48 protein-coding genes (1 of these 48 running past the window's edge) are annotated in these 56,863 nt (G+C 73.2%); 22 read left to right on the top strand and 26 right to left on the bottom strand.

Going from position 1 to position 56,863, the window contains the following annotated elements; all coding sequences use genetic code 11:
- Nucleotides 1–62: 62 nt before the first annotated feature.
- Both AB852_RS20125 and AB852_RS20120 read right to left on the bottom strand, forming a co-directional pair.
- Complete coding sequence (locus AB852_RS20125) at nucleotides 63–2,321, bottom strand: phage holin family protein (protein ID WP_079184779.1); 2,259 nt, start codon at nucleotides 2,319–2,321, stop codon at nucleotides 63–65.
- 1,064 nt (nucleotides 2,322–3,385) lie between these two features.
- Nucleotides 3,386–3,820, bottom strand: coding sequence for a hypothetical protein (locus tag AB852_RS20120; RefSeq protein ID WP_073790294.1), 435 nt, complete (start codon nucleotides 3,818–3,820; stop codon nucleotides 3,386–3,388).
- An 82-nt stretch (nucleotides 3,821–3,902) separates the two neighbouring features.
- Here AB852_RS20120 and AB852_RS20115 point away from each other — a divergent pair, with 82 nt between their 5' ends.
- Nucleotides 3,903–4,676 (top strand): MBL fold metallo-hydrolase, encoded by a 774-nt coding sequence (locus AB852_RS20115; protein ID WP_073790292.1) that lies wholly within the window; start codon nucleotides 3,903–3,905, stop codon nucleotides 4,674–4,676.
- On the top strand, nucleotides 4,673–5,296 hold the full coding sequence (locus AB852_RS20110; protein ID WP_073790289.1) for a DedA family protein: 624 nt from the start codon (nucleotides 4,673–4,675) through the stop codon (nucleotides 5,294–5,296). The genes AB852_RS20115 and AB852_RS20110 overlap by 4 nt, the downstream gene beginning before the upstream one ends.
- Nucleotides 5,297–5,339: 43 nt before the next feature.
- Here AB852_RS20110 and AB852_RS20105 read toward each other — a convergent pair whose 3' ends face one another.
- Together AB852_RS20105 and AB852_RS20100 are read right to left on the bottom strand one after the other, a co-directional pair.
- Complete coding sequence (locus tag AB852_RS20105; protein WP_425444177.1) at nucleotides 5,340–6,569, bottom strand: MBL fold metallo-hydrolase; 1,230 nt, start codon at nucleotides 6,567–6,569, stop codon at nucleotides 5,340–5,342.
- A gap of 470 nt (nucleotides 6,570–7,039) precedes the next feature.
- The gene (locus tag AB852_RS20100) at nucleotides 7,040–8,581 is read right to left on the bottom strand and encodes an aminotransferase class I/II-fold pyridoxal phosphate-dependent enzyme (protein ID WP_107499287.1); all 1,542 of its coding nucleotides are present in this window, start codon (nucleotides 8,579–8,581) and stop codon (nucleotides 7,040–7,042) included.
- A 614-nt stretch (nucleotides 8,582–9,195) separates the two neighbouring features.
- Here AB852_RS20100 and AB852_RS20095 point away from each other — a divergent pair.
- Complete coding sequence (locus AB852_RS20095) at nucleotides 9,196–10,416, top strand: serine hydrolase domain-containing protein (RefSeq protein ID WP_079184778.1); 1,221 nt, start codon at nucleotides 9,196–9,198, stop codon at nucleotides 10,414–10,416.
- Nucleotides 10,417–10,443: 27 nt separating this feature from the next.
- Here the strand turns inward: AB852_RS20095 and AB852_RS20090 are convergent, their stop codons facing one another.
- The 3 genes from AB852_RS20090 to AB852_RS20080 all read right to left on the bottom strand — a co-directional run bounded on the left by AB852_RS20090 (nucleotide 10,444) and on the right by AB852_RS20080 (nucleotide 13,955).
- Nucleotides 10,444–11,322: a protein-L-isoaspartate O-methyltransferase family protein gene (locus tag AB852_RS20090; protein WP_245876842.1), complete on the bottom strand. Its 879-nt coding sequence runs from the start codon at nucleotides 11,320–11,322 to the stop codon at nucleotides 10,444–10,446.
- A gap of 575 nt (nucleotides 11,323–11,897) precedes the next feature.
- Nucleotides 11,898–12,131 (bottom strand): DUF6158 family protein, encoded by a 234-nt coding sequence (locus AB852_RS20085; protein WP_073790286.1) that lies wholly within the window; start codon nucleotides 12,129–12,131, stop codon nucleotides 11,898–11,900.
- Nucleotides 12,132–12,335: 204 nt separating this feature from the next.
- Nucleotides 12,336–13,955, bottom strand: a complete 1,620-nt coding sequence (locus tag AB852_RS20080; RefSeq protein WP_073790546.1) for an ABC-F family ATP-binding cassette domain-containing protein — start codon at nucleotides 13,953–13,955, stop codon at nucleotides 12,336–12,338.
- Between the two features lie 399 nt (nucleotides 13,956–14,354).
- Here AB852_RS20080 and AB852_RS20075 point away from each other — a divergent pair, with 399 nt between their 5' ends.
- From AB852_RS20075 to AB852_RS20065, 3 genes are all read left to right on the top strand, one after another.
- A complete protein-coding gene (locus tag AB852_RS20075; RefSeq protein ID WP_073790544.1) occupies nucleotides 14,355–15,842 on the top strand; it encodes a bifunctional phosphatase PAP2/diacylglycerol kinase family protein in 1,488 nt (495 codons plus the stop codon).
- 200 nt (nucleotides 15,843–16,042) lie between these two features.
- The gene (locus AB852_RS20070) at nucleotides 16,043–16,852 is read left to right on the top strand and encodes a methyltransferase domain-containing protein (RefSeq protein ID WP_073790284.1); all 810 of its coding nucleotides are present in this window, start codon (nucleotides 16,043–16,045) and stop codon (nucleotides 16,850–16,852) included.
- 76 nt (nucleotides 16,853–16,928) lie between these two features.
- Nucleotides 16,929–17,099 (top strand): hydrophobic protein, encoded by a 171-nt coding sequence (locus tag AB852_RS20065; protein WP_073790282.1) that lies wholly within the window; start codon nucleotides 16,929–16,931, stop codon nucleotides 17,097–17,099.
- A 94-nt stretch (nucleotides 17,100–17,193) separates the two neighbouring features.
- Here the strand turns inward: AB852_RS20065 and AB852_RS20060 are convergent, their stop codons facing one another.
- The gene (locus AB852_RS20060; protein WP_073790279.1) at nucleotides 17,194–17,949 is read right to left on the bottom strand and encodes a GvpL/GvpF family gas vesicle protein; all 756 of its coding nucleotides are present in this window, start codon (nucleotides 17,947–17,949) and stop codon (nucleotides 17,194–17,196) included.
- Between the two features lie 350 nt (nucleotides 17,950–18,299).
- Between AB852_RS20060 and AB852_RS20055 the strand changes: the two genes are divergently transcribed.
- Complete coding sequence (locus tag AB852_RS20055; protein ID WP_073790276.1) at nucleotides 18,300–18,653, top strand: VOC family protein; 354 nt, start codon at nucleotides 18,300–18,302, stop codon at nucleotides 18,651–18,653.
- Between the two features lie 62 nt (nucleotides 18,654–18,715).
- On the opposite strand, the gene AB852_RS20050 is transcribed toward AB852_RS20055, so the two are convergent.
- From AB852_RS20050 to AB852_RS20025, 5 genes are all read right to left on the bottom strand, one after another.
- On the bottom strand, nucleotides 18,716–20,692 hold the full coding sequence (locus AB852_RS20050) for a DUF5107 domain-containing protein (protein WP_073790273.1): 1,977 nt from the start codon (nucleotides 20,690–20,692) through the stop codon (nucleotides 18,716–18,718).
- Between the two features lie 398 nt (nucleotides 20,693–21,090).
- Entirely contained in the window at nucleotides 21,091–21,339 is a 249-nt protein-coding gene (locus tag AB852_RS20045; protein ID WP_073790271.1) for a LapA family protein, read from the bottom strand.
- 146 nt (nucleotides 21,340–21,485) lie between these two features.
- Nucleotides 21,486–22,640, bottom strand: a complete 1,155-nt coding sequence (locus AB852_RS40890) for a S66 peptidase family protein (protein WP_245876841.1) — start codon at nucleotides 22,638–22,640, stop codon at nucleotides 21,486–21,488.
- A gap of 4 nt (nucleotides 22,641–22,644) precedes the next feature.
- Entirely contained in the window at nucleotides 22,645–24,075 is a 1,431-nt protein-coding gene (locus tag AB852_RS20030; RefSeq protein WP_079184777.1) for a M20/M25/M40 family metallo-hydrolase, read from the bottom strand.
- Nucleotides 24,068–24,901 (bottom strand): M55 family metallopeptidase, encoded by an 834-nt coding sequence (locus AB852_RS20025; protein WP_073790268.1) that lies wholly within the window; start codon nucleotides 24,899–24,901, stop codon nucleotides 24,068–24,070. Before AB852_RS20025 ends, AB852_RS20030 begins: the two co-directional genes overlap by 8 nt.
- Before the next feature lie 327 nt (nucleotides 24,902–25,228).
- On the opposite strand from AB852_RS20025, the gene AB852_RS20020 reads away from it, so the two are divergent.
- A complete protein-coding gene (locus tag AB852_RS20020; protein WP_073790540.1) occupies nucleotides 25,229–26,389 on the top strand; it encodes an esterase-like activity of phytase family protein in 1,161 nt (386 codons plus the stop codon).
- A gap of 192 nt (nucleotides 26,390–26,581) precedes the next feature.
- On the opposite strand, the gene AB852_RS20015 is transcribed toward AB852_RS20020, so the two are convergent.
- The gene (locus AB852_RS20015; RefSeq protein WP_073790265.1) at nucleotides 26,582–27,226 is read right to left on the bottom strand and encodes an NAD(P)-dependent oxidoreductase; all 645 of its coding nucleotides are present in this window, start codon (nucleotides 27,224–27,226) and stop codon (nucleotides 26,582–26,584) included.
- A gap of 135 nt (nucleotides 27,227–27,361) precedes the next feature.
- Here AB852_RS20015 and AB852_RS20010 point away from each other — a divergent pair, with 135 nt between their 5' ends.
- On the top strand, nucleotides 27,362–27,859 hold the full coding sequence (locus AB852_RS20010; RefSeq protein ID WP_073790262.1) for a MarR family winged helix-turn-helix transcriptional regulator: 498 nt from the start codon (nucleotides 27,362–27,364) through the stop codon (nucleotides 27,857–27,859).
- A gap of 192 nt (nucleotides 27,860–28,051) precedes the next feature.
- On the opposite strand, the gene AB852_RS20005 is transcribed toward AB852_RS20010, so the two are convergent.
- A complete protein-coding gene (locus tag AB852_RS20005; protein ID WP_073790260.1) occupies nucleotides 28,052–28,516 on the bottom strand; it encodes an SRPBCC family protein in 465 nt (154 codons plus the stop codon).
- 210 nt (nucleotides 28,517–28,726) lie between these two features.
- On the opposite strand from AB852_RS20005, the gene AB852_RS20000 reads away from it, so the two are divergent.
- The 3 genes from AB852_RS20000 (at nucleotide 28,727) to AB852_RS19990 (ending at nucleotide 32,068) form a co-directional block, all read left to right on the top strand.
- Nucleotides 28,727–29,770 (top strand): Rv2578c family radical SAM protein, encoded by a 1,044-nt coding sequence (locus AB852_RS20000; protein ID WP_073790257.1) that lies wholly within the window; start codon nucleotides 28,727–28,729, stop codon nucleotides 29,768–29,770.
- Nucleotides 29,771–29,942: 172 nt separating this feature from the next.
- The gene (locus tag AB852_RS19995; RefSeq protein ID WP_073790254.1) at nucleotides 29,943–31,520 is read left to right on the top strand and encodes an alpha/beta hydrolase; all 1,578 of its coding nucleotides are present in this window, start codon (nucleotides 29,943–29,945) and stop codon (nucleotides 31,518–31,520) included.
- Between the two features lie 137 nt (nucleotides 31,521–31,657).
- Nucleotides 31,658–32,068, top strand: coding sequence for a RidA family protein (locus tag AB852_RS19990; protein WP_073790252.1), 411 nt, complete (start codon nucleotides 31,658–31,660; stop codon nucleotides 32,066–32,068).
- A gap of 42 nt (nucleotides 32,069–32,110) precedes the next feature.
- On the opposite strand, the gene AB852_RS19985 is transcribed toward AB852_RS19990, so the two are convergent.
- Nucleotides 32,111–32,677, bottom strand: a complete 567-nt coding sequence (locus AB852_RS19985; protein WP_073790250.1) for a HEAT repeat domain-containing protein — start codon at nucleotides 32,675–32,677, stop codon at nucleotides 32,111–32,113.
- 1,070 nt (nucleotides 32,678–33,747) lie between these two features.
- Here AB852_RS19985 and AB852_RS19980 point away from each other — a divergent pair.
- From AB852_RS19980 to AB852_RS19935, 10 genes are all read left to right on the top strand, one after another.
- Nucleotides 33,748–35,577, top strand: a complete 1,830-nt coding sequence (locus AB852_RS19980) for a 3-hydroxyacyl-CoA dehydrogenase family protein (protein ID WP_073790248.1) — start codon at nucleotides 33,748–33,750, stop codon at nucleotides 35,575–35,577.
- Nucleotides 35,578–35,731: 154 nt separating this feature from the next.
- A complete protein-coding gene (locus tag AB852_RS19975; RefSeq protein ID WP_073790246.1) occupies nucleotides 35,732–36,538 on the top strand; it encodes a TetR family transcriptional regulator in 807 nt (268 codons plus the stop codon).
- A 527-nt stretch (nucleotides 36,539–37,065) separates the two neighbouring features.
- Nucleotides 37,066–38,403, top strand: coding sequence for a crotonyl-CoA carboxylase/reductase (ccrA, locus tag AB852_RS19970; protein WP_073790244.1), 1,338 nt, complete (start codon nucleotides 37,066–37,068; stop codon nucleotides 38,401–38,403).
- A gap of 26 nt (nucleotides 38,404–38,429) precedes the next feature.
- Nucleotides 38,430–40,457, top strand: a complete 2,028-nt coding sequence (locus AB852_RS19965; RefSeq protein ID WP_073790241.1) for a protein meaA — start codon at nucleotides 38,430–38,432, stop codon at nucleotides 40,455–40,457.
- Nucleotides 40,454–41,419 carry an HpcH/HpaI aldolase/citrate lyase family protein gene (locus AB852_RS19960; RefSeq protein ID WP_073790239.1) on the top strand — a complete coding sequence of 322 codons (966 nt, stop codon included), beginning with the start codon at nucleotides 40,454–40,456 and terminating at the stop codon, nucleotides 41,417–41,419. The genes AB852_RS19965 and AB852_RS19960 overlap by 4 nt, the downstream gene beginning before the upstream one ends.
- Nucleotides 41,420–41,424: 5 nt before the next feature.
- A complete protein-coding gene (locus tag AB852_RS19955) occupies nucleotides 41,425–41,952 on the top strand; it encodes a MaoC family dehydratase (RefSeq protein WP_073790236.1) in 528 nt (175 codons plus the stop codon).
- Between the two features lie 4 nt (nucleotides 41,953–41,956).
- A complete protein-coding gene (locus tag AB852_RS19950; RefSeq protein ID WP_073790234.1) occupies nucleotides 41,957–43,162 on the top strand; it encodes an acyl-CoA dehydrogenase family protein in 1,206 nt (401 codons plus the stop codon).
- A gap of 180 nt (nucleotides 43,163–43,342) precedes the next feature.
- Nucleotides 43,343–43,990, top strand: a complete 648-nt coding sequence (locus AB852_RS19945; protein ID WP_073790231.1) for a phosphatidylserine decarboxylase — start codon at nucleotides 43,343–43,345, stop codon at nucleotides 43,988–43,990.
- 76 nt (nucleotides 43,991–44,066) lie between these two features.
- Complete coding sequence (gene pssA, locus AB852_RS19940; RefSeq protein ID WP_073790229.1) at nucleotides 44,067–44,849, top strand: CDP-diacylglycerol--serine O-phosphatidyltransferase; 783 nt, start codon at nucleotides 44,067–44,069, stop codon at nucleotides 44,847–44,849.
- Nucleotides 44,850–45,502: 653 nt separating this feature from the next.
- Nucleotides 45,503–47,215, top strand: coding sequence for a BCCT family transporter (locus AB852_RS19935; RefSeq protein ID WP_073790227.1), 1,713 nt, complete (start codon nucleotides 45,503–45,505; stop codon nucleotides 47,213–47,215).
- Between the two features lie 36 nt (nucleotides 47,216–47,251).
- Here the strand turns inward: AB852_RS19935 and AB852_RS19930 are convergent, their stop codons facing one another.
- The 10 genes from AB852_RS19930 to AB852_RS19890 all read right to left on the bottom strand — a co-directional run.
- On the bottom strand, nucleotides 47,252–47,734 hold the full coding sequence (locus AB852_RS19930) for a methylated-DNA--[protein]-cysteine S-methyltransferase (RefSeq protein ID WP_073790225.1): 483 nt from the start codon (nucleotides 47,732–47,734) through the stop codon (nucleotides 47,252–47,254).
- 48 nt (nucleotides 47,735–47,782) lie between these two features.
- Nucleotides 47,783–49,270, bottom strand: coding sequence for a DNA-3-methyladenine glycosylase 2 family protein (locus tag AB852_RS19925; protein ID WP_073790223.1), 1,488 nt, complete (start codon nucleotides 49,268–49,270; stop codon nucleotides 47,783–47,785).
- Between the two features lie 207 nt (nucleotides 49,271–49,477).
- Nucleotides 49,478–50,794 carry an MFS transporter gene (locus AB852_RS19920; RefSeq protein ID WP_073790221.1) on the bottom strand — a complete coding sequence of 439 codons (1,317 nt, stop codon included), beginning with the start codon at nucleotides 50,792–50,794 and terminating at the stop codon, nucleotides 49,478–49,480.
- Nucleotides 50,795–50,849: 55 nt separating this feature from the next.
- Nucleotides 50,850–51,362 (bottom strand): glycine-rich domain-containing protein, encoded by a 513-nt coding sequence (locus AB852_RS19915; RefSeq protein WP_073790219.1) that lies wholly within the window; start codon nucleotides 51,360–51,362, stop codon nucleotides 50,850–50,852.
- Nucleotides 51,359–52,621 carry a phenylacetate--CoA ligase family protein gene (locus AB852_RS19910; RefSeq protein ID WP_073790216.1) on the bottom strand — a complete coding sequence of 421 codons (1,263 nt, stop codon included), beginning with the start codon at nucleotides 52,619–52,621 and terminating at the stop codon, nucleotides 51,359–51,361. Before AB852_RS19910 ends, AB852_RS19915 begins: the two co-directional genes overlap by 4 nt.
- A gap of 139 nt (nucleotides 52,622–52,760) precedes the next feature.
- Nucleotides 52,761–52,916 (bottom strand): hypothetical protein, encoded by a 156-nt coding sequence (locus AB852_RS39855; protein ID WP_178391063.1) that lies wholly within the window; start codon nucleotides 52,914–52,916, stop codon nucleotides 52,761–52,763.
- Between the two features lie 547 nt (nucleotides 52,917–53,463).
- Complete coding sequence (locus AB852_RS19905; RefSeq protein WP_073790538.1) at nucleotides 53,464–54,876, bottom strand: phytoene desaturase family protein; 1,413 nt, start codon at nucleotides 54,874–54,876, stop codon at nucleotides 53,464–53,466.
- Nucleotides 54,877–54,974: 98 nt separating this feature from the next.
- Nucleotides 54,975–55,802 (bottom strand): inositol monophosphatase family protein, encoded by an 828-nt coding sequence (locus AB852_RS19900; protein WP_073790213.1) that lies wholly within the window; start codon nucleotides 55,800–55,802, stop codon nucleotides 54,975–54,977.
- A gap of 88 nt (nucleotides 55,803–55,890) precedes the next feature.
- Entirely contained in the window at nucleotides 55,891–56,547 is a 657-nt protein-coding gene (locus tag AB852_RS19895) for a DUF4232 domain-containing protein (RefSeq protein WP_073790211.1), read from the bottom strand.
- Nucleotides 56,548–56,715: 168 nt separating this feature from the next.
- Nucleotides 56,716–56,863, bottom strand: the 3' portion of a protein-coding gene (locus AB852_RS19890) for a TIGR03842 family LLM class F420-dependent oxidoreductase (protein WP_073790209.1). It continues 851 nt past the right edge of the window; the window shows 148 of its 999 coding nt (coding positions 852–999); its start codon lies off the right edge, out of view; the stop codon is at nucleotides 56,716–56,718.

Genomic DNA, 56,863 nt, shown 5'->3' with positions numbered 1-56,863 from the left:
CGGTGCGGCGCCGGTGACGACGGGAACAGTCTGGACGGGACGGTGGCGCGGCGCAGCCGAATTTACCGGCGGCCGGGCGGGGCCGCGGGTGGCCGGTCGGCCCGGGACACGGGTGAGGCCGCTCCCGTTCCGCCGCCGCGCAGCGATGTGGCCCGGGTCGTACCGGGCCGGGCCGCGGGACGCTTCTTACGGGTGCCGTCGCGCAGCACCCGTACGCCGTCCAAGGCGGCGGCTCCCGGGTGCGGCCGGTCCGGGTGCGCGAGGGAGACCGGTACCTGGGGTCCCTCCTCGACGCCGAGCCAGTGCCGGAACAGTCCGTGGAGCTGTTCCGCGCCGACGAGTTCGGCGCGGTCGGCCAGCGGGTCCGGCAGGTCCAGCGGGGAGAGCAGGAACGGCTTGCCCTGACAGCCGCCGAGGCCGCCGTGCGAGCCGATCTGCTCCTCGAAGGCGTGGACCTCGCCCTCCCCGGGGTCGTACATGGAGTTGATCATGATGTCCGCGGTGTGCGGGAAGCCGTGGGTGCGGCGGACCGCGTCGGCCGCGCCCGGACCGAAGTCGGTGAGCGGACCCGGGTGGTCGTCCAGGTCGGCGAGCGGTATCTCGGCGCCGCGTGCCCCGAGCACGACCCCGCCGTGCTCCTCGCTGGCGACCAGCAGGAACCCGATCCCGGGATGGTTGGCGAGGGTCTGGAGCAGCGCCGGGTGGCGCAGGTCGATCTCCTCCTTGGTCATCCGGTGCGGTACGTCGGGGAAGGACACCAGTCCGAGGTTGCCGGAGGCGAGTACGACGGGTTCCGTGCGGCGGGCGTGCCGCTCGGGGCCCTCCTTCTCGGCGGGCCGGTGCAGGGCGGCGCGGACGGCGGCGCGGGCCTCGGCGCCGCTGCGGGTACGGCTCGCGCGCCGGGGCACGGGCAGTCCGCAGCCCGCGCGGACCAGATTGCCGAGGGTCAGTCCGTAGCGGCCCAGGAACGTCTCCCCGGGGCTCTGGCCGTGGTCGGACAGCACCACGATCCGGTACGGGCGGGGCGCGTGCTCGGCGACCTTCGCGAGCAGGGCGAGGGAGCGGTCGAGGCGGACGAGGACCCGGTCCGTGTCGTGGCCGCGGGGGCCCGAGTGGTGGGCGACCTCGTCGTAGGCGACGAGGTCGGCGTAGACGGCGCCCCGGCCCGCGAGCATGTCGCCGAGCACGGCCGCGACGACGACATCGCGCTCCACGACCGTCGCGAAGGCCCGCACCAGCGGGTAGAGCCCGCCGCGGGACACCCGGGGGCGGCGGCGCTGGATACGGGCGTACGTGGACTGGCCCATCTCGCGGACGACCTCCGCGACGAAGGACAGGGCGGTGCGGACGGCGTTCGCCGGGTCGCTGAAGTACGCGAAGTAGCCCGCGCGGGAGCGGTTCTCCCGGCCCCGGCGGGCGGACACCGACAGCACCAGGGCGAGCTGGTCGGCGCCACCGCTGAAGAGGTTGCCGCGGCTGGCGCCGTCCACGGTGAGCAGTCCGCCGTCGCCGGTGTACTCGATGGCACGGCGTTGCAGCTCGGCGGCGCTGGTGGGCCGGTTGCAGACCATCAGCTCGTCGGTGTCCTTCTCGTACCAGCGGAAGGCGGGGATGTCGTGGTTGCTGCCGTGCATGATGCCGAGCTGGCTGGCGCCGGTCTGGCTCGACCAGTCGGTGCGCCAAGGGGTGAGCCGGTGGCTGGCGTGCCGCCCGTCGGCGTCGACGGGCCGGCCGAGCCAGCCCCCCACGGTGGGCATCAGGCCCTTGCCCACCGCGTCGAGCAGGATGTCGTGGCCGACGCCGTCGAGCTGGATGAACACGGTGCCCGGGGTCGGCGGGCAGTCCCCGTCGGGGGCGCGGCGGCGGCGCCGGTCGGCCAGCCGGTACAGACGGCGGCGGTAGGCGTCGTCGTCCCGTACGGCGAGGGCGGCGCCCGTCGCGGAGGCGACGGCGGACATCACCGCGGCGACGACGACCGCGGTCTCGGGGGCGACCTCGCCGCGGCCGGCCGGGTTGAGCCGCATCGCGAGGAGCAGCAGGAAGCCGTTGAGGAAGAACACGAGCAGGCCCAGGACCAGGGCGGGCACCAGGAGCAGCGCGCGGACCAGCAGGGGCCAGACCAGTGCGCTGAGCAGGCCGAACGCACCGGCGCCGAGGGCGGCGGTGATCGCGATACGGGTGGCGCTGTCGCCGTCCGGCGATTGGAGGCGGAAGTCCGGGAGGGCGCCGGCGAGGGCGAGCATCGTCAGGGTGCTGACCGCCCAGACGGTGACCGAGCGCCATGCGGCGCTGCCGAGTCTTCGCCATCGCCTGACCGGCACGTGGCCTCCCGCCTCGCCTGTTGGTACGGGTCCCCAGCGTAGCCCCGTCCGGGGAGGCCCGAGTTTCCCCCCGCACCCCGCACGCCGGTCCGCGCGCTCCCCCGCGCCCCCGGGGTCCCCCACCTGCTCCGACCTCGTCCGGTGCGGGCCGTCCGGGGGTGCGCGGTTCCCCGCGCCCCTGAGGTTCCCCACCTGCTCCGACCTCGTCCGGTGCGGGTTCAACGGGGGCGCAGTTCCTCGCGCCCCTGGGGTTCCCCACCCGGACGTACTTGTTCCCGTGCGGGCTCTCCGGGGGTGCGCAGTTCCTCGCGCCCCTGGGTTTGCGCTTCCTGGCGTAGCTGGCCGGGTGCGGGTCGCGCGTTGTATGCGTGGTAGCCCGCGCCCCTGGGGTACTCGTTCCTGGGCGTACTTGTTCCCTGTGCGGGTTCGACGGGGGGCGCAGTTCCCCGCGCCCCTGGGGTTCCCCACCTGAGCGAATCTTGTCCGGTGCGGGGCGTTCGGGGGTGCGCAGTTCCCCGCGCCCCTTTGGGGCGTTCCGCACGGTTCGCTGTTCGGTGCAGGGAGAAAGTGACGGGGGGTACGAGCGCCCCGCAAGGGGCGCGGGGAACTGCGCAACACCACGTGCGACCCGCACCCGACCAGGTACGCCCACGAACGAGTACCCAGGGGCGCGAGGAACCGCGCACCCCCGTCGAACCCGCACAGGAACAGAGTCGGCCCAGGTGGGGAACCCCAAGGGCGCGGGCCACCGCGCATGCAACGCGCGTCCCCGCACCCGAGCAGCTACGCCAGGAAGCGCAAACCCAGGGGCGCGGGGAACTGCGCACCCCCGGACGACCCGCACCGGACAAAGCCGGCCCAGGTGGGGAACCCTAGGGGCGCGGGGAACTGCGCACCCCGTCGAACCCGCACAGGAGCGGAGTACGTCCAGATGGGGAACCCCAAGGGCGCGGGGGCTGCGCGCCCGCGAACGGCCCGCAGCGGGGTGGGTGGGGGCGGGGGTGGAACCCCGGGGCGCGAGGTCCGAGGGGACCGGAGGGCTGGGGCCGCCCCGGTGTCAGGGGTCAGCGGCCGTCGTACCCCGCCGTAGGCATCGACAACCGACGATGCACGCGCGCCTTCATCTCCGCGTCGTAACGGGGCTCCTCCGTACCGACCGTCTCGACCCGCACCCCGCGCCGCCCGCACTCCGCGGTGAAGTCGTCCACCGACCGCAGCGCCCGCTCCAGCACCCGGCGGCTCGGCGCGACGAACAGATCGACCTGGCCGTCGTCCACGTCCGACCACAGCGCGCAGTGGTCGTACCGCAGCGCGTGCACGAGGAGTTCCCTGGTGATGACATAGCCCTGCGCCGCGGCCCAGCGGGCACACATCGCGTACTGGCTGCGCGAGTCGACCAGGAAGGGGTCCGCGTCCAGCTCCTCCAGCGGGGTCAGGCTCGCGATCGCGGCGACCCGCACCGTGCCCGGAATCCCGTCGGCCCCATCGCCGCTGTCCATGGTCGCCCCTCACCTCATTGTCGGGGCGTCGACCCTATCGCTGCCCGTAGGCTCGGGGGGAGCCGACGGAGGAGGAAAAGCGGTGCCGGTGGAGATCACCTGGTGGGGTCACGCCACCTGCACGGTCGAGGACTCGGGGGCCCGGGTGCTGACCGACCCGCTGTTCGCCCGGCGGCTGGCGCATCTGCGCAGGCGACGGGGCGCGCTGCCGCCGGAGCGCGCGCGGGCGGCCGATCTGGTGCTGGTCTCGCATCTGCACGCCGACCATCTGCACGTACCGTCGCTGGCCGCCCTCCCGGCGGGGACCCGGGTGGTGGTGCCGCGCGGCGCGCTGCGGGCCGTCCCGGCGCTGCGCAGGCTCGGCGGGCTGCGGCTCACGGAGATCGGTCCGGGCGAGGAGGCGGCGCACGGGGACCTGACGGTCCGGGCGGTGTCCGCCGCGCACGACGGGCGGCGGCTGCCGATGGGCCCGAGACGTTCGCCCGCGCTGGGCTATGTGGTGAGCGGGGAGGCGCGGACGTACTTCGCGGGGGACACCGGGCTGTTCGACGGGATGGCCGAGGAGGTGGGCACCGTGGACGTGGCGCTGCTGCCGGTCGGGGGCTGGGGCCCGTTCCTCGGACACGGTCATCTGGACGCGGGACGCGCCGCCGAGGCGCTGGCGCGGCTGGCCCCGCGCAGCGCGGTCCCCGTGCACTTCGGCACGTACTGGCCGATCGGGATGGACGGGGTGCGCCCGCACGAGTTCCACTCCCCCGGTGACGAGTTCGTGCGGCTGGCCGCCGTACGCGCCCCGCGGGTCGCGGTGCATCTGCTGACGCACGGCGAGAGTGTCCGGCCGGAGGTCGCGCGGTGAACCCGCTCGCCGTTTCGGTGCTGCCGCCCGAGGCGACCCAGCTGGCCCTCGGCTATCCGTCGTTGTTCCTGCTGGTGATGATCGGCGCGCTGGTCCCGGTGGTGCCGACCGGCGCGCTGGTGAGTTCGGCGGCGGTGGTCGCGTTCCACTCGTCGGCGCCGCTCGCCCTGCTGCTGGTGTTCGCGGTGGCGGCGCTGGCCGCGTTCCTCGGTGATGTCGCCCTGTACTGGCTGGGCAGCCGGGGCACCCGCTCACGCAACGGGTCCCGCTGGCTGGAGTCGATACGCTCGCACGCGCCGGAGGACCGGCTCGCGCAGGCCCAGGACAAGCTCCAGCGGCACGGGGTGACCGTCCTGGTGCTGTCCCGGCTCGTTCCGGCGGGCCGGGTCCCGGTCATGCTGGCGTGTCTGATGGCCGACTGGCCGCTGCGGCGTTTCGCACGGGGCGACGTACCGGCGTGTCTGGCGTGGGCGGTGACGTACCAGCTCATCGGGATCCTGGGCGGCTCGCTGTTCACGGAGCCGTGGGAGGGCGTCGCCACGGCGGTCGGGCTGACGCTGTTCCTGAGCGTGGTGCCCGCGATGTGGCGCCGGGTACGGCGTCCGAGCACCTCGGGCTGAGCCGTCCCCGGCCGACCGACCGGGGGTCCGCGGGCGGGGGCGGCTATCCGGCGAGCACACGGGACGCGCCGATGGGCAGGTCCCAGAGGTTCTCGCGGGGCAGTCCCGCCCGGCGCCAGGCGGCCCGGACCCGGGTGAGGGGTTCGAGTACGGGTTCCGCCGAGAGCACGAAGGTGGCCCAGTGCATGGGTGCCATCCGGCGGGCCCCGAGGTCCTGGGCGGCCCGGACCGCCTCCTCCGGATCGCAGTGGACGTCCCGCAGCCACCAGCGCGGGTCGTACGCCCCGATCGGCAGCAGCGCCAGATCGATCCCGGGGTAGCGGCGGCCGATCCGCGAGAACCAGTGGCCGTACCCGGTGTCCCCGGCGAAGTACAGCCGTCGGCCGTCGGCGTCGGTGAGCACCCAGCCGCCCCAGAGACTGCGGCAGGTGTCGAACAGCGTCCGCTTGGACCAGTGGTGGGCGGGGACGAAGTCGAAGCGGACACCGCCGATCGCGGTGGCCTCCCACCAGTCGAGTTCGCTGACCCGGGTGAAGCGCCGGGCCCGGAACCAGCGTCCCAGTCCGGCCGGTACGAGGACGGGGGTGTGCCGGGGCAGTCTGCGCAGGGTGGCGGCGTCCAGGTGGTCGTAGTGGTTGTGGCTGATGACGACGGCGTCGACGGGCGGCAGCGCGTCCCACGCCACCCCGACGGGGGTCACCCGCGCGGGCGTGCCGAGGATGCGCCGGGACCACACCGGGTCGGTGAGGACGGTGAGGCCGCCGATCCGCACGACCCAGCTCGCGTGCCCCGCCCAGGTGACGGCGACGGTCCCGGCGTCGGCGCGGGGCAGCGGTCCGGGGGCGAACGGCAGCAGCGGGATGTCCCGCAGCCCTTCGGGCCGGGGCCGCAGAGCCCCTTCCCGGGCGAACCGGGCCAGTCCCCGCAGCCCGGGGAGCGGGGCGGTGAGCCGGTCGGCGAAGGACCGGGGCCAGATCCGACGCGGGGCGGGCCCGGTGGGAGTGCCGGGCCCGACGGGAGTTCCGGGCCCGCTGGGCAGCGGCGGGGCGGGGGCCGGGGCCGGCGGCGTGACGGTGGGCAGGAGCGGCGCTGCGGGTACGGGCGGAGCTGTGGGTACGGGTGGGGCTGTGGGTACGGGTGGGGCCGTGGGTACGGGTGGGGCCGTGGGTGCGTCGGCGAAGGCCGGGGCTCCGGACGCGGTGGGCGTGGCCAGGGCGGTGGGCACGGTGAGGGCGACGAACGGGTTGACGGGCGTGGTGGGCGTGGTGGGCATGGCCGGGGCGATGGGCGCAGCGGTGGCGGAGGCAGGGGTGCGGGACGGCGGGCCGTCGGGAGCCGCGACCTTGAACCGGGCGGGAGCCGTGGGCGGGTCACCGGGGACGGTCGGCGGAGCCGGGTCACCGGGGGCGGGAGCCGTGGCCGCGTCATCGGGGCCGGGAGCCGTGGCCGGGGCGATGGGCGCAGCGATGGCGGTGACCGGGGTGCGGGACAGCGGGCTGTCGGGAGCCGTGGCCGTGAACCGGGCGGCGGGAGCTGTGGGCGGGTCGCCCGGGACGGTCGGCGGGGCCACGGTGTCGGGGACGGTCGGCAGGGTCACGGCGTCGGGGACGGGGACGGTCGGCGGGGCCAGGGCGTCGGGGACCGAAGCGGGGGCCGGTGCTTCGGGGGCGGTCGGCGGGGCCGGGGGCGTACGGGGGTCGTGGCCCGGGGGCGGTGCGGGGTGCGACCGGCCCGGCTGGGTCCTCATGACGTGGGCTCCCTTCGCCGGGCGTCGGCACGCAGACCGTCGAGTGCCGTTGCGCACCTCGTCAAGGCGCGTTTCACCTGTGGCATTTCGAGCGGGTCCGGGACGGTGAGGGCCTGCGCCCGCAGCCGTGGGTCGGTCCCGAGGAACGCGGCGGTGTCCAGCCGTACCCGCAGCGAGGTCAGCGCGTCGCCGAAGCGGTGGCCGCCCGGTGCGGGCATCCCGAGCAGCGTGCCGAGGTGGTCCTCCAGTTCCTGGGCGTCGGTGACGCCACGGGCGGCGAGCGCGGCGCGCAGCGGTCCCAGGTCCGCGTACAGGTGCCGTCCGGCGGTGGGCGGCAGCGCGAGGACGCCCGCCCGCCGGAGCGTGTCGTGGACGGCTGCGGCGATCCGGCCATGGACCCGGGCCGAGGCGGCCGTCCGGGCGGTTGCCTCGGCAGGTTCGGTGAGGACATACCGGGCAGCCGCGGCGACCGGCGCGGCGATCCGGGCACCGGTGCCCGCGAGGACGTCCAGGACGGCGTCGTGGAGCGCGCCGCCCCCGGCGGTCGCGGGGAACCGGGCCACGGCGGCCGGCCAGTCCCCGGGCAGCAGCGCCCCCGCGAGGTCGACGAGGACGGTCACCCGGTCGGGCGCCATCCCGGCGGGCCGGGCGGGCTCCGGTTCCCGGCAGTGGGACGCCGGGTGCGTGGTGTCCCGCCAGGTCTCGTCGCTCACGATGTGCAGCCCGGCCCCCGCCGCCGCCTCGACGGCCTCGTGGACGAGCTCCGGCGGGGCGACGGTCCCGGTGGGGTCGTCGGCGACGGCGATCACCAGCAGCCGCGGGTCGCCGCCTTCGGCACGGACCCGGCGGACCGTCTCCAGCAGCGCGTACGGGTCGGGGACGCCGCCGCACTCGGCGGGGGTGGGCACGGTGTACGTGGTGCGGCCCAGCAGCCGGGCCTGCGGCAGCCACCAGGCGGGACACGGGCGGGGCGTGAGCACGTCCCCGCCCAGCGCGGCGGCCACGGCGAGCAGCAGGGGCGCGCCGCCGGGCGCGGCGGCGATCCGGTCCGGCCGGGCACCCGCTCCCCGCCGCTCCCAGTACCCGGCGGCGGCGCGGAGGAAGTCCGGGCCGCCCCCGACGGGCGCCGCCTCCTCGGTCCCGGCGGCGGCGAGGGCCGCCCGGACGATCCCGGGCGGTACGGACAGTCCGCTGCCGGGCAGCGCGGGACCGTACCGCAGGGGGCCGTGCCCGAGCCGCTGCGTCCAGGGGTCCGCGGCGGGGGTCCCGGGAACGGGGGCGGGGGTCCCGGGAGCCGGGGCTGCGGCGGGGGTCCCGGAGGCGGCACGGGCGGGGCCCACCGCGGGGGTGCCGGAAACGGGGGCGCCGGTGGGGGTGCCGGAGGGCGCACGGGCAGGGTCCCCGGCGGGGGTGCCGGAGGCGGGCGCACGGGCGGGGTCGGCGGCAGGAGAACCCGAGGCGGCATGTCCCGGGTCCGGCGCCGGAGTGCCGGAGGGCGCGCGGGCGGGGTCACCGTCCTCCTCGTGCGTGCGCCGCATCCCTGCCTCCGTGGCCCGTGCACCGGTCGGTGCGTCCGCCGTGCTCCCAGGGTTCCGCCGGGGCCCGGCACGCGCTACCCGGCGGGAGCGGCGGATCGGGCACGGGGCCGGGGACGGCCGTGGCCCCGGGCGCCCCGGCCCCGGGTCGGGGCGTACGGGTACGGGGGTGGAGCGGTCCAGGGGGCGGCGCGTCCGGGCGGGTGACCCGGGAGGGCCGGCCGACCCGGATCACCGGCGAACGCGCCGGGTCCGGCGAACGGGGGCAGGGCCGGTGCGCAAGCGGCCGAACGAGGGCGGTGAACGTGGCGGGACGACCGGGACAGGGTGACCGGGACAGAGTGGCGGAAGGACGGGGGACGGTGAACGTGACGGCTCCGGCGGACGTACTCCTGTGTGCCGGCGGAGGCCGGCCGCCGACGCGGACCGGACGTACTCACCCCGCCGCGCCGGCGCCCCCCACCCGGCGGGCCGCACCCACGAGTCGCCGTGGCGCGTGCGGCCCGCCGAACGGGCGGCGCCGTCCGGCGGGAACGGGAGTCAACCCGTGGGCGCCGTGCGCGGTCATCTCCTGCGACACCGGCTCGACCAGGCCGGTCGAAGCGAGGAGCGGGCTTATGGCAACGAGGAGTTGGGCGCGTACGGGCGCGGTGGGGATCGCCGCGGCGGCGGTCGCGGCGAGCGCGTTCACCGCCCCGGCGGCGGCGCACGGCGACGGCCGGGGGCACGAGGGGACCCAGCGGGCCTTGGACGGGATCGTGCGTGCGGGCATCCCCGGGGTGACCGGTCAGGTCAGCGACAAGCACGGGGTGTGGAAGGGCGCGTCGGGCGTCGGGAACCTGCGGACGGGCGCGCCGCGTGGCAAGGACGACCGGTTCCGGATCGCGAGCATCACCAAGACGTTCGTCGCCACCGTGCTGCTCCAGCAGGAGAACGAGGGCCTGCTGCGACTCGACGACAAGGTGGAGCGGTGGCTGCCGGGTCTGGTGCGGGGCAACGGCCACGACGGGCGGGACATCACCGTGCGCCAGCTGCTGAACCACACGAGCGGGGTGTTCGACTACCTGGGCGACCCGGACTACCAGCGGGACTACATGTTCGCGCCGAACTACATGAAGAACCGGCTGAAGGACCGGACCCCGCGGGCGGCCGTGGCGGTCGCGATGAAGCACGCGCCGACGTTCCGGCCGGGCACCGGCTACAGCTACTCCAACACCAACTACGTGCTGGCCGCGCTGGTGATGGAGAAGGCGGGCGGCCGTTCCTACGAGCGGGAGGTGCGGACGCGGATCATCAAGCCGCTGGGGCTGCGCGGGACGGTCATGCCGGGCACCACCTCCCGTCTGCCGGACCCGAGCAGCCGCTCGTACTCGAAGCTGTCACCGGAGCCGACCGCGACCAAGGTCTACGACGTCACCCTCCAGAACGGCTCGCAGTCCTGGGCCGACGGGGACATGATCTCCAGCGCGGCGGATCTGAACCGCTTCCTCAAGGCGCTGCTGGGCGGCGAGGTGCTGCCCGCGAAGCAGCTCAAGGCGATGAAGACGCTGGTCCCCGATCCGGACGACCCGGCCACGGGGTACGGTCTCGGGCTCGCGAAGTTCAACACGACCTGCGGGGTGGAGCTGTGGGGCCACAGCGGCGGCTGGCTCGGCTCGCTGTCACTGGCGGTGACCACGGAGGACGGCGGGCACGCGCTGTCGTACAACCTCAACGGCGACTGGACGGGCGAGGGCATGGCCGAGGTCGTGGAGGCGGAGTTCTGCGGACAGCGGCCCCCCGCCCGGGGCACCGGGAAGCAGTCGTACGCCGATCCCCGGGGCACGGCGCTCCGCTGAGCGGCCGAACGGGGCTGACGGCGAGGGTCAGTCCGGGTCGGCGGGGGTGAACCGGATGTGCTGCCCGCCGTCGCCGACGGTGATCCGGTAGCTGCCGAACCCCGTGGCGGGGCCGCAGGGTTCGGGACGGCAGGCGATACCGGGGACGGGTCCGCCCTCCGCGCGACCGCGTCCGTCGCCGACGAGCCGCAGGCAGGCGGACCGGCCGAACGGGGTGACGAGCGGGGCGACGATCACCCCGCCCGGTGCCAGCTGGTCGACCCAGCTCTGCGGCACCCGTCCGACGGCCACGGTCGAGAGGATGCGGTCGTACGGGGCGCGGGGCGCGTACCCGTGGGCGCCGTCACCGGTGACGACCTTGGGGCGGATGCCCAGTTCATGGAGACGGCCGCCCGCGCGGACGGCGAGCTGCGCGTCGATCTCCATGGTGACGAGCCGGTCGGCGCCGACCCGTCCGGCGAGGAGCGCGGCGTCGTAGCCGGAGCCGGTGCCGATCTCCAGGACCCGGTCGTCGACCTGCGGGTCGAGGTGGTGGATCATCCCGGCGACGGTGAGCGGCGCGGACATCCCGGAGTCGAAGTCCTCCTCGCGCACCCCGTCGCCGGGCCGGTCGGTGCCCGGGGCGACCCGGGTCACCAGCCCCGCGGCGGCGGTGTACACGGCGTTCAGCCACACCCCGGGGGCCTTGGCCCGGTCCAGCGCGGGGCACCGTCCGTCCTCCGGACGCGGATAGGGCCACCAGACCCGCTCCGGGACGAAGTGCTCACGGGGCACGGCGAGGAACACCCGGCGCAGCCAGGCCCGCTCGTGGAACGCGCCCCGCGGGTCGAGCCGGTCGATCTCGGCGGCACAGCGCTGCCGCAGCGTCCCGGCGCTCACCGGTGCGGTGGGCTCCGCGGCGGTCACCGGCCGGCCCCGGTCGCCGCCCGGTGCGGTGGAGGTGCCGCCGGGGCGCGGGCGTCCCGGCGGACGGTCGGCGGCTGCGCTCCGGCGTCCATGGGCCCAGTCTGGCCATCCGGCTGCCGGGCCGCCAGCGGGAGGGGACACGGGTCTGTTCGTGCCGCCCGGGCCCGGTGACGTACCCGATGTCGACACCGGTAGGGGTTGCGACGTAGATTCCGCACCCCTCCTGTACACACCGCCCCCGCTCCGCACCCCGGGGTCCGGACCTCTGCCCGCACTTGTCCCTGCGCGGGCCTTTCGGGGCACCCCTGACGCGGCGTGCGCCCTCCCGCAGCCGAGCACCCGGAGAAGCGGGAGCCCCAAAGGGGCGCGGGGAACCGCGCGAAGACGAGGGCCGACCCGCACCCGAAGAACAACGGGCGGGGCAGCGTCCAGGGGCGCGGGGAACCGCGCACCCACGAACGACCCGCACGGGAACAAGTACGGGCACAGGTCCGAACCCAGGGCCGCGACGAGCAAGTACGGCACCAGGAACAAGTACCGGCACCGGAGGACCTGCGAAGCGCGAGCGAAGGCGACTAGCTCAGGGCCACGTCCCGCTCCCGCGCCCCCTCCCGCGTACGCCCCCGCGCGACCGGCCGCCGGGGATGCCTGCGCAGATACTCCCCCTCCAGCTGAGCCATCCGCAGATTGTGCGCCCGCAGCGCGTCGTTGGAACCATGCAGGAGGGTGTCATGACGGGTCCGGTGAATGGTGTCCAGCTCCCGCATCAGCTGCTGGTCATCCAGACGCGCGGGATCGACTCCGGCCATGGCGGCACCCCACTCCTGTCGTGTCGCGTTCTCCTCCCACTGTCCCCGCTGGACCGCCCCGCCGCCTGTCGGAGCCCGGCAGGCACGGACGCGCACGGGCCGCGCACAGCAGACACCCCGGAGCACACGGGTGCACGGGTGTGCACGGGTGTGCACGGGAGGCACCCGGGGAGCCCGCAGGAAGATCCCCGGACGGGCCCGGGGTCAGCGGGCCCGGGTCACCCTGCGCTCGTCCCACACGGGCTCCTGGCTCTCCCGGACCCGGCCGTCGCTGCCGAACACCAGGAACCGGTCGAACGCACGCGCGAACCACCGGTCGTGCGTGACCGCCAGCACCGTGCCGTCGAATGCCTCCAGCCCTTCCTGAAGGGCCTCGGCCGACTCCAGGTCGAGGTTGTCCGTGGGCTCGTCGAGGAGCAGCGCGGTGGCGCCCGCCAGTTCCAGCAGCAGGATCTGGAAGCGGGCCTGCTGGCCGCCGGACAGCCGGTCGAAGGACTGCTCGGCCTGCGCGGTCAGCTCGTAGCGCCGCAGCAGCGACATCGCCGCGCCCCGGTCCCTGGCGTGCTCGCGCCACAGGATGTCGAGCAGGGGGCGGCCCTCCAGCTCGGGATGGGCGTGGGTCTGGGCGAAGTGGCCGGGCACCACCCGGGCACCGAGCTTCCAGTCGCCGGTGTGGGCGACATCGCCCCCGGCGAGCAGTCGCAGGAAGTGGGACTTGCCGGAGCCGTTGGAGCCGAGGACGGCGACCCGTTCCCCGTAGAAGACCTCCAGGTCGAAGGGCTGCATCAGCCCGGTCAGCTCCAGGCCCTCGACGGTGACCGCGCGCAGCCCGGTGCGCCCGCCGCGCAGCCGCATCCGGATGTCCTGCTCACGGGGCGGCTCCGGCGGGGGTCCGGCCTCCTCGAACTTGCGGAGCCGGGTCTGGGCGGCCTTGTAGCGGGAGGCCAGCTCATGGCTGATCTCGGCGGCCTGCCGGAGGCTGAGGACGAGCTTCTTGAGCTGGGCGTGCTTCTCGTCCCAGCGGCGGCGCAGCTCCTCGAACCGGGCGAACCGGTCGCGGCGGGCCTCGTGGAAGGTGGCGAAGCCGCCGCCGTGGACCCAGGCGTCGGCCCCGGCCGGGCCGGGTTCCACGCTGACGATGCGCTCGGCGGAGCGGGCGAGCAGTTCACGGTCGTGGGAGACGAACAGGACCGTCTTGCGGGTCTCCCGCAGGCGCTCCTCCAGCCAGCGCTTGCCGGGGACGTCGAGGTAGTTGTCCGGCTCGTCGAGGAGCAGTACCTCGTCGGTGCCGCGCAGCAGCGCTTCGAGGACGAGACGCTTCTGTTCGCCGCCGCTGAGGGTCCGTACCTCGCGCCACTGGGCGCGTTCGTAAGGGACGCCGAGCGCGGCCATGGTGCACATGTCCCACAGGGTCTCGGCCTCGTAGCCGCGGGCCTCGGCCCAGTCGGACAGGGCCTGCGCGTACTTGAGCTGGGCGGCCTCGTCGTCCACGGTCAGGATGCCGTGCTCGGCGCGGTCGACGGCCTGGGCGGCGGCGCGGATGCGGGGGGTGGCGACGGAGACCAGGAGGTCCCGGACGGTCGTCTCGTCGCGTACCGAGCCGACGAACTGGCGCATCACCCCGAGGCCGCCGCTGACGCTCACGGTCCCGCCGTGCGGTTTCAGCTCGCCGGAGATCAGCTTGAGCAGGGTGGTCTTGCCCGCGCCGTTGGGGCCGACCAGTGCGACGGTGGCACCCTCGCCCACCCGGAACGAGACATCGCCGAGCAGGGTCCTCCCGTCGGGGAGGTGGTATTCGAGATGCGCGGCTTCCAGATGACCCATGTCCCGCATTCTGGCGGGCACCCGGGGGACGTGTCCAAGCGGTTTTCCCTGGTGCGGGATCTTCGGAGCGGGAGTGGGTAGGCGACAGCAATGCGTTCTGATCAGAGGTTGAGCGGGCCCGGAGCGGGCCCCGGGGGTCCGGCGCGCCGCGCCGGCCGTGCGGTGTACGAGCGGCTGCGCGGTGGGCCCGGGGTGCTCGGGGCCGGTGGGGGGCGCGCGGCGGTGCCGGTGGCGGTGGCCGGGCTGCCCCTGGCCCCTGAGGTGGTCCAGGGGCTGCGGGAGCTGCCGCGCACGCTGCGTGGCCTGCCGGACGGGCTGCGTGGGCTGCCGGAGGGGTTGCGTGGGCTCCCGGACGGGTTGCGTGAGGTACCCGGCGGGCTACGGGGCCTGGCGGCGCGGATGTCGGGCGCCTCGGGAGGGCCGGTCACGGACGCGGGCGGCACGGGCCGGTTGTCGGCCGTGGACACCAAGCTGTTCCAGGCGGTGGCCACGCATCACTGGCCGTACGGCGACCGGGTGCTGCCGGTGCTGAGCCGCTGCGCCAACCACGGGGTGCTGTGGGGCGCGGTCGCGGCGGGGCTGGCGCTGACCAGCTCGCCCCGGGCGCGCCGGGGCGCGGTGCGGGGCATGGCGTCGCTCGCCGTGGCGTCGGCGACGATCAACACCCTCGGCAAGCGGTCGGTGCGGCGGGCCCGGCCGATACTGGACGCGGTCCCGGTGGTGCGGCAGCTGAAGCGCCAGCCGATCACCACGTCGTTCCCGTCGGGGCACGCGGCGTCGGCCGCGGCCTTCGCGACGGGGGTCGCGCTGGAGTCCCGGGGCTGGGGCGCGGTGGTCGCTCCGATCGCGTTCTCGGTGGCGTTCTCGCGGGTGTACACCGGGGTGCACTACCCCGGTGACGTACTGGCGGGCGCGGCGCTCGGGGTGGGTGCCGCGTTCGCGGTGCGGGGTCTGGTGCCGACCCGGGACCAGATGCCGTCGCCGGGCCGTCCGATGGTGGACGCGCCGTCGCTGCCCGGCGGGCGGGGGCTGGTGATGGTGGTGAACACCGGGGCCGGGACCCCGGACCGGGTGCGGGTGCTCCGGGACGCGCTGCCGCTGGTGGAGATCGTGGAGACGACCGGTCCCGAGCTGGAGCAGGAGCTGGAGAAGGCTGCGGCGCGCGCGGTGGCGCTCGGGGTGTGCGGCGGCGACGGCACGGTGAACGCGGCGGCGACGACCGCGCTGAAGCACGGGCTGCCGCTGGCCGTGCTGCCCGGTGGCACCCTGAACCACTTCTCGTACGACCTGGGGGTCGAGGACCCGCGGGACCTGGTGCGGGCGGTGGAGCGCGGTGACGCGGTCGCCGTGGACGTGGGCCGGTTCCGGTCCTCCGGGGCGGACGGCACCTCGGGGATCTTCCTGAACACCTTCAGTCTCGGTGTGTACCCGGAGCTGGTGCACGAGCGGGAGCGCTGGTCGGGCCGGATCGGCGGCCGTCTCGCGGACGTGGTCGCCGCCTTCCATGTACGGCGTCGCGGGCGGCCGCTGCGCGCGGTCGTGGACGGCAAGCAGCGGGCGCTGTGGCTGCTGTTCGCGGGCAACTGCACCTATCGCCGGATGGGGCTGACCGCGGGCCGGCGGGCCGATCTGGCGGACGGGGTGCTGGACGTACGGGCGGTGCACGGCGGCCGGTGGCCCGGGGTGCGGCTGCTGGGCGCGGCGCTGTCGGGGCCGCTGTCCCGGTCGCCGTTCCACGCGGCGGTGCGGCGGGTGCGGCTGCGGGTCGACGGCGTCGCGCCGGGGACCCAGCTGGCGTACGACGGGGAGATCGGTCCGTGCGGTCCGGTGCTGCGACTCGACAAGCTGCACGAGGCGCTGACCGTGTACCGGCCGCTGAGCCTGTGAGACGACCCCTTCCCCTCGTCCCGAATATCAAGACGGTTCGTCTCAGCATCTGACCTGAGGCGTACGGTGACGGAACGGTCCGCGGTGTCGCGCCGCGGGCCTTTTCCGTGTGGTGCGCGGATCACCGGCGCGGGTGGGCGGAGCGGTCCGCGTACCGGCCGGCCGCGGCCGTGGGACAGCCGAGGGACAGGGGATCCACCATGCCGAAGGACACCGCCGTCTACACGCACGGCCATCACGAGTCCGTGCTCCGCTCGCACACCTGGCGGACCGCGGCGAACTCGGCGGCCTATCTGATCGGGTCGCTCACCCCCGGGGCGGCCGTCCTGGACATCGGCTGCGGCCCCGGCACCATCACCGCCGATCTGGCCGCCCTGGTGCCCGGGGGCCGGGTCACCGGGATCGACCGGGCCCCGGAGATCCTGGACCAGGCCCGCGCCACCGCCGCCGGGCGCGGCCTGGACAACACGGACTTCGCCGTCGGTGACGTCCAGGAGCTCGCCTACCCGGACGGCTCGTTCGACGTCGTGCACGCCCACCAGGTGCTCCAGCATGTGGGCGACCCGGTGCGCGCGCTGCGCGAGATGCGGCGCGTCACCCGGCCCGGCGGGCTGGTGGCGGTCCGGGACGCCGACTACGCGGCCATGACCTGGTACCCGGCGTCCCCGGGGCTGGACATCTGGCTGGACCTGTACGAGAGGGTGGCGCGCGCGGGCGGCGGCGAACCGGACGCGGGACGGCGGCTCAAGTCCTGGGCGCTGGCCGCCGGATTCACCCGGATCACCGCGACGACCAGCACCTGGTGCTTCGCCACCGACGAGGAACGCGCCTGGTGGGGCGGGCTGTGGGCGGACCGCACGGTCGCCTCGGGGTACGCGGCACTGGCCGTCGAGGGCGGCCACACCGACCGCGCGGGCCTGGACGCGGCGGCCGGGGCGTGGCGGGAGTGGACGGCCGCGCCCGACGGCTGGTTCTCCGTACTGCACGGCGAGATCCTGTGCCGGGTGTGAGGGGCGGCACCTTCGCGCACCGAAGGGGTGTAGGTCCGGGGTTCGGGGACAAACGGAGCTCAGGAGGTACACACTGATGGTTCCCATCCTGGTGGTTCTGCTGCTGGCCCTGTTGCTCTTCGGACTCGGCTTCGCGGTGAAGGTGCTCTGGTACATCGCCGTGGCGGTCCTGGTGATCTGGCTGCTCGGCTTCCTGCTCCGCAGCACGGGCGCGGGCGGCGCCCGTTCGCGCTGGTACCGCTGGTAGCGCCCCCGGCAAGATTCAAGGCAGCACCCCGGCCCGGGGACCGTACACGGTCCCCGGGCCGTGCCGTGCGCGCCCCGCGACGCGCGGGGCCCGGTCAGCCGGAACCGTAGGGGGCGGGGGTGAACGAGTACGGCGCCCAGGGTCCGCTCAGCGACACCACCGCCCCCGGACACCGCTCCCTGAACCGCTCCACGTGCTCCACGAACTCCTCGGACAGCGAACGGTGCACCAGATACGCCGCGTTCAGCAGCACCGGTTCCCCACCGCCGAACGGTTCCCCGCCACCGGAAGGCAGCCCGGTTCCGGAGGGTTCCCCGCCGCGAGTGGCCGGGGCGGCGCGCGGCACCTCGCTGTCACCGGGCGCGAGCGACCGGGACCGGGCGGCCATGGCCGAGAGATCCGTGTGCAGCCGCCGCCCGAGGCCCTCCCCGCTGTCCCCCGCGCTCCCGGAAGGCGTCGCGCCGGTGACCGTGACCCCCCATTCCACATGCCCGTCAAGGGCGGTGAGCGCCTCCTGGAGCCGTTCGCCCCCCTCCTCCAGCATCACGCGGACCGCGCTGTCGTCCGGGAACACCGTCGCCGGGCGCAGCGGGAGCGGGGTGGTGACCGTGGTGAGGGCGGCCACCACCGCCTCATGGGCCCGGGTCAGGGCGTCCCGCCACGCCGGGTCGGCGAGCCGGTCGCGCAGCGGCCCCGGGGCGAAGTCCCGGGCGGGGACGACGCTGACGACCGCGACGAGGGGGCCGTGCCGCAGCCGCTTGGGCGGGGCGCCCGCGACACCCCCCAGTTCGGCCTGGAGCGGGGTGTCCCAGGGACGGCACACGGCGTACACGTAGCGCGGATCGGTCATGGTTCCCAGCCTTCCCCGGACTTCGGTGCGGGCCGGTGCTTCCCGGCCCGGCGGCGCGTTCCCCGGTCCGAGGACCAGCCGATCGGGTTACTCCGCCCCGCCGACCGGTCCCGCCGGGCGCCGCCTCCCCCGGCTACCCCGTCGGCGGCGGCTCTACCTGCGGGTGCCGGCCGGGTCGCTGCGAAAGCCCGCCAGGTCGGTGCGGGGCCGGGACGGGGGTGCTCCGGGAGGCGGGTTCCGCGTGCCCGGGGGAATCGCCTCCCGACGTCCCTCGGCGGCCCGTCGTAGGCGGCGGGGGCTTCGTGGTGAAACGATCACCTGCGGGGAACGGCCCGACTACGCTCGTCGGTATGGAGATCCTCGGAACCACTCTTCGCGTCTGTGTCACCGACCTGGAGTCCTCCGTGCCGTTCTACGAGCGGCTGACGGGAAGTCAGGCCCTCCGTTTCGAACGGGGTGGGGTGTCCGTCGCCGCCGTCGGCTGTTTCCTGCTGATGAGCGGGCCGGAGGAGGAACTGGAGGTGCTGCGGCGGATCGCGGCGACCATCGCCGTCAAGGACGTCGGCGCGACGGCCGGGGTGCTGGACGCGTCCGGCGCGAAGATCCTCGTCGGTCCGGTGGGGACCCCGGCCGGACGCAACCTCATCGCGATGCACCCGGACGGGGCCGTGTTCGAGTACGTGGACCAGGGCGCCCCGGCCTGACCGGCGCGCGGGGCCGCGCGCCGGTCGGTGGTCGAAGGTCGGGGGTCGGTGGTCGGTGGTCGCTACGGAGTCGGCGGGCGCATCCGGAAGTCGTACGCGGCGGGCAGCGGTTCGTCGCTGACCTCGGCCCACAGCTCCCCGATGGTCTCGGCGCCCTCCCGCAGATCGGCCACCTCGAACCCGTCCGCGAACAGTGCCCGGACGGCGTCGCGGTCGCCCTCGGCGAGCAGCAGCCCCGCCTCCACCAGCCGGAAGCGGCCCCGCGCGCGGGTGCCGGGGTCGAGCCGGTCCCAGACCGCGCGTGCGGGCGCTGTGCGGTCCACGGCGAGCAGCGCGGCGATGGCCTCCCGGCCGAGCGCGGCGATCGCCGCCGTCCGGTCGGGGCCGTCGTCCCAGGGTTCCGCGCAGAGTTCGTCGAACGCCTTGGCGTATCCGTCGGCGGCCCGTTCCCGGAAGCCGTCCACCTGGTCCGCGACCGCGAGGGCCCGCAGCAGCGCCCAGCGGGACGGGGCGTGCGGAAGGGCGCGCTCCCAGCTCCGTACCGCCTGGGCACGGTCGTCGGCGTGCCATTGGGCGATGCCGAGGTGGTACTCGGTGAGGGGTTCGGCGGGTGCGGTCTCCAGCATGTCGCGCCAGTGCCGTGCGACGAGGGTCGGGCCGGGCGCGCCGGGTCCGCCGGTCTCCGGGAACACCCCGGTGTGCAGGAGTTCGGCCCAGGGCCGCTGTTCGGGGCCGATGAGCGACTCGTCGAAGGGGGTGCCGGGCAGCTTGTACCGGGCACGCAGCACTTCGAGGGCGCCCCAGCCGGAACCGGTGGCGAGGACCGTACCGGGTTCGGCGTCGGCGTAGGGCAGCCAGGCGTCGTACGCGGCGTCCACGTCGGCGCGGGGCAGCGCGGCGGCCAGCCGTTCCTCGGTGGCGGCGCGGGCGGCGGCCCAGTCGCCGCCGTGCACGGCGGCGGGGTCGGCGTGCAGCGGACCGTACGCCTCCAGCCAGCTGAACTCCGACTCGGCGTCGAGGCGGACGTGTTCGAGCTGAGTGCGGGCGAGTCCGGCCTGGATCTCGGCGTAGCCGCCGGTGCCCGGTTCGGTCAGCCACTCCTGCCAGCGGCGCCCGCCGGTGCCGGAGCCCCACCGGAAGAGCTTGCGGCCGCGCAGGGTGTCGGTGGAGGTCTGGACGAGGCCGTGGCCCTGTTCGTCGAGCGCGGCTATCCAGCGGCGCTGTCCGTCGGGGACCTCGTAGAAGTAGTCGGCGGGGTACTCGCCGCGCAGCGGGTAGGTCCGGTCGGTGCCGTCGGCGCCGGGGACGGAAACCCTGCGCAGGGCGCTGGTGTACCCGAAGTGCCAGGCCTCGTCGGCGGGTGCGAGGACCCGGCGTTCCTCGGGGACGGCGATGTTGGACCACCAGTAGACGGGGACCGCCGTCTCATGGGGGTTGCGTACCCGCACGCCCACGTACAGGAACTCGGAGTCGGCGGGGAGCCACAGGTCGACCTGGAACGGGATGTCGCGCAGCGGCTCCCATTCCCACAGCCGCAGCATCGACCCGCCGTCGGGGGCGGGGACGACGGCGGCGTGGACGGGCGCGCAGGACAGCACACCGTGGCCGGTCGCGCCGGTGTTCCACTCGATGCCGCCGGAGAACCAGGCGCCGTTGAGGGCGAAGTCGGCGGGCTGGAGCACCGGGTTGGTGTACAGCAGTTCACGGCCGGTGGGCTTGTGCTGCAGGGAGTGGACCCGGCCCCCGAGGCCGGGCAGCACGGTGACCCGCAGCGACGCGTTCTCGATGACGAGGGTGTCGACGGTGGTGTCGGTGCGGTCGCGGCCGTAGTCGTCGCGGACCCGGGCGGGCAGGATGCCGCGCAGCCGCCCGTAGCCGAGCTGGCGGGCCATGTCCCGCGGCAGGCCCTCGCGGGACCGTTCGTCCAGTTCATGGAGCTCGTCGCGCGGCCGTAGCGGCGGCAGCGGGTTGTACGGGCCCGGTGCCGCGGCCGGCAGTGTCAAGGTGTCCCGGCGGATCGTCGTGGCCGTCGGCGTCAAGGCAGCCTCCCCATCCCTGTGGCGCCCGGGGCCGTGCGGGCCCCTGGTGTCGCCGTTCGCTTGCCCTTCGTCACGATGACCATGGAACCGTGTGACGGCCCCGCTGACCAGGGGTTCCCGGTGTCACTTTCGCCTCATACCGCCGGGGGTACGGTCGGCCGCGGGACGGGAAGGCGTCGGCGACCGGGACGGTGGGGGCGGTAACGGGGGCGGGCGGGCGCGGGCCCGGGGTGAAGGCACGCACGACCGCGATCCGTCGCATCACATCGTCCTCGCCGGTGCCGGACCGGCTCCAACGGCGTTGCGGGGGCGGGCCGTAGGCACGGGGGCCGGGGTCAGCGGCGAGCGCGGCAGGGGCCCGGAGCCAGGGGTCGGCTGCGGGTGTGCGGCTGCCGGGGTCAGCGGCGGGCGCGGCGGCGCATCACGTACGCCCCGCACACCGCGCCGATCACCCACATCGCGAGCAGCGCCAGCCACAGCGGCATGACGACCTCGGGGATGATCAGCCGGATCTTGGTGTCGTGGGTGTTCTCGACGATGAAGATCAGGGTGAGGACGGCCAGGACGATGACGACGATCCGGCCGGGGGTCGTGTAGTCGCTGACGGAGCGTTTCCCGCTGCTGCTCGTGGTGGTCCTCGGGCTCATGCCGTCACCCTTCCCGCGCGGTAGGTCCGGTCCTCCCCCCACCAGCATGGGCACCGTCCCGGCCGATCGCACGGCGAGCCCGGCCCCGCTCACCCATGGCCCCGGCGGGTGCACCCTGGGTCACGGGCGCGCGAAGGGCGAGGGTGTCAGGACAGGGCGGGACGGGTGAGGGTCAGGGTCCCCGCGTCGGCGTCCAGTACGGCGTGGGCGCCCAGCGGCACGGTGAGCGCCCCGGTGTTGTGCCCGAAGCCCGCCTCTTCGAGGACCGGGACCCGCAGTCCGGCCAGCCGCTCGGCCAGTACCTCGCGGACCTGCGGATAGGGCCCGCAGTCCCGCCAGGAGCCGAGAAGGACGCCCGTGACCCCGTCGAACCGGCCGGAGCGCAGCAGCTGGGTGAGATACCGGTCGAGCCGGTACGGCTCCTCCCCCACGTCCTCCAGGCACAGCAGCGCGCCCCGCGCGGCGGGGCGGGCGCCGGGGGTGCCGACCTCGGCGGCGAGGACGGAGAGACAGCCGCCGAAGGTGATTCCCTCGGCCCGGCCGGGGAAGAGGGGACGTCCGACGGTGAGCGTGCGGACGCTGCCGGGGTCGAAGAGCGTGGCACGCAGATGGTCCCGGGCGCGGGTGCGGGTGCGGGTGCGCTGCCCGGCGGCGGCGCCCACGGCCGAGGCGGCGGCGGTGGACGCGGAGGCGGCGGGGGCGGGGGCGGAGTCGGTCGCGGCGCCCGGGACCACCCGGCCGGGGCCGTACGCGCCGTCGGGGGAATCCGTACCGGTGGGGGCATCCGGGCCGTCGGGGGATTCCGGGCCGTCGGGGGTGTCCGGGCCGAGGAAGTCGGCGGTCGCGATCATCGGGCCGTGCAGGGTGGCGAACCCCGCGCGGACGGCGAACGCCTCGTGCAGAGCGGTGATGTCGCTGAACCCGACGAACACCTTGGGCCCGGCGGCCCGTACCGCGTCCCAGTCCACGAGGTCGGCCATCCGCTGGGCGCCGTATCCGCCCCGGGCGCAGAACACCGCGGCGACGGACGGGTCGCACCACGCGTCCTGGAGGTCGGCGGCCCGCTGGGCGTCGGTGGCCGCGAGATGGCCGAACCGGGGGTGCCCGGCGAGGACATGGTCCGCGACGACGGGTTCGAGTCCCCAGCCGCGCAGGATCCCGAGCCCCGCCCGGAGCCGGTCGGCGGGTACCGGCCCGCTGGGCGCGACGACCGCGACGCGGACCCCGGGCCGCAGCCGGGGCGGCCGGGCCAGTGGCACCAGGGCGCGGTCCCGGGCAGGTGGGGATGCGGCGTCGGGCACGGGATCAGACCGTACGCAGGAAGCGGTCGAGGACGCGCACCCCGAAGTGGAGGGCGTCCACGGGGACCCGTTCGTCCACTCCGTGGAACATCTCCCCGTAGTCGATGCCCTCGGGCAGCCGCAGCGGGGTGAAGCCGTAGCCGGTGACGCCGAGCCGGGAGAAGTGCTTCGCGTCGGTGCCGCCGGACATGGAGAACGGCACGATCCGGCCCTCGGGGGCGAACTCCGCGAGGGACGCGCACATCCGGTCCCAGGTCGGGGTGGCGAGCGGGGACTCCAGCGGGATCTCCCGGTGCTCGAACTCCCAGTCGACATCGGGGCCGGTGAGCCGGTCGAGGGTTTCGCGGAACTCGTCCTCGCCGCCGGGCAGACAGCGCCCGTCGACCAGGGCGGTGGCCTCGCCGGGGATGACGTTGACCTTGTAACCGGCCTTCAGGACGGTGGGGTTGGCGCTGTTGCGGACGGTCGGCGCGACGAGGGCGGCGGCGGGTCCCAGTCCGTCCAGGTAGGCGTCCACGTCGAACCCGGGGGCGTACGGGTCGGCGGTGAGACCGTAGAGCCGGCCGAGGGCGGCGAGGGACGCCTGGACGGTGGGGGTGAGCCGGACCGGCCAGCGGTGGTCACCGATCCGGGCAATCGCGGCGGCGAGCCGGGTCACGGCGTTGGTGTGGTTGATCTTGGAGCCGTGCCCCGCCCGGCCGCGCGCGGTGAGCCTGATCCAGGCGGTGCCGCGCTCCCCGGCGGCGATCGGGTAGATCCGGGTGCCGCGTCCGTCGTGGAAGGTGTATCCGCCGCATTCGCCGATGCCCTCGGTGCAGCCCTCGAAGAGCGCCGCGTGCCGGTCGGCGAGGAACGCGGCACCGTCGGCGGCGCTGGCCTCCTCGTCGGCGGTGAACGCGACGACGATGTCCCGGCGGGGCCGCAGACCGGTACGCGCCCAGTACCGCACGGTCGCGAGGATCATCGCGTCCATGTCCTTCATGTCGACCGCGCCCCGGCCCCACACCAGTCCGTCGCGGATCTCCCCGGAGAAGGGGTGCACGCTCCATTCGCCGGGCTGCGCGGGGACGACGTCGAGATGGCCGTGGAGCAGCAGGGCGGGGGCGGCGGGGTCGGAGCCGGGGCAGCGGGCGACGACGTTGGTGCGGCCGGGGGTGCGTTCCAGCAGGGCGGGTTCGAGTCCGGCTTCGGCGAGGAGCGCGGCGGCGTACTCGGCGGCGGGCCGTTCCCGGCACTCGCCGTCGCCCCTGTTGCTGGTGTCGATACGGATCAGGTCGGACGTGAACCGCACCACCTCGTCCAGGGCCTGACCGTCGACACCGGACCGGTCGCCGGTGCCGGACGGGTCCCCGGTGCCGGTGCGGTCGTCGCCCGGTGCGGCGTCGTACCGGGGGCGGGGGTCGTGGCCGTCGCGGGTCCGTGTGCTGTCACCCATACTGTTCCTCCACCGCGGACGAGACGATCGTGGTGACCGCCTTGAAGGTGCGGATGCCGTCGTACATGGTGCCGCTGGTGTAGGCGGCACGGCGTTCACCGGTGCGGGCCACCCCGGGCACGACGGTGCACGCGAGGACGAGATGTTCCGCGTCGAACTCCATCTCGACCGTGAACGGGCCGTCGGACACCGGGGCGTGGCGCTCCGCGAGGGCCGTCGCCTCCTTCGCCGCGGACCGGATGGCGGAGGCGGTGCGGGCGGGGGTGCGGCAGGTGGCTGCGTACCGCGAGACATGGTCCTTGACGGCGACCTTGACCGCGCCGGGAGCGTAGCCGAGGGCGTCCTCGCAGGTGAGGTCGTCCCCGGTGACGAGGACGACGGGCACGCCGTACTCGGCGACGACCGTCGCGTTGAGCAGCCCCTCGCTGGCGCGGGCGCCGTTGAGCCAGACGCCGGTGAGGGAGTTGGCGAGATAGGTGTGCGCGAGGACGCCTTCCATCCCGGCTCCGGTGTGGTAGCCGACGAAGGCGATGCCGTCGATGTCACCGTGCTGGACGCCCTCGACCATCGACAGCGTCTTGTGCCGCCCCGTGATCATCTCGACGCGTTCGTCGAGCTGTTCGAGGAGCAGGTTGCGCATGGTCCAGTGGGCCTCGTTGACGAGGACGGAGTCGGCTCCGCCGTCGAGGAAGCCGAGCGCGGCGGCGTTCACGTCGGAGGTGAACATCGAGCGGCAGCGCTGCCACTCGGGGGTGCCGGGCAGCACGTCGGCGGGCCAGGTCACTCCGGTGGCGCCCTCCATGTCGGCGCTGATGAGGATCTTCAAGCCCGGCTCCTCCCTGCTCGCCACTGGCTGTCACGGTACGCGCCGGGGCGCGGGTGGGCCAGGAGCCGACTGCCGGGTTCACCGGTCCGGTCCTGCGGCCGGTGCTCCATGTGGGCCGACCCGGCCCGGTGCGGGTACCGGCGGGTTCCGGGCGGCTCCCGGCGCCCTCCGGGGGCGCTCCTCCCCGCGAACGCCCGGCCGTAGGTGCCGCGTCCGGAACAAACACGGCATCAGCTGCCGATCGCACAGGGAACCGCACGAAACCCACGCCGCGTCACACGTATGGGTGACTGCGCCTCCTACATCCGCCAGGCCAAGATCGACTGCATGAAATCTCCCTTGATCCGCCGAGCGTGCGCCGCCGCCCTCGCGCTGGCCACGACGATGACCCCCGCGGTGGCGGCCCAGTCGGGCGACACGGCCGCCCGCGCCCCCATCGGTGCGAAGGCCCGGCTGCTGGGCGAGGCGACCGTCCCCCACAAACTCGCCTTCCGTGACACGACGGTCGGCGGACTGTCCGGCATCGACCGCGACCCGTGCACGGGCGAGTACGTCATGGTCAGCGACGACCGCTCGAACCTCCAGCCCGCGCGCTTCTACACCGCCCGGATCAAGGTGGACGGCACCGGGGTGCGCTCCGTCGACTTCACGGGCACCCGTCCGTTCCGTCAGCCGGACGGGACGGTCTACCCGCCGCCGAGCGCGGGCGACGGCAAGGCCGTGGACCCGGAGGAGGTGCGTGTCGACCCGCTGAGCTGCCGGTACTGGTGGGCGCAGGAGGGCGATCGGCCGAGTGCGGCGGGTGCCCCGCTGGTCCAGCCGTCGGTGCAGTTCGCCAACCGCTCCGGTGCCCACCGCGGCCGGTTGGCCCTGCCGTCCAACTACGCGTTCACCACCGGCGAGCGGGGCCCGCGGCGGAACAAGGCGGTGGAGGCGATCACGTTCGGCGCGGGAAGCACCGTACTGACCAGCGCCGTCGAGGGTCCGCTGCTCCAGGACGGCCCGGAGCCCACCCTGGACACCGGCGCCCTGATCCGCGTCACCCAGCAGAGCCGACGGGGCGCGGTGCTGGGCCAGTTCGCCTATCCGCTGGAGAAGATCTTCGCCGAGTCCGACCCGTCGAGCCCGTGGGCCCCGGACACCGGCGTGCCCGCGATCCTCGCGTTCCCCGGGGACCCCGGCCGCTATCTCGTCCTCGAACGCACCTGGGTGGCGGGGTCGGGCTACAAGATCCGTGTCTTCGACGCCACCACGCGGGGCGCGACCGATGTGCGGAGCGTGGACTCCCTCGCCGGGCGGCCCGTCGTACCGATGCGCAAGAAGCTGGTCGCGGACTTCCATGACCTGGGCGTGTCCACCATCGAGAACACCGAGGGCATGACCTGGGGTCCGACCCTGCCGAACGGCGAACGCACCCTGCTGCTGGTCAGCGACGACAACTTCTCCCCGGAGGAGGTCACCCGGTTCGTCGCACTCGCCGTCCGATGAGCGGCCGGTAGCGGCCACCCCACTGAGAACGGGGTGAACGGGCCCCGGCCACGCGCCGCGGCCCGTTCACCCCGAGCCACGCACACCCCAACACGGACGAGTGCGGCAGCACATGACGACCCCGGGGCGCGGGGGGAACCCCGTACACCCACGCGAGGACCGGCACAGGGGCGGGCCCGGAGCCCGGCGCGGTCACGCCGTGACCACCGTGAACCTCTCCCGCCGGAATCTCCCCGCCTCGGCCTCGTCGACCAGTGCCACCGCGAGATCCTCCATGGAGATCATCGACGTCCCGTCGGCCCCGACGAGCAACTCGTCCCGGCCGAGCCGGTACCGCCCGGTCCGTGTCCCGGGCTCCAGGACCGCGGGCGGACTCACATACGCCCAGTCGACCTCCTCCTCCGCCCGGAAGACGTCCAGCTGCCCGACGCCGCCGAGCGCGATGTCACGCCACCCGGCGGGGACATAGGCCGGGTCGTCCACCAGCAGCCGGCCGCCGGAGCCCGGCACGGTCAGACTGCCCGCCCCGCCGACGACGAGCAGCCGCACCCCGCTGCCCGCGAGTCCCGCGAGCAACCCGCGTGCCGCCGAGGCGAGTTCATGTTCCCGTCCCCGGGGCGGACGTGTCGCGGTGATCACGACGTCCTGCCCGGCCGCGAGGCGCCGCACGTCCTCCGGGTCGGCCGCGTCCCCGACCCGGTGACCGGCCAGGGCGGGCAGTCCCGCGAACCTCGCCGCGTCCCGCACCACGGCGGTGACCTCGTGCCCCCGGCCCAGCGCCTCGTTGACGATCCGGCTCCCCGCGTTGCCCGCGGCCCCGAAGACGGTGATGCGCATGGCGTTCCCCTCCCCTGTCCGGGCTCCCCGCCCGGAATTGCTTGACGTTGAACTGTTCGACGCAAAGGAGACTACGACCCTGCTACCTTCACGTCAAACAGTTCAACGTAAAGCAATCAAGGGAAGGGGTGGCGTATGGGCGACAACGTGGACCGGGTACTGGAGCAGTGGCGGACCGAGAAGCCCGGCCTCGACGCCTCACCGATGGGCGTCGTGGGGCGCGTCCAACGCGCGGCCCGGCTGCTCGAACGCGAGCTGGCCGACTACTTCGCCACGCACGGGCTGCAACTGTGGGAGTTCGACATCCTGGCGACCCTGCTGCGCTCGGGGTCCCCGTACCGCCTCACCGCGGGTGCGCTCAGCGCGGCGTCGATGATCACGTCGGGGGCGATGACCAACCGTCTCAACCGGCTGGTCGCCAGGGAGCTGGTCACCCGGGAGACCGACCCGGACAACCGCCGGAGTCTGCTGATCACCCTCACCGAGGAGGGCCACCGGACCGTCGAGGCCGCCCTGGAAGGGCATGTCGCCAACGAGGCCCGGCTTCTCACCGGCCTCTCCGGACCTGACCAGGGGCGGCTGGCGGATCTGCTGCGGGAGCTGCTGACCGGCCTCGGGGACGTACCCCGCTGAGACGACCGCCGGGACCACCCCTCCCACTCCGGGCGACGGACACGGGCGGGCACGGCGAACGGCCGCCGCCCGCCCGGAACGGGCGAGGCCGGCGGCCGGAGGATCGTCACGGGCAGCGGGGCGGACGGGCGCGGCCACCCGGAGCGGTCAGCGCGGCGCTCACCGCCGTCGGACGGTGGCGGCGCCTCCTTGCTACGCCTTGTTCTCCATCTCCGTGGCGAGCCGGTCGAGCACCAGGTCGTAGATCCGGGCGAGGCCCTTGGGAGCGAAGGTCCGCTCGAAGAAGCCGCCGATACCCGTCGCGCCCTGCCAGGTGGAGGTGACGGTGACCCTGGCCTTGCCCTCCTCGTCGGGCCTGACCCGCCAGGTGGTGACCATGGAGGAGTTGCGGTCCTTCTCGACGAGTTCGCCGTTGCTCAGCTCCCCGCTGTTGGGCTCGGTGACCTCCAGCAGACAGTCTCGGACCCGCTTGCTGGTGGCCTGGAGCCGCCAGTGGACGAGCGTGCCCTCGCCGTCGCCGCCCTCGCGCACCTCGTACTCGCTGAAGTGCTCGGGCAGCAGCTTCGCGCGGGTGCCGGAGTAATCCGCCAGCGCGTCGAAGACGTCGTCGGGGTTCGCCGCGATGATCCGCTCCGTGGTGGCCTCGACCTGCGCCATTGCACTTCCTCCAAGGCTTGTTCTTACAACGGTCCGCGGAAAGCCAACCACCCCGGTGCTCGGCCCCCCAAATCGGGGTCATGGTTCACGTCACACCGTTACCCGGCCCCCGGTCCGCCCGGCCCGGCCGCCGGGGACTCGCCGGGTCCGGTTCGCACGATCAAGGGAACATGTGTTCTATTCTGTACCCAGTGCTACCGAGGAGACGTCATGCGCTGGGAGAACCTCACCACCGGGCCCGGTGACCGACCGGATCCCGCCCCCGCCCTGTTCGACGCGGACTCGGTCACCACCAGGACGTTCGACTCCCCGGAGTTCCGCGGGGTCACCTTCCACGAGATACACGCCCGGTCGATCCTGAACCGGGTGCCGGGTGCCTCCCGGCTGCCGTTCGAGTGGACGGTGAACCCATACCGCGGGTGCACCCACGCCTGCGTCTACTGTTTCGCCCGCAAGTCGCACAGCTATCTGGACCTCGACACCGGTCTCGGCTTCGACAGCCAGATCGTCGTGAAGGTGAACGCGCCGGAGCTGCTGCGGCGCCAGCTCGGCTCGCGCCGCTGGCAGGGCGAGCATGTGGCGATGGGCACCAATGTGGATTGCTATCAGCGCGCCGAGGGCCGGTACAGGTTGATGCCGGGCATCCTCGCGGCGCTGCGCGACCACGCGAACCCCTTCTCGATCCTCACCAAGGGCACCCTGATCCTGCGCGACCTCGATCTGCTGCGCCAGGCCGCCGAGGTGACCCGGGTCGGCGTCTCGGTGTCCGTCGGCTTCACCGACCCCGCCCTGTGGCGGACCCTGGAACCGGGCACACCCGCCCCGCACCGGCGGCTGGACGTGGTCCGCGCCCTCGGCTCGCACGGCATCGGCTGCGGGGTGCTGATGGCCCCGGTGGTGCCCTTCCTCGGAGACCGCCCCGAGCAACTGCGGGAGACGGTCCGGGCAGTCGCCGAGGCCGGGGCGACCTCCGTGACCCCGCTGGTACTGCATCTGCGGCCGGGCGCGCGCGAGTGGTTCATGGCCTGGCTCGCCCATCACCACCCGGGGCTGGTGGGACGCTACGAACGGCTCTACGCGGAGGGCTCGTACGCCCCGAAGTGGTACCAGCGGCGGATCACCCGCCAGGTCCATGAACTGGCCGAGGAGTTCGGCATCGGCCCGAGCGGCGCGGGCACCGGTCACCGTGCCGGGCCGCCGCCCGGGCCCGCCGCCCGACCGGAACCCGGCCCGACCCAGCTCACCCTGCTCTGAGCACCGGCCGCGCGGCGGCCTCCTGACTCCGTCCCCGGTGGACGGCCCCACCCGATCGGGTCGGATACGTCAACACGGGTGCCGAACCGGCCCTCGTGGACGGCCCTTCGGCGACGATGCCGCGCGGGGGTCGTGGGCCCACGGCCCCGTACCCGTTCCTGACGGAGGCCCCATGAAGAAACGCGCAGCGGCGCTGTGCGGTGCCGCCGCGGCGGTGGCCGGGATGATCACGGCCGTGCCGCGGCCCGCGACCGCCGACGCCGTACCCGTGGACACCGCGCGCCCGGCGGCGGCGCCGGTGTGGAAGCCGTGCGCCACGGAGGCCCGGCCGACCCTCCAGTGCGCCTCGCTCAAGGTGCCGCTGGACCACGACCGCCCCGACGGCAGACGGATCACCCTCGCCCTGAACCGCGTCCCGCACACCGCCCGGATCTCCCAGGGGCCGCTCCTGGTGAATCCGGGCGGCCCCGGCGGCAGCGGTCTCGGGCTCGCCCGGTTCGTCGCGGGGGCGCTGCCGAAGGAGGTGGCCGCGCAGTACGACGTGATCGGCTTCGATCCGCGCGGGGTCGGCCGGAGCACCCCCGCGCTGGACTGTCTGCCGGGCCACGCCGACCCGGTACGCCCGCCCAGCGTGCCCACCACCGACGCGATCGAGCGGGACAACATCGAGCGGGCGCGCGACTTCGCACGGGCCTGCGGTGAGAAGTACGCTGACGTGCTCCCGTACATCGACACCGTGAGCACGGTCCGGGACATGGACGCGATCCGCGCCGCGCTCGGCGCCCGGCAGATCAATTTCCTCGGCTACTCGTACGGCACCTACCTCGGCGCGGTGTACGGCAAGCTGTATCCGCACCGGGTGCGCCGGATGGTCCTCGACTCGGTCGTCGACCCGAACGGCGTCTGGTACGAGTCCAATCTGCGCCAGGACCACGCCTTCCACTCCCGGCACCAGGCGTTCCTGGCCTGGGTCGCACGTCATGACGAGGCGTACGGCCTCGGCACCGACCCCGCCCGGGTCGAGGAGCGGTGGTACGCGATGCGCGCGGCCGTGACCCGGGACCCGGCGGGCGGCACGGTCGGCGGGGCGGAGCTGGAGGACACATTCCTGCCCGGCGCCTACGCCGACGGCTACTGGCCGCACCTCGCCGAGGCGTTCGCCGCGTACGCCACCGAGCGGGACGAGCAGGCGCTGGTCAGCGCGTACGAGACGTTCGGCGCCTCCGACGACGGCAACGGCTACAGCGTCTACACGGCGGTGCAGTGCCGGGACTCCTGGTGGCCGCGCGACCTGGACGACTGGCGGGCCGACAACCGGCGCGTCCACGCGAAGGCACCGTTCTCCACCTGGAACAACGCCTGGTTCAACGCCCCCTGCGCGTTCTGGCCCACCGCGCCGCTGACCCCGCCCAATGTCTCGAACGGCAAGCTGCCGCCGGTGCTGCTGTTCCAGGCGACGGAGGACGCCGCGACCCCCTACGAGGGCGCGGTGGCCACCCGGGACAAGCTGCGCGGCTCCCGGCTGGTGGTGGAGCGGGGCGGCGGGAACCACGGGGTGACGCTGAGCGGGAACGACTGTCTCGACCGGTATCTGACCGACTATCTCGCGACGGGCCAGGTGCCGAGCGGTACGGGTCCGGGTCCCGACGCGGTGTGCGACCGGCTCCCCGAGCCCCGGCCGTTCCCCCGCGGCCGGGTCGCCACCGGCCGGAGCATGTCCCCGCACGGCACGCTCGCCTTCGGCGGCTGACCGGAGCGGGCGGACGGCCACGGGGGCAGGGGCCGGGTTCCGCGAGGAGCCCGGCCCCCGCGGCCACCGGTGAGGCCGTGGGGGGGTGGGGAAGGTGGCCCTGGGCGAAGACGGGGCCGTGGGCGAGGATGGGTGCCATGAGCAGCCATCTCACCCATGTTCCCGCGCCCGACGGGGTCTTCCCCGCCACCGCCTACACCCATGTGGTCCTCGGCACCGGCCGCTTCGTCGCGATCTCCGGGCAGCTCGCCCTGGACGAGGACGGGAAGCTCGTCGGCGCCGGTGACCCGGCGGCCCAGGCCCGGCAGGTCTTCACCAACCTCGGCCGCTGTCTCGCGGCTGCGGGCGCGGGCTTCGACGACGTGGTCAAGCTGACGTACTTCGTCACGGACATCAGGAATCTGGCCGCCGTACGGGAGGTACGCGGCGACTTCCTCGACCCGGCCCGGCTGCCCGCGAGTTCGGCCGTCCAGGTCGGTGCGCTGGTGGGTCCGGAGTTCCTGATGGAGATCGAGGCGTACGCGATCGTTCCGGAGGACGGCCGCTGACGGGTGCCGGCGGCCCGTCCCCCGTCCCGCGCGACCCGGCCGCTACGCCAGCCGGGAGAGCGCGCGCCCTGCCGCTTCCGCCAGCCCCGGGTGGGCACCGGCCGCCCGCAGCACCGGGCGGGCCCGGGGGTCGCCCAGCTCGCCCAGTCCCTCCACGCAGGCCAGGGCGAGCCGGTGATACGGATCGTGGGTGGTCAGACGGCGTTCCAGCGCGGTGATCAGCGCGGGCGCGGACTCGGGGGCGCGCAACTCGACCAGCAGGCGTACGGGGTGGAGCGCGTACGCGGCGCGCAGCTCGTTGGTGGCGAGCGCGGCGGCGGCGCGGGCCGTGCGGGGGTCGGCGAGCCGGGCCAGCGCGGTCGCGGCGGCGGCGCCGCGGGCCGGGTCACGGTGGTTGAGGAGCAGCACCAGGGCCTCGAAGGCGCGGCGGTCCCCCGCGGTGCCGAGCCGGAAGGCGGCCAGTTCACGGGCCCAGAGCGGGTGGCCCGCGGCGGTCAGTACGGCGGCGAGCGCCTCCGGGTCCCGGGTGTCCGCGATCCGCTGGAACTCGTCGGACGCGCCGGACTCCTTCCGTAAGCGATCCGTCACGGTGCGCAACTGTTCGTCCATGCGCCAGAGCGTAGACGCCGGCGCTGGGCCTTTGGCTGTTCGGGTCCCCCGCCTCTGCGCGATGCGGCGGGCCGCCTGTGGGTGCGCGGTTCCTCGCGCTCCTGGGGTTCCACCTCTGGGCGTACTTGTTCCTGTGCGGGTTGCCCGTGGGTGCGCAGTTCCCCGCGCCCCTTTGGGGCACACCTCTGGGCGTACCTGTTCCTGTGCGGGTATTCACGGGGTGCGCGGTTCCTCGCGCCCCTGGGGTTCCATTCCTGGGCGTACCTGTTCCCCTGCGGGTACGGACGTGGGTGCGCAGTTCCCCGCGCCCCTTTGGGGCACACTCCTGGACGTACCTGCTCCTGCGCGGGCACTCACGGGGTGCGCAGTTCCTCGCGCCCCTGGGGTTCCATTCCTGGACGTACCTGTTCCCGTGCGGGTACGGACGTGGGTGCGCAGTTCCTCGCGCCCCTGGGGTTCCACTCCTGGGCGCACCTGTTCCTGTGCGGGTACTCACGGGGTGCGCGGTTTCTCGCGCTCCTTTGGGCTCTCGCCTCCCGCAGCCGCTCTGCTGCGGGAGGCAACAGGGGGTGCCCTGAAGGGGCGCGGGGAACTGCGCACCCACGGGCAACGCGCACCGGAACAGGTACGGGCAGGACCGCAGACCCCGGGGCGCGGGGAACTGCGCGAGGGCGAGAACCGGGCCGCAGTCGAGGAGCGGCAGCGGGGGGCGGCACCCGGAGGCGCAAGCGAAGGCGACCCGTGGGGCGGGGGGCTGGCGCGGTTGTTACTGGCCGGTTAAGCTCGGGCGAGCGGGACAACCTCCCGCGGCACTCCTCCCGACGGCCTGGTGACGCAGCCGCAGGGAGCGCAGTTCGGTCCGGTGGCGACACCGGTTACCGGGGCATCTTCGCACGACGCGGCTCGGGACAGGGCGCGTCGCTTCCCCACCGGGTCCGCTGCACGCGACCCGCGCGGGCCGCCGAGCGCGGCGGCCCGGCCACCCCAGCAACTCCCGCGCGCACGGCGCCCGTACCAGGTACGGCGACCCCGCGCCCGTCAGCCGTCACTCGTACCCTTGGAGTCCCGCGATGGCCGCTCCCCTGTCCCCGCCGTCCCTCTCCCCCTCCGCACCGTCACCCGGTCCCCTGCGTACCGTCGCCGTGATCGGCCTCGGCACGATGGGCACCGGTATCGCCGAGGTGCTGACCCGCGCCGGCCGTGAGGTCATCGGTGTGGACCTCACCGAACCGGCCGCCGCGCGCGCCGTCAGCGCCCTGGAGGCGGCCACCGCCCACGCGGTGCGCCGCGGGCGGCTCACCGAGGCCGAACGCGCCGGGGCGCTGGCCCGGTTCCGCGCCACCACCGATCTGCGGGCGGTGGCCGACGCGGATCTCGTGATCGAGGTGGTCCCCGAGTCCTATGCGGCCAAGCAGCGGGTGATACGGGAGCTCGACGCGATCGTGCGCCCCGACACCATCCTCGCGACCGGCACCAACGCGTTGTCCGTGACCCGGCTGGCCGCCGAGTCCGCCCGCCCCGAACGCGTCCTCGGGCTGCACTTCTTCAACCCGGCGCCCGCGATGCGACTGGTCGAGGTGGTGTCCTCGGTGCTCACGTCACCGGAGGCGGTCGCCGCCGTCACGGACCTCGCCGTCGAACTCGGCAAGGAGCCCGTCGCCGTGGGCGACCGGCCCGGGTTCGTCGCGGACGGGCTGCTGTTCGGCTATCTCAACCAGGCCGCGGCGATGTACGAGGCGAAGTACGCGAGCCGTGAGGACATCGACGCGGCGATGCGGCTGGGGTGCGGACTGCCGATGGGGCCGCTCGCCCTGCTCGACATGATCGGGATCGACACCGCCCGCACCGTGCTCGACGCGATGTACGCGGCCTCCCACGACCGGCTGCACGCCCCCGCGCCGATCCTGGGGCATCTCGCCGCGGCGGGGCTGACCGGCCGCAAGGCGGGCCGCGGTTTCTACACGTACGAGGAGCCGGACAGCGCCGCGGTGGTGCCCGACGCGCTCACGCCCGGCCGGGGCGGGGCGTCCGCCGTCCCCGGGCGCGAGGTGCGTTCGGTGGGGGTCGCCGGGTCCGGGACGATGGCCTCGGGGATCGCGGAGGTCTTCGCGAAGGCCGGGTACCAGGTGGTGCTCGCGGCCCGGGGCCAGGAGAAGGCCGACATCGCGAAGGCGCGGATCGGCAAGTCGCTGGCCCGGTCGGTGGACCGGGGCCGGATGAGCGCCGGGGCCGCCGCCGGGGCGCTGGACCGGATCACGCCCGCCGGGACGTACGACGCGTTCGCCGGGGTCGATCTGGCGATCGAGGCCGTCGCCGAGGACCTGGAGGTCAAGCGGCGGTTGTTCGCCGCGCTGGACGAGGTGTGCAAGCCGGGCGCGGTCCTCGCCACCACCACCTCGTCGCTGCCCGTCGTCGCCTGCGCCCGTGCCACCTCCCGCCCGGAGGACGTGGTGGGGATGCACTTCTTCAACCCGGCGCCCGCGATGAAACTGGTCGAGGTCGTGCGGACCGTGCTCACCTCCGACGAGGTCCACGCGACGGTCCGCGAGGTCTGCGCGACGATCCGCAAGCACCCCGTCGACTGCGGCGACCGCGCCGGGTTCATCGTGAACGCGCTGCTGTTCCCGTACCTCAACAACGCCGTCAAGATGGTCCAGGAGCACTACGCGACGCTCGACGACATCGACGCCGCGATGCGGCTCGGCGGCGGCTACCCGATGGGCCCCTTCGAACTCCTCGACGTGGTCGGGCTGGATGTGTCACTGGCCATCGAGAAGGTGCTGCACCGCGAGTTCCGTGACCCCGGGCTCGCGCCCGCGCCGCTGCTGGAGCATCTGGTCGCCGCCGGATGCCTCGGCCGCAAGACGGGCCGCGGCTTCCGCGAACATGCCCGCCGCTGACCCGCCGGGCGCGGCCACGGGCCGGGGCGGGCCGCCCGGCCCGTGGCAGTCCGTCCCGGTACCCGTCGCCGCAGCCCCGGGGAGGAGCCCGGCGGATCGTCCCGCGGGGCGGGGACGTGCGCGTTCCCCCGGTCCGATGGAGTACGTTCGTGGCATGTCCCAGTCCGCGGATCCAGGCCGCCGTCCGCCCCGTACCGCAGTGTCCGAAGTGCCCGAGAGCGCGGCCGGGACCCGGGCCGCCGCCCAGCGGCTGAAGATGCGCCGGGAGCTGGCGACGGCCGCGATGGAGCTCTTCGCGACCAAGGGGTACGAGGCGACCACGGTCGACGAGATCGCCGCGACGGCCGGGGTCGCGCGGCGGACGTTCTTCCGGCACTTCCGGTCCAAGGAAGAGGCGATCTTCCCGGACCACGACGACACCCTGATCCGCGCCGAGGCCGTCCTCAACGCCGCCCCGCCGCACGAGCATCCGCTCGACACGGTGTGCCGGGGCATCAAAGAGGTCATGAAGATGTACGCGGCGTCCCCCGCCGTGTCCGTGGAGCGCTACCGGCTCACCCGTGAGGTACCGACCCTGCGGGAGCGGGAGATCGCCTCCGTCGCCCGGTACGAGCGGCTCTTCACCCGCTATCTGCTCGCCCACTTCGACGAGCAGGCCCACCACGACGGCAACGACGACCCGCTGCTCGCGGAGGTGGCGGCGTCCGCCGTGGTCACGGCGCACAACCATGTGCTGCGGCGCTGGCTGCGGGCCGGCGGCGAGGGGGACGTGGAGACCCAGCTCGACCGCGCCTTCGCGATCGTCCGCAGGACGTTCGGGACGGGGATCGGGGCGGGACGGCCCGTGGAGGTCTCGTCGGCGCAGTCCGCGCGGGGCGAGGTCCTGGTGGCCGTCGCCCGGACGGACGCGCCCCTGGACGAGGTCATGCGGACGATCGAGTCCGCGCTGCGCGGCCGCTGACCGGTCCCGGTCCCACGCGGCGGGCCACCGTCCGCCGCCACCCGTGAAGCGGTTCCGGGAACGGCCCCGGAGTACTCAAAAGACAGTGAAGGCAGTGACGAGGCGTCCCCGAGGGGGCGCCTCTCGCCTTGTGCGCCCCCTCGCGGAGCCCTTCACGCACCCCCTGAACCGCCCGAACGGCCACGTCAGAGGCCCGAACGATCGATCATCGCTCATTTGTGGGACGCGTAACCCAAATGAGAGAAAGTCTTGGCACGCAGTGTCTTGCGACTTGGCACGGCGTGCCATTACGTTGAAATGGTCCGGGCGGCCGGCGTGCGGAGCACCTTCGTAAGGCCGGCTGTCCCCGTGAGCACCCGCCCACGCGCCCGGACGCCTGCGTCACAGGCAACCTCCGCGCCACCAGCGCCCCGCACCTCCGCCGGACCGACGGCAGACCATCCATACGCTGCACCCCTGTCACAGGGGCCCCACGCGATCCCTTCTGTCCCCCTTCGAGGGGGCACCGCTTCGCCGGAGGCAACACCGTGAAGGAAATCCTGGACGCGATCCAGTCGCAGGACAGTACGGCCGCCGACTTCGCGGCCCTGCGCATCCCGGAGTCGTACCGCGCGATCACCGTCCACAAGGACGAGACGGAGATGTTCGCGGGCCTCACCACCAGCGAGAAGGACCCCCGCAGGTCGCTCCATCTGGACGAGGTCCCCGTGCCCGAGCTCGGGCCGGGTGAGGCACTGGTGGCCGTCATGGCCTCCTCGGTGAACTACAACTCGGTGTGGACCTCGATCTTCGAACCGCTCTCCACCTTCGGATTCCTGGAGCGCTACGGACGGCTCAGCGACCTCAGCCGGCGCCATGACCTGCCCTACCACGTCATCGGCTCGGACCTCGCGGGCGTGGTGCTGCGCACCGGACCCGGGGTCAACGCCTGGCGGCCCGGGGACGAGGTCGTCGCGCACTGTCTGTCGGTCGAGCTGGAGAGCTCCGACGGGCACAACGACACCATGCTGGACCCGGAGCAGCGCATCTGGGGCTTCGAGACCAACTTCGGCGGCCTCGCCGAGATCGCGCTCGTCAAGTCCAACCAGCTGATGCCGAAGCCCGACCATCTGAGCTGGGAGGAGGCGGCGGCCCCCGGGCTCGTCAACTCCACCGCGTACCGGCAGCTCGTGTCGGGCAACGGCGCCGGGATGAAGCAGGGCGACAACGTCCTGATCTGGGGCGCGAGCGGCGGACTCGGCTCGTACGCGACACAGTTCGCGCTCGCCGGGGGCGCCAACCCGATCTGTGTCGTCAGCAGCCCGGAGAAGGCGGATCTGTGCCGGGCGATGGGCGCCGAGGCGATCATCGACCGCGCCGCCGAGGACTACCGCTTCTGGCGGGACGAGCACGAGCAGGACCCGCGTGAGTGGAAGCGGTTCGGCGGACGTATCCGGGAGCTGACCGGCGGCGAGGACGTGGACATCGTCTTCGAGCACCCGGGCCGGGAGACGTTCGGCGCGTCCGTGTACGTGACCCGCAAGGGCGGCACGATCGTGACCTGCGCGTCCACGTCCGGATACCGGCACGAGTACGACAACCGCTACCTGTGGATGTCGCTCAAGCGGATCATCGGCTCGCACTTCGCCAACTACCGCGAGGCGTGGGAGGCGAACCGGCTGGTCGCGAAGGGAAAGATCCATCCGACGCTGTCGCGGGTGTACTCCCTGGAGGAGACCGGGCAGGCCGCGTACGACGTGCACCGCAACCGCCACCAGGGCAAGGTCGGCGTCCTCGCGCTGGCGCCCGCCGAGGGACTCGGGGTGCGGGACGAGCGGATGCGCGCCGAGCACCTCGACGCCATCAACCGCTTCCGGAACGTCTGACGGAACCTGAGGGGCGGAACTCCACCATGACCGAACGACACAAGGACCGGCCGTGGCTCATGCGGACCTACGCGGGGCACTCCACCGCCGAGGCGTCCAACGAGCTGTACCGCCGCAACCTCGCCAAGGGCCAGACGGGCCTGTCCGTCGCGTTCGACCTGCCGACCCAGACCGGCTACGACCCCGACCATGTGCTGGCGCGCGGTGAGGTCGGCCGGGTGGGTGTGCCGGTGTCCCACCTCGGCGACATGCGGCGGCTGTTCCAGGACATCCCGCTGGAGCGGATGAACACCTCGATGACGATCAACGCCACCGCGATGTGGCTGCTGGCGCTGTACCAGGTGGTCGCCGAGGAGCAGGGCGCCGATGTCACCCGGCTCCAGGGCACCACCCAGAACGACATCGTCAAGGAGTACCTGTCCCGCGGCACCCATGTCTTCCCGCCGGGCCCGTCGCTGCGGCTGACGACCGACATGATCGCGTACACCGTCCATCAGCTGCCCCGGTGGAACCCGATCAACATCTGCTCGTACCACCTCCAGGAGGCGGGCGCGACGCCCGTCCAGGAGATCGCGTACGCGATGAGCACGGCGATCGCGGTGCTCGACGCGGTGCGCGCGAGCGGTCAGGTGCCGGAGGAGAGGTTCGGCGATGTCGTCGCGCGGATCTCGTTCTTCGTGAACGCGGGTGTCCGGTTCATCGAGGAGATGTGCAAGATGCGCGCGTTCGGCCGCATCTGGGACCGGGTGACCCGGGAGCGGTACGGGGTCGGGGACGCCAAGCAGCGCCGGTTCCGCTACGGGGTGCAGGTCAACTCGCTGGGGCTGACCGAGGCGCAGCCCGAGAACAACGTCCAGCGGATCGTGCTGGAGATGCTCGCGGTGACGCTGTCGAAGGACGCCCGCGCGCGGGCCGTGCAGCTTCCCGCGTGGAACGAGGCGCTGGGGCTGCCCCGGCCCTGGGACCAGCAGTGGAGTCTGCGTATCCAGCAGGTGCTGGCGCACGAGTCGGATCTGCTGGAGTACGAGGACATCTTCGCCGGGTCGCACGTGGTGGAGGAGAAGGTGGCCGCGCTGGTCACCGACTCCCTCGCGGAGATGGCGCGGATCGAGGAGATGGGCGGGGCGATGGCCGCCGTCGAGTCGGGGTATCTGAAGTCGCGGCTGGTGGCGTCGCACGCCGAGCGGCGGGCCCGGATCGAGTCCGGTGACGAGAAGATCATCGGCGTCAACATCTTCGAGACCACCGAGCCGAACCCGCTGACCGCCGATCTCGGCGCGGCGATCCAGTCGGTGGACCCGGCGGTGGAGGCCCGGGTCGTCTCGGCGCTCGGCGCCTGGCGGGACACCCGCTATCAGCCGCCGTTCAACCATCCGCGTCCGTGCAAGGCGCTGGAGCGGCTGAAGGAGGCGGCGGCGGGCACCGCCAATCTGATGGAGGCGACCCTGGAGTGCGCCCGGGCCGGGGTGACGACCGGTGAGTGGGCCGGGGCGCTGCGGGAGGTGTTCGGTGAGTTCCGGGCCCCCACCGGGGTGTCGTCGGCCCCGGTGGCCGTGACCGCCGAGGCGGGCACCCCGATGGCCCTGGTCCGGGAGAAGGTGGAGCGGACCGCCGCGGAGCTGGGTTCGGGCAGGCTGCGGCTGCTGGTCGGCAAGCCGGGTCTGGACGGGCACTCCAACGGCGCCGAGCAGATCGCCGTCCGGGCGCGGGACGCCGGGTTCGAGGTGGTCTACCAGGGCATCCGGCTGACCCCGGAGCAGATCGTGGCCGCGGCGCTGGCGGAGGACGTGCACTGTGTGGGGCTGTCGATCCTGTCGGGGTCGCACACCGCTCTCGTCCCGGACGTGCTGGAACGGATGCGCGCGGCCGGTGCCGCGGATGTACCGGTGATCGTCGGCGGGATCATCCCGGGCGGCGACGCCGGGGAAATGCGGCGGGCCGGAGTGGCCGCCGTGTTCACCCCGAAGGACTTCGGTATCACGGAGATCATCGGCCGTATCGTCGACGAGATCCGCAAAGCGAACAAGCTCGACCCTCTGGAGGTCCCCGCATGACCGCCCCCGTCAACCGACTGCGTCCGCGCCGCTCCTGCCTCGCGGTGCCGGGTTCCAATCCGCGTTTCCTGGAGAAGGCCCAGGGTCTTCCCGCCGACCAGGTGTTCCTGGACCTGGAGGACGCCTGCGCGCCGCTGGCGAAGCCGGAGGCCCGGCACACCATCGTCAAGTTCCTCAACGAGGGCGACTGGACCGGCAAGACCCGGGTGGTGCGGGTCAACGACTGGACGACCGAGTGGACGTACCGCGATGTCGTGACCGTGGTCGAGGGCGCCGGGCAGAACCTGGACTGTGTGATGCTGCCGAAGGTGCAGGACGCCCAGCAGATCGTGGCGCTGGACCTGCTGCTGACGCAGATCGAGAAGACGATGGGCTTCGAGGTCGGGCGGATCGGTATCGAGGCGCAGATCGAGAACGCCAAGGGCCTGGTGAACGTCGACGCGATCGCCGCCGCCTCGCCGCGGACCGAGACCATCATCTTCGGCCCGGCGGACTTCATGGCGTCCATCAACATGCGGACGCTGGTCGTCGGTGAGCAGCCACCCGGGTATCCGGCGGACGCGTACCACTACATCCTGATGCGCATCCTGATGGCCGCCCGTACCCATGGGCTCCAGGCGATCGACGGCCCGTACCTCCAGATCAGGAATGTCGACGGCTTCCGTGAGGTGGCCGGCCGGGCCGCCGCGCTCGGCTTCGACGGCAAGTGGGTGCTGCACCCCGGTCAGGTCGACGCGGCCAACGAGGTGTTCTCACCCGCGCAGGAGGACTACGACCACGCCGAGCTGATCCTGGACGCGTACGCCTGGTACACGTCGGAGGCGGGCGGGCGGAAGGGCTCGGCGATGCTGGGTGACGAGATGATCGACGAGGCGTCCCGGAAGATGGCCCTGGTCGTGGCGGGCAAGGGCCGGGCCGCGGGGCTGCGGCGCACCAGCGTCTTCGAAGCCCCGGAGGTGTGAGCGCGATGCAGTTCGGCCGCACCTACGAGGAGTTCGAGATCGGCGCCGTGTACAAGCACTGGCCCGGCAAGACGGTCACCGAGTACGACGACCATCTGTTCTGTCTGCTCACCATGAACCACCATCCGCTGCATCTGGACAGCAACTACGCGCGGGAGGCGACCGACTTCGGGAGGAACGTCGTCGTCGGGAACTACGTGTACTCGCTGCTGCTGGGCATGTCCGTGCCGGATGTGTCGGGCAAGGCGCTCGCGAATCTGGAGGTCGAGTCGCTGCGGCATGTGGCGCCGACGTTCCACGGGGACACGATCTACGGCGAGTCGACCGTGCTCGGCAAGACCCCGTCGCGCTCGAAGAGCGACCGGGGTGTCGTGCAGGTCGAGACCCGGGGCCACAAGCAGGACGGGACGCTGGTGTGCGTGTTCCGGCGCAAGGTGATGGTGCCGACCGAGAGCTATGTCAGGGAGCGCGGGGGCGAGCAGCCGGGCCGCCCCGTACCGCTCGACACGCCCAAGAAGCCGCAGGAGAAGTGACGCCATGAGCCGACTCGCGCAGACCCACGGCCTCAGCGAGGTACAGCGGGAGATCCTGTCCACCGTCCGTGACTTCGTCGACAAGGAGATCATCCCGGTCGCCACGGAGCTGGAGCACCGTGACGAGTACCCGCAGGCGATCGTGGACGGGCTCCGGGAGTTGGGCCTGTTCGGGCTGATGATCCCCGAGGAGTACGGGGGGCTGGGCGAGTCGCTGCTGACGTACGCGCTGTGCGTGGAGGAGATCGCCCGGGGCTGGATGTCCGTCTCGGGCATCGTCAACACTCACTTCATCGTCGCGTACATGTTGAAGCAGCACGGCACGGCGGAGCAGAAGGAGTACTTCCTGCCCCGGATGGCGGCCGGTGAGGTGCGTGGCGCGTTCTCGATGTCGGAGCCCGCGCTCGGCTCCGATGTCTCGGCGATCACGTCGAAGGCGGTGCGGGACGGCGACGAGTACGTGCTGACCGGTCAGAAGATGTGGCTCACCAACGGCGGGACGTCGAGCCTGGTCGCCGTGCTCGTGCGAAGTGACGAAGGACACCCGGAGGGAACCGCTCCGCACAAGTCGATGACGACGTTCCTGATCGAGAAGGAACCCGGCTTCGGCCAGGTGCGGCCAGGTCTCACCATCCCGGGAAAGATCGACAAAATGGGATACAAGGGTGTCGACACCACCGAGCTCATCATGGATGGCCTACGCATTCCGGCCAATCGCGTACTGGGGGGCGCCACCGGTCGCGGTTTCTACCAGATGATGGACGGGGTGGAGGTCGGGCGGGTGAATGTCGCCGCGCGTGGTTGCGGGGTCGCGCACCGTGCGTTCGAGCTGGGCGTTTCTTACGCACAGCAACGGCACACCTTCGGAAAGCAGATCGCCCAGCACCAGGCCATCCAGTTCAAGCTGGCCGAGATGGCTACCAAGGTCGAGGCCGCCCATGCGATGATGGTGAACGCAGCGCGCAAAAAGGACTCCGGGGAACGAAACGACCTTGAGGCAGGGATGGCGAAGTACCTCGCCTCCGAGTACTGCAAAGAGGTCGTGGAGGACGCCTTCCGGATTCACGGCGGCTACGGCTTCTCCAAGGAGTACGAGATCGAGCGCCTCTACCGCGAGGCGCCGATGCTGCTGATCGGCGAAGGAACCGCGGAGATCCAGAAGATGATCATCGGGCGCAGACTGCTCGAAGAGTATCGGCTTCAGGGCTGACCTCCGGGTCGGTTGCCCCGATAAGGGTGGTTTCTTCGAGAAGAACGTCACACCCTGTCCACCCTGTTCCGACCTCGACTCGGCTTCCTGGCTTGCCCAGTTGCGGCCGGTAACCGATACGATCGCCGGACAGCCGCCGTCCCCCGTCAAGCGCGGCATCATCCGCTACGAAGGTCATCCATGCCCGACAGCCAAACCTCTGCACCTCGCGGCCGGGTCCGCCTCGCCCGCGGAGCGTCGCCGTGGCTCCTGCCGACCGTCGCCACCGCCGCCCTCAGCCTGGCCCGGTCGCGCCGTTCCTCGAAGGCGGCGGTCGTCGCCGTACCCGCCACCGCGCTCGCGGTGGGCATGCTGTGGTTCTTCCGCGACCCCGAGCGTGAGATCGCGCAGGGCCGGGTCATCTCCCCCGCCGACGGTGTGGTGCAGAGCATCATGCCGTGGCAGGACGGACGGACCCGGGTCGCGATCTTCATGAGCCCGCTGAACGTCCACGTCAACCGCGCCCCGCTGGCCGGCACGGTGACCTCCGTCGAGCACATCCCCGGCGGGTTCGTTCCGGCGTTCAACAAGGAGAGCGAGAACAACGAGCGCGTCGTCTGGCACTTCGACACGGAGCTGGGCGACATCGAGATGGTGCAGATCGCCGGAGCGGTCGCCCGCCGTATCGTCCCTTACGTGCCGCAGGGCACGAAGGTCGAGCAGGGCGACCGGATCGGACTGATCCGCTTCGGCTCGCGTGTCGACATCTACCTCCCGGAAGGCGTGGACGTCGCCGTCGAGGTCGGACAGAAGACCACAGCTGGGGTGACTCGCATTGACCGTGATTGAGCCCGAAACCTCACCGCAGACCGGTTGGGCGCCCGAAGCAGAGGGCGCCGACGGTGCGGACGACGACGCGGAGGAAATGCCGCTGTCCCTGAGGTTGTCGATAGCGGACACCCTCACGCTGGGTAACGCCACATGCGGATTCATGGCGGTGTACTTCACCACCACGGGCATCCTCATCCCGCACCTCATGGGCAGCGACGAGTCCGGGATGGCCCGGCATTCCGCCGCCACGGCCGTGATCCTGATGCTCTGCGCGGCCGTCTTCGACCTCTTCGACGGCCTCGTCGCCCGCAAGCTGCGGTCGTCGCCGATGGGGGCGGAGCTCGACAACCTCTCCGACCTCATCAGCTTCGGCCTCGCGCCCGCGTACTTCGTGCTCGTCTACGGCATGGTCGCCCATGACGCGAACGAGCAGGTCGCGGCGGTGGGGGCGATCGTGGTGCTGCTGGCGGTGGTGCTACGGCTGGCCCGGTTCTCGTGCGTGACCCTCCGGGACGGGGTCTTCCAGGGCATGCCGAGCCCCTTCGGGGCGCTCACCGTCGTCTCCATCGTGCTGCTCGGGCTGCCCTTCTTCGCGACGCTGCTCGCGATCGTGGGGACCGCGTGGCTGATGGTGAGCCGGGTCGAGTACCCCAAGCCGCAGGGACGGCTCGCGGTGGCCATGCTGTCGTGGATCGTCCTCAGCATGGGGCTGCTGGCGGCCTGGGCGTTCGACGCGCCCGGGGGGCAGCTGCTCCTCCAGACCGGTTGTGCGCTCCAGGTGGTGCTGGGCGCGGTGATCCCCCTCTTCGCGACGGCCCGCCGGGTGAACAACTTCCGTGACAACCGGCGGGAAGCGCGCGCCGCGCATATGCCCTGACCGGGCGGGTGGCGGTACAGCTCGACGTGGGTCCCAGCCGCGGGTCGGCCGGGGCCCACGGTCATGTCCGGCCCTCGGCCCGGCCCCGGCCCCGGCCCCGGCCCCGGCGGTGAGCCTGTGCCTGCGTTTCGCCGTGCGGAATGCTTCGGCCGGGTCGTGCGGTTGCCTGCGGGTCTTGGGTTCCATACCTGGGCGCACTTGTTCCTGTGCGGGTCGTTCGTGGGTGCGCAGTTCCCCGCGCCCCTTGGTCGCGCTCCTCGCGGTTCCTGTTCGGGTGCGGGTTGCCTGTGGTTGCTCGCGCAGTTCCTCGCGCCCCTTACGGTTCCTGTTCGGCTGCGGGTCCGGCCTCGTCTTTTGCGCAGTTCCCCGCGCCCCTTTGGGGCGCTTCAGCCTCCTGGGGTTGCCCGTCGTCTGCGGAACCACCCTCCTCGCGCACTCGCCGGACTGTCGGATCGAGGACGGAGAATCCCGACCGGTCCCGACCCGAAGAACCGGCGGAAGGCGCCCCCTAAGGGGCGCGAGGAACTGCGCAGCCACGGGCGGCCCGCGCCGGGACGTGTACGGGTACGGGTACCGGGGAGAACCTCGGCGTGAACGACGGTGACGGCGTGCCATGCGTACAAGACGGCACGATCCCCACCATAGTGACCCCGATGAGCGCAGAATCGATTGAGGAGTCAGGCCCCGAGGGGCCGGAGGAACCCCAGGGACCCACCGGACGGGACACCTCCCCCGACGCGGTGGTCGTGGGTGTCGGCGTCACGGTCGTCCTCGCCGTCGTCGCCTGGGCGGCCATCGGCAAGAAGTCCTTCGACAGCGCGTCCAGCAGCGCCCTGGCCTGGGTGCTGGACAACTTCGCCTGGCTGTTCGTGATCGCGGCGGACGCCTTCCTCGTCCTGTGCGTCCTGCTCGCCTTCTCCCGCTACGGCCGGGTCAAGCTCGGCAAGGACGACAGCGAACCCGAGTTCACCAACCTCGCGTGGATCGCGATGATGTTCAGCGCGGGCATGGGCATCGGCCTGATGTTCTACGGCGTCGGTGAACCCCTCACCCACTATCTGGCCCCGCCCCCCGCCAGCGGCGTCGAGCCGCGCACCCCCGCGGCGGCCGGGACCGCGCTGGAGTACTCGTTCTTCCACTGGACCCTGACCCCGTGGGCGATCTACGGGATCGCCGGCCTCGCGCTCGCCTACGCGGGCTTCCGCAAGGGCCGCGGCAACCGTCTCAGTTCGGTGTTCGTCCCACTGCTCGGGGAACGCCGGGCGAACGGCTGGCCCGGGCGGCTGATCGATCTGCTGGCGGTGTTCGCGACCGTGTTCGGCACCGCGACGAGCCTCGGCGTGGGCACCCTCCAGGTCGCGAAGGGCCTCAATCTCACCGCGGGGGTGGACGACTCGACGACGGTGCAACTGCTGATCGTCGTGGTGCTGTCCGCCGCCTTCGTGGTCTCCGCGTTCACCGGGCTGCACAAGGGCGTGAAATGGCTGAGCACCCTGAACATCGTGCTCGCGGCCTGTCTGATGCTGTTCGTGTTCGTGCTCGGGCCGACCGTGTACATCCTGGACGCGATCCCGGCGAGCGTCGGCGGCTATGTCAGCCAGCTTGTCACCATGGCGTCCCGGACCGGCGCCTTCACGGACAGCGCCTGGCTGGGGGCCTGGACGATCTTCTACTGGGCATGGTGGCTGTCCTGGGCGCCGTTCGTGGGAACGTTCATCGCACGGATCTCCCGGGGCCGGAGCATCCGCGAGTTCCTGATCGGGGTGCTGCTCGTACCGAGCGGGGCCACCGCCGTCTGGTTCTGTGTGATGGGCGGCGCCGGCATCCGGCTGGACTCGACCGGCAAGGTCGACATGGCGGCGAAGCTCAAGGAGGGCGAGGAGGCCTCGCTGTTCGCGATGCTGGACGCGCTGCCGCTCGGCACGGTCACCTCCTGGGTGGCCATGCTGCTGGTGATGACCTACTTCATCACCAGCGCGGACTCCGCGTCGCTGGTGATGGGGTCCCTGACCAGCAGGGGCGCCCTGAACCCCCGGACCTGGCTGGTGGTCGTCTGGGGTGTGCTGATGGCGGCGGTCGCGGCGGTGCTGCTGGTCGCCGGAGGGCTCCAGTCGCTCCAGACGGCGACGATCCTCGTCGCGCTGCCGTTCGTCGTGGTGATGCTGCTGCTGTGCTGGGCGCTGCTGAAGGAACTACGGTCCGACCCCGGCGCGGGTCCCGCGCGGGGCCAGGCGCTGCACGGCGTCCGGGACGCCGTACGGGCGATGGTCGGTGAGGTGATCTCCGAGACGGGCCCCGGACGGCACCAGCGGCTGCGCCGGATCGCCCGGTCCCGCGGCCAGGACAACCCCGAGCGGGACGAGTGAGCCACCCGCCGCGCCCCCGGGTCGTGGCGCGGCGGCCTAGAACAGGGCGCTGCCCCGTTCGAAGTCGAGCAGCCGCTGCTTGCGGGGCAGCCCGCCGCCGTATCCGGTGAGGTTGCCGTTCGCACCGATCACCCGGTGGCACGGCACGATCACACTGATCGGGTTCTTGCCGTTGGCGAGCCCCACCGCACGGGACGCGGCGGGATTGCCGAGCGCCTCGGCCAGCTCGCCGTACGTCCGGGTCTCACCGAACGGGATGCGCAGGAGCTGCGCCCAGACGGACCGCTGGAAGGGGGTGCCGTCGAGGGAGAACGGCAGGTCGAAGTCGGTGAGCTCCCCCGCGAAGTACGCGTCGAGCTGGCGTGCCGTCTCGGTGAAGGGGCCGGGGTCGCGGTCCCCGAACGACTCCTCGGGCGGCCGGTGGCGCTGGTCGGTCATATAGACGCCGCAGAGGGTGCCGTCGGTGGCGACGAGGGTGAGCGGGCCGTACGGGCTGTCGATGAGGGTGTGCTGCTTCATGGTGGCGCTCCGGGTGGGGCGGGACGGTCGGACGCACGGCCGGGGAATCTACCCCGGGAGGATGTTGATCGGGTGGTCGTCGGTCGCCCAGAGGTACTGGACGGCGTAGGCGCGCCAGGGCCGCCAGGCCGCGGCGCGGGCGGTGAGGGCGGCGGGGGTGGACGGCAGTCCGAGGCCCTGGGCGGCGCGGCGCACCCCGAGGTCGGTGGGCAGGAAGGCGTCCGGGTCGCCCAGCGCCCGCATGGCGACGACCTCCACGGTCCATGGTCCGAAGCCGGGCAGGGCGCGGAGCCGGGCCCGTGCCTCGTTCCAGTCGGACTCGGCGCCGAGCCGCAGGGAGCCGTCCGCGAGCCGCGCCACGAGGGTGGTGAGGGTGGTGCGGCGGCTGCGGGGCATCGCGAGGCTCCCGGGGTCCAGTGAGGCGAGGGCCTGCGGGCTGGGGAACAGCCGGGTGAGGCCGCCTTCGGGGTCCTCGACGGATTCACCGTGGGCGGCGGCCAGCCGGGCCGCGTGGGTGCGGGCGGCGGCGGTCGACACCTGCTGTCCGAGCACGGCCCGTACGGCGAACTCGGCCTCGTCGACGGTCCGCGGCACCCGGCGGCCGGGGGCCTTGTCCACCAGCGGGGCGAGCAGCGGGTCACCGCGCAGCTGTTCGTCGACCGCGACGGGGTCGGCGTCCAGGTCCAGCATCCGGCGGCAGCGGCTGATCGCGACGGTGAGATCGCGCAGATCGGTGAGGGTCAGCCGGCAGCCGATGTGGTCGGGCTCGGGGGTGAGGGCGACGATGCCGTGCCCGTAGGGCAGCCGCAGGGTGCGGCGGTACGCGCCGTCGTGCCACTCCTCGACGCCGGGCACCGCCGTGGCGACCAGATGGCCGAAGAGGTTGTCGGGGGTGAGCGGGGCGCGGAACGGCAGCCGCAGACAGAGGGTGCCGGGGGCGGCGGGCGCGGTCCGTCCGGGGTGCGGGCCCCGGGACGCCGCCTTGGTCCGCAGCTCGCTCGGGGACAGCGCGAACACCTCGCGGACGGTGTCGTTGAAGGTGCGGATCGACGCGAAGCCCGCGGCGAAGGCGATCTCCGCCATCGGCAGCGCGGTCGTCTCGATCAGGAGCCGCGCGGTCTGGGCCCGCTGGGCGCGGGCGAGGGCGAGCGGTCCGGCGCCGAGCTCGGCGAGGAGCTGCCGTTCGACCTGGCGGGTGCTGTACCCGAGGTGGTCGGCGAGTCCGGGTACCCCGGCGCGGTCCACGAGTCCGTCCGCGATGAGCCGCATGGCCCGTGCCACGAGGTCGGCGCGCTGGTTCCATTCGGGGGAACCGGGGCTGGTGTCGGGGCGGCAGCGTTTGCAGGCCCGGAACCCGGCCTGCTGGCAGGCCGCGGCGCTGGGGTAGAAGACCATGTTCCGCGGCTTGGGCGGCACCACCGGGCAGCTCGGACGGCAGTAGATCCGGGTGGTGAGCACCGCGGTGTAGAACCATCCGTCGAACCGGCCGTCCTTGGACTGGACGGCTCTCACGCACCGCTCGGTGTCGGAGTGCATCGCGCTTCGCATGACTCCAGCATCGGGGACGCGGGGCCGTCCGGCTGGCGAGAATCCGACATCGAGGTCGTGGTGCGGGGGCGGGTGCCGGGGGCGGGGCATCTGGGAGCGGGCGGGGCTCTTCCGGGTACTTCCGGGCTCATGGGTTCCCCGGGCGTACGGGTTCCCTGGGCGCACGGGTTCCGGCGGTCCGGGGCGGTGATCGTGTCAGACGGTGTGGTCCTCGGTCGCCGGGGCGGCGGTGCGCGACCGGGCGTGGCGGGCGGCGAGGGCGACGGCGGAGACGAGGGCGAGCGCCGCGCCGATACCCGTGAGCAGGCGGAAGCCGCCGGACGCGACGAGCACCCCGGAGGCGAGGCTGCCGCCCGCTCCGGCGATCAGTACACCGACGTCCATGAGCCCCTGGTAGGCGGCGCGGCGGTCGGGGGGCGCGGCGTCGGCGACCATCGTCGTCCCGCTGACGAACCCGAGGTTCCAGCCGATGCCGAGCAGGACGAGGGCCAGGGCCAGGGCGGCGCCGGAACCGGGCGGCGCGAAGTACGCGGTGAGGGCGGCGACGGTGAGGACGGCCGCACCGAGTCCGGCGGTCGGGGTGCGGCCGACGCGGTCGACGAGGTGCCCGGAGAGCGGCGAGGAGAGGTACATGGCGGCCATGTGCAGTCCGATGACGATCCCGGCGGTGCCGGTGCCATGGCCGTGGTCGGTCATATGGATGGGCGTCATGGTCATGATCGCGATCATGACCACCTGGCTGAGCACCATCACGGCGGCACCGGCCGCCATCCGCCGCAGATCCTCCCTCGGCACCCCCTTGAGGCCACCGGCCGCGGGAGCGGGACCGTCGTCGCCGGGGGCCGTGTCCGGTTTCGCGGGGCCGGGCATGTCACGGGCCAGAAGCAGCGGGTCGGGGCGCAGGAACGTGCCCACGAACAGGGAGGCCGACGCGAACGCGGCGAAGGCCAGCAGGAACGGACCGGCGAGCCGGGGGATGTCCCAGGAGTGGGCGAGGTCGCCCATGACCCCGACGAGTCCGGGTCCGGCGACCGCTCCGGCGGCGGTCGCGAACAGGACGGTGCTCACCGCGCGGCCCCGTCGTCCGGGACTGGCGAGGTCGGCCCCGGCATAGCGGGCGAGCATCACGGACGCGGTCCCGGCGCCGTACACGAGCAGCCCGAGGAACAGCAGCGGGACGCTGTCGTACATGGTGGCGGCGACCACGAGAAGGCTGCCGAAGGCCCCTCCCCCGTAGCCGAGGGTGAGGCCGGGCCGTCTGCCCCAGCGCTGACAGGCCCGGCCGATCCCCGCGGCCCCCACTGCCGCGCCTATGGTGAACAGCGCGCTCGGTACCCCGGCGAGGCCGGTGGAACCGAGCATCTCCTCGGCGAGCAGGGCGCCGACGGTGATTCCGGCCGCGAGGGCCGCGCCGCTCAGGATCTGGGTGACGACGAGAACCCGGAGGACCCGCCGCTGCGCGGGGTGTTCCTCGTGGCCCTTCGTGTCGGGTGGTGCGGTACGGGACACCATGCGCTCGCTCCTCGTGGTGCGCGGGGAGGGCGGTGTGCGCCCCGGACGGGGTCGGTTACGCGGCGCGTGCCGAGCGCAGCGCCGCGATGTCCTCCAGGGAGAGGTCCATCCGCTCATGCAGGAACCGCACGATCGTCCAGTGCGGTACGGCGTCCTCCTCGAAGGGGCCGAACTCCTGGCAGTACAGCGGGATCCAGCGCAGCGCCTCCTCGATGGTCCGCTCGCGTCCGGGTTCCTGCTGGTACTCCTCGTACCCGATGCTGCGGTGCTCGATGAGGACCTTGCCCGGCAGGCGCTCCTCGCACAGTGCCCGGTACTCGCGGGTCTGGAGGATCAGGTAGTGCCAGATCTCGTCGATGTGCTGCTCGACGGGGAGGAAGAGCCCGGCGAGCTGGTCGCGGTGGCGGGAGACGAGGTAGAGGTACCGCAGGCATTCGATGACCTGGCGTTCGGCCTCGGGGCCGCTGACGCCGGTGCCGTTGCGCACATACGCGACGACTTCCGCGTACATCTGTTCACCGAGCAGATTCCTGAGATCCTCTTCCGTCGTGAGCTGCTGCGTCTTCATCGTTCTCCATACCGGGGTGTGGGAGTTTCCTTCACAAGCCAGGCGTGTTTTCCGGAGGCGCCTACCGGGATATGGGTCCGGTGTTCGGTGACGCAGCGCAGCCCGGTGAGGTCGCCGACGAGTTTGGTGAGAGCGGAATTCTCGGCCGGTTCGAGCGGGACATCGTCGAAGGTCGTGCAGAGCAGCCGGATTTCCTGAGGACCCGCGGTCCGCAATTGGTACAGGAAGACACGGGGCGAGGCGGCGGCCACGCATTCATCGAGGTCGCCCTGGGAAACGGCGCCGGCCGGGGTGTGCAGGAGTTCCTTCTCCCGGCCGCAGAAGCGGGCGACCTTCGACGGGTCCGGTGTGCCGTCGAGCGTGCGCACACAGTCACCGGACCGGTAGCGGATGAGCGGCATATACGGATTACGCACGCTCGTGACGATCAGACTGAAGAGGGAACTTCCCGGGGTGACGGGGAGGAGTTCCAGGCTCATCCGGTCGAGATAAGGGTGATAGCGGCCGTTTCGGTCGCTGTAGTACAGATACCCGAGTTCGGTGCTGCCGAAGAGGTCGATGACCGGGCGCCCGAGTCGTTCCTCCAGGAACCGGCGGACGTTCAGCGGGGTGTACTCGTACGCCGTGATGACGCTGGCGGGCAGCGGGAAGGAGTCCCAAAGGCCCCACTCGGCCGCTTTGCGCACCAGTTGGGCGAGGTGGTAGCCGGAGCAGTCGAGGTGGTACCAGCCCTGGGGATGGGCCCGCTGCTCGCTCCGGATCTCCTCGGTCATGCGCTCGACGTCGGCGCGTTCCCACAGACCGGGGTCGAGGCCGAGGTTGAGGTAGACCGTGCGGTCGTCCAGCCTGCGGTCCTCCAGCGCCGGCACCGCGTCGGGGGTGGTGCCGCGCTTCTTGGCGTTGACGCGGGCCACGTGTTCGGTGGCGAGCACGGTCGTCAGGGACACCCGGCGGCATCCCGCGTGCCAGGTCTCCGCGATGTCGGGGTGCTCGCTCCACAGCCGGTAGTAGCTCTTCAGCAGGAAGTACGGCGGCCGGATGATCTGCATACGGGCGTGGTTCGTCCCCGTCGAGAGGACGAATTCCGCTTCCCCGGTCTCCAGTGCGGCGGCCAGCCGGGGAGTCATCCAGTTGTCCGGGAATCCGCGGGCCGTATCCGGTTTCTCCAGAATCGGGAAATGACCCTGCTCGATCGATTCCCGGTACAGGGGTATGTCCCTGATCTGGCCGACGACATCGTCGGTGGGCTGGCTTTCCATGTTCACCTTCGGGGCTGCGGAAGCAGGAGAACAACTCGGGACGAACAGTGACGGGGAGGGGAGGGTGGCGTGCGGGCCGGAAAGGTCCGGGCGGCGGCCGGCTGTCGCCGCCCGGCAGGTTCACCGGGTCAGCAGCGGGTCAGGAAATACAGCCGGTCTTCGGCGCGGAGCTGACACAGCCGCTCTTGGGCGCCGAGCTGACGCAACCGGTCTTGTCACCGGCACTCGCGGAGTTGAGAGAGTTCCACGCCTGCCAGTTGGCGTCCTGGGCCATCTTCTTGATGAGCTGCTCCATTACGACCTCCGTGGGGGTTGGAGCACGGCATTCACCGCGCTTTCGCTGACTGGAAGCTAGGAGTCCGTGCCTATGCGTGTCAATGGAAGCAGGAATGAGAAAACGTTCATGGAAAGCGGGTTTGCGCGGCGGGAGGCGCACGGCGGGAATGGTTCTCCGGTTGACCGGTTCTCGCCGCACGGTTGCCACACGGGAGAGGACCGGAGGCGATATCCGCACATGTGGGCGGGCTTGGGGCCGGACCGGCGCCGATACCTGCGCGGGTTCGGTGTCGACGCCGGTGCCGGTGGGTAGGGAGTGGCGGGACCGCATGGCAGTGGGTGCGGCCCGGCCGGCCGCATGGCAGTGGGTGCGGCCCGGCCGGCCGCATGGCAGTGGGTGCGGCCCGGCGCTCAGGTGAGGGTTCCGGCGCGGGGGTGACGGCTCACTCGCGGGTGGCCGGACCCAGGGCGGTGCGGTACGCGGCGGTGGCGCACACGGCGAACCCGGCCCCGCCGACGGCGCGCGCCCATACGGCTGCGGCTACGGTCGGTCGTCCGCGGGCCGGTCAGTCCGTGGCGCGGAGCCTGCGCCAGACGGCCTTGGCCGCGTTGTGGCCCGACATACCGTGAACACCGGGTCCGGGCGGGGTCGCGGACGAGCACAGGAACACCGCGGGGTGCGGTGTGCGGTAGGGACGGAGTGTGAGCCGGGGGCGCAACAGCAGTTGGAGCCCCGCGGCGGCGCCGCAGGCGATGTCCCCGCCGACGTAGTTGGCGTTGCGGGCGGCGAGCTCCGGGGGGCCGGCGGTGGCCCGGGCGAGGACCCGGTCGCGGAAGCCGGGGGCGAAGCGTTCGAGCTGGCGCTCGACGGCATCCGTGAGGTCACCGTCCCAGCCGTTCGGCACATGGCCGTAGGCCCAGAACACATGCTTGCCCTCGGGGGCGCGTGAGGGGTCGACGACGCTGGGCTGCACCGTGATCAGGAACGGCGGGTCGGGGGCGCGGCCCTCACGGGAGACGGCGTTCAGGGCGGCGCCGATCTCCTGGCTGCTCGCGGCGACCTGTACGGTCCCGGCGCGGCGGGCCTCCTCGGCGGTCCAGGGCACGGGTCCGTCGAGGGCGTAGTCGACCTTGAAGACGGAGGCGCCGTAGCGGTAGCGCTCGTAATAGCGCCCCAGGCCCGCGATCCGCGCGAGGGCGTGCGGTGAGGTGTCGAAGACGTACGCGCGGGCGGGCGGCAGATCGTCCAGCCGTTTGACCTCGAAGCCGGTGTGGACAGCGCCGCCGAGGTCCCGGAGGTACGCGGTGAGGGCGTCGGAGACGGACTGGGAGCCGCCGCGGGCGACGGGCCAGCCGCGGGCGTGGGCGGCGAGGGCGAAGACCAGGCCGACGGCGCCGGTGGCGATCCCGCCGAGCGGGGCGATCACATGGGCGACGAGTCCGGCGAACAGTGCCTTGGCCCGGTCGTCGTGGAAGCGGCGGGTCAGCCAGGTCGACGGGGGCAGCCCGGTGAGGCCGAACCGCGCGAGGGTCACCGGGTCGCGTGGCAGCGCGGTCAGCGGCAGGGCCATGAAATCGCGGACGAGGGCGTCCCAGCGGGGGGTGAAGGGGGCGACCAGCCGCCGGTAGGCGCCCGCGTCACGGGGGCCGAACGACGCGGCGGTCTCGGCGACGGAGCGGGACAGCACGGCCGCGCTGCCGTCGAGGAAGGGATGGGCCATGGGCAGCGGGGCGTTCAGCCACTCCAGGCCGTACCGCTCCAGGGGCATCGCGTTGAAGGCCGGGGAATTGACACCCAGCGGATGGGCCGCCGCACACGGGTCGTGGCGGAAGCCGGGGAGCGTCAGCTCCTCGGTGCGCGCTCCGCCGCCCACGGTGTCCCGGGCCTCGAAGACGGCCACGGAGAAGCCTCTGCGGGCCAGCTCGACGGCGGCCGTCAGTCCGTTCGGTCCCGCGCCCACCACCACAGCATCGAGCATCGACGGCACCTTCGGACTCCTTCGTCAGCCGATGGCCAGGGGCTTCAGGATATGCCCGGCGGGGCGGCGGCGGGGCCTCGTCCCCGGGCGGGGCGGGGCTACGGCCCCGGGCGCAGCAGGCCGAGGACCCGCTCGACGGTGGCGCTGTCGCGGCCCGCGCTGAAGGGCATGGCGTTGCCCCCGGGGAGCGTGAAGGGGGTGCCGTCGAGGGTGGCGTGCGTACCGCCGGCCTCGGCGACGAGCAGCAGGCCCGCGGCGTGGTCCCACGCGCTCTCCCAGGAGAACGCGACGGCGTCCAGCGCGCCCCTGGCTATGGCGAGGTACTCCAGCCCGGCGGAGCCGCAGGGCCGGGCGGCGACGCCCTCGCTGTCGAGGCCGAGCAGGGCCCGCTTCTGGTCGGGCGTGGTGTAGTCGGGGTGGGACATGGCGACCCGCAGGTCCGTGCCGGGGGTGGGCGATCCGGCGGTGAGCCGGGTGCCGTCGAGGAAGGCGCCGCCGCCGCGCACCGCGACGGCCATCTCGCCTAGCACGGGGGCGTACGTCCATGAGGCGAGCAGTTCGCCGTGGCGGGCGAGGGCCACGAGGGTGCAGAACCCGGGGTCACCGTGGACGAACTGCCGGGTGCCGTCGACCGGGTCGACGATCCAGACGGGGGCGTCACCGGCGAGCGCGCCGTACGTCGACGGGTCGGCGTGGACGGCTTCCTCGCCGACGACGACCGAGCCGGGCAGCAGCGCGGTCAGCGCGCCGGTCAGATGCTTCTCGGCGAGCTGGTCGGCGATGGTCACCAGATCGTGGGGGCCGGTCTTCTGGACGATCTCGTCCACGGCGAGCTGCCGGAACCGCGGCGTGATCTCGGCCGCGGCGGCCTGGCGGACCGCTTCTTCGACATCGGTCAGGTGATGGGCGAGAAAGTCATCGATCATGCCTCCATCGAAGCACGGGCCTCTGACATTCCGTGCCCGGGTGGTGCAGGGTGGGTGGAATCCGTGTGAACGCGGCCCCCGGCGCCGGTCAGCGCGGGCGCCAGGGCGAGGTGCCGACGACATTGCGGGGGCCGACGTCGAGGTGTTCGTCGGGGGTGACGGTGACGCGCGGGGCGCCCGGCCGTGCGGTGACGTGCAGCGCGGTCGACGGCTCGGTGTTCACGCGCCACATCAGGTCGGCCACGGCGGACTGCCGGGGGGCCACGGTGAACGAGGTGGGATCGGCGGCGGGCGGGGCCTGGAACACGTCGTCGAGACCGCGGACCGCGCGGACACCGGGGAGCGGTGCGCCGTCCTCGCCGAGGACGCGGATCACCGGGTAGCCGTCGAGCACGTACGGCTTCTCGCCGCAGTTGGTGAGGGTCAGCGTCATCGTCCGCAGCCCCATCGCGGCGGCGGAGAAATCGGCCCGCAGCCGTACCCCGTCGGCCGGACAGGGCTGGTCGGCGTCCCGCGCGGCGGGGTCGGACGGGGTGGCCGGGCCCGACGCGGTGGGGGCGGGCGTCGGCGGGCCGCCGGGGGTCGCGGGCGCGGGGGTGTGGCGCTGGGTGGGGGGCGGGGGGCGCCCTTCGGGGTCGAGCTCGCGTTCCAGCTCCGTCGGCAGGCCGCACCCGGACAGCGCGAGCGCCGTCAACACGGTGACGGCCAGGGGCTTCCACGACGGTCGTACTCGTATCCCGCTCATCCGCCCGATCATGGCACGCGCGCGTGCCCGTGGCCCCCGCGCAACCGGGACGGGCGGCGGCGACCGACCGGGGCGGGCCGAAGGCGGTCGGCGCACGGGCACCCGCGCGGGGAGGTGTCCGGGGCCGCACCCGTGCACGCGGCTGGTCACCGCTCACGCGGGTCCCGGTCACCGGAAGCGCGGGACGACCTCCGCCCCGTAGGCGTCGATGACTTCCTCGCGCGCGTCGTGCATCGCGTACACGGCGAACTGGTCGACGCCGATCTCCCGCAGCTCCAGCAGCCTCTCGATGTGCGCCTCGACGGGTCCGAGCAGA

This window comes from Streptomyces uncialis (assembly GCF_001905345.1).
Classification (GTDB): Bacteria; Actinomycetota; Actinomycetes; order Streptomycetales; family Streptomycetaceae; genus Streptomyces; species Streptomyces uncialis.
The sequence above is the reverse complement of the archived record's forward strand: the minus strand, read 5'-3'. Positions and strand labels throughout refer to the sequence as shown.

Bases quoted from the DNA above. Each gene is read 5' to 3' on its own strand.
- AB852_RS20120 (WP_073790294.1), bottom strand. From the start codon at position 3,820: ATGGACAGCGGCGATGGGGCCGACGGGATTCCGGGCACGGTGCGGGTC.
- AB852_RS20105 (WP_425444177.1), bottom strand. From the start codon at position 6,569: ATGCCCACCACGCCCACCACGCCCGTCAACCCGTTCGTCGCCCTCACC.
- AB852_RS20100 (WP_107499287.1), bottom strand. From the start codon at position 8,581: ATGCGGCGCACGCACGAGGAGGACGGTGACCCCGCCCGCGCGCCCTCC.
- AB852_RS20095 (WP_079184778.1), top strand. From the start codon at position 9,196: ATGGCAACGAGGAGTTGGGCGCGTACGGGCGCGGTGGGGATCGCCGCG.
- AB852_RS20085 (WP_073790286.1), bottom strand. From the start codon at position 12,131: ATGGCCGGAGTCGATCCCGCGCGTCTGGATGACCAGCAGCTGATGCGG.
- AB852_RS20080 (WP_073790546.1), bottom strand. From the start codon at position 13,955: ATGGGTCATCTGGAAGCCGCGCATCTCGAATACCACCTCCCCGACGGG.
- AB852_RS20075 (WP_073790544.1), top strand. From the start codon at position 14,355: ATGTCGGGCGCCTCGGGAGGGCCGGTCACGGACGCGGGCGGCACGGGC.
- AB852_RS20070 (WP_073790284.1), top strand. From the start codon at position 16,043: ATGCCGAAGGACACCGCCGTCTACACGCACGGCCATCACGAGTCCGTG.
- AB852_RS20065 (WP_073790282.1), top strand. From the start codon at position 16,929: ATGGTTCCCATCCTGGTGGTTCTGCTGCTGGCCCTGTTGCTCTTCGGA.
- AB852_RS20060 (WP_073790279.1), bottom strand. From the start codon at position 17,949: ATGACCGATCCGCGCTACGTGTACGCCGTGTGCCGTCCCTGGGACACC.
- AB852_RS20055 (WP_073790276.1), top strand. From the start codon at position 18,300: ATGGAGATCCTCGGAACCACTCTTCGCGTCTGTGTCACCGACCTGGAG.
- AB852_RS20045 (WP_073790271.1), bottom strand. From the start codon at position 21,339: ATGAGCCCGAGGACCACCACGAGCAGCAGCGGGAAACGCTCCGTCAGC.
- AB852_RS20030 (WP_079184777.1), bottom strand. From the start codon at position 24,075: ATGGGTGACAGCACACGGACCCGCGACGGCCACGACCCCCGCCCCCGG.
- AB852_RS20020 (WP_073790540.1), top strand. From the start codon at position 25,229: ATGAAATCTCCCTTGATCCGCCGAGCGTGCGCCGCCGCCCTCGCGCTG.
- AB852_RS20015 (WP_073790265.1), bottom strand. From the start codon at position 27,226: ATGCGCATCACCGTCTTCGGGGCCGCGGGCAACGCGGGGAGCCGGATC.
- AB852_RS20010 (WP_073790262.1), top strand. From the start codon at position 27,362: ATGGGCGACAACGTGGACCGGGTACTGGAGCAGTGGCGGACCGAGAAG.
- AB852_RS20005 (WP_073790260.1), bottom strand. From the start codon at position 28,516: ATGGCGCAGGTCGAGGCCACCACGGAGCGGATCATCGCGGCGAACCCC.
- AB852_RS20000 (WP_073790257.1), top strand. From the start codon at position 28,727: ATGCGCTGGGAGAACCTCACCACCGGGCCCGGTGACCGACCGGATCCC.
- AB852_RS19995 (WP_073790254.1), top strand. From the start codon at position 29,943: ATGAAGAAACGCGCAGCGGCGCTGTGCGGTGCCGCCGCGGCGGTGGCC.
- AB852_RS19990 (WP_073790252.1), top strand. From the start codon at position 31,658: ATGAGCAGCCATCTCACCCATGTTCCCGCGCCCGACGGGGTCTTCCCC.
- AB852_RS19985 (WP_073790250.1), bottom strand. From the start codon at position 32,677: ATGGACGAACAGTTGCGCACCGTGACGGATCGCTTACGGAAGGAGTCC.
- AB852_RS19980 (WP_073790248.1), top strand. From the start codon at position 33,748: ATGGCCGCTCCCCTGTCCCCGCCGTCCCTCTCCCCCTCCGCACCGTCA.
- AB852_RS19975 (WP_073790246.1), top strand. From the start codon at position 35,732: ATGTCCCAGTCCGCGGATCCAGGCCGCCGTCCGCCCCGTACCGCAGTG.
- AB852_RS19965 (WP_073790241.1), top strand. From the start codon at position 38,430: ATGACCGAACGACACAAGGACCGGCCGTGGCTCATGCGGACCTACGCG.
- AB852_RS19960 (WP_073790239.1), top strand. From the start codon at position 40,454: ATGACCGCCCCCGTCAACCGACTGCGTCCGCGCCGCTCCTGCCTCGCG.
- AB852_RS19955 (WP_073790236.1), top strand. From the start codon at position 41,425: ATGCAGTTCGGCCGCACCTACGAGGAGTTCGAGATCGGCGCCGTGTAC.
- AB852_RS19950 (WP_073790234.1), top strand. From the start codon at position 41,957: ATGAGCCGACTCGCGCAGACCCACGGCCTCAGCGAGGTACAGCGGGAG.
- AB852_RS19945 (WP_073790231.1), top strand. From the start codon at position 43,343: ATGCCCGACAGCCAAACCTCTGCACCTCGCGGCCGGGTCCGCCTCGCC.
- pssA (WP_073790229.1), top strand. From the start codon at position 44,067: ATGCCGCTGTCCCTGAGGTTGTCGATAGCGGACACCCTCACGCTGGGT.
- AB852_RS19935 (WP_073790227.1), top strand. From the start codon at position 45,503: ATGAGCGCAGAATCGATTGAGGAGTCAGGCCCCGAGGGGCCGGAGGAA.
- AB852_RS19930 (WP_073790225.1), bottom strand. From the start codon at position 47,734: ATGAAGCAGCACACCCTCATCGACAGCCCGTACGGCCCGCTCACCCTC.
- AB852_RS19925 (WP_073790223.1), bottom strand. From the start codon at position 49,270: ATGCACTCCGACACCGAGCGGTGCGTGAGAGCCGTCCAGTCCAAGGAC.
- AB852_RS19920 (WP_073790221.1), bottom strand. From the start codon at position 50,794: ATGGTGTCCCGTACCGCACCACCCGACACGAAGGGCCACGAGGAACAC.
- AB852_RS19915 (WP_073790219.1), bottom strand. From the start codon at position 51,362: ATGAAGACGCAGCAGCTCACGACGGAAGAGGATCTCAGGAATCTGCTC.
- AB852_RS19910 (WP_073790216.1), bottom strand. From the start codon at position 52,621: ATGGAAAGCCAGCCCACCGACGATGTCGTCGGCCAGATCAGGGACATA.
- AB852_RS39855 (WP_178391063.1), bottom strand. From the start codon at position 52,916: ATGGAGCAGCTCATCAAGAAGATGGCCCAGGACGCCAACTGGCAGGCG.
- AB852_RS19905 (WP_073790538.1), bottom strand. From the start codon at position 54,876: ATGCTCGATGCTGTGGTGGTGGGCGCGGGACCGAACGGACTGACGGCC.
- AB852_RS19900 (WP_073790213.1), bottom strand. From the start codon at position 55,802: ATGATCGATGACTTTCTCGCCCATCACCTGACCGATGTCGAAGAAGCG.
- AB852_RS19895 (WP_073790211.1), bottom strand. From the start codon at position 56,547: ATGAGCGGGATACGAGTACGACCGTCGTGGAAGCCCCTGGCCGTCACC.